The sequence below is a fragment of the Streptomyces sp. NPDC090442 genome, assembly GCF_044769405.1.
Classification (GTDB): domain Bacteria; phylum Actinomycetota; class Actinomycetes; order Streptomycetales; family Streptomycetaceae; genus Streptomyces.
Window position 1 is genome coordinate 57,672 of sequence record NZ_JBIVXW010000017.1, and the last position, 55,834, is coordinate 113,505.

Here is a 55,834-nt window from a genome sequence, read left to right on the forward strand (position 1 = left end):
GGCCGGGCCTCGTACGCGCACTGCGACGTGGCCGTCGAGGACGACTGGCGGCGCGCGGTCGAGGCGGCGCGCACCCGGTACGGGCCGGTGGACGGGCTGGTCTCCAACGCGTATCTGCCGCATGTGGCGCCGGCCGACCGGACCTCGCCGGCGGAGTGGGACCGGCAGTTGGCGGTGAATCTGACCGGGGCGTTCCTGGGCGTGCGGGCCGCGTTGGAGGATCTGCGGGCGCGTGGGGGCGCGGTGGTGCTCACCTCGTCGGTGCACGCGCTGGTGGGGCTGCCGGGCCGGCCGGCCTACGCGGCGTCGAAGGCCGGACTGACCGGACTCGGGCGGCAGTTGGCGGTGGAGTACGGGCCGGCGGTGCGGGTCAACTGCGTGCTGCCGGGGCCGGTGGAGACCGCCGCGTGGGACGGCATCGACGAGGAGCGGCGGCGGGCCAGCGCGGCACAGACGGCGGCCGGGCGGCTGGGGCGGCCCGAGGAGGTCGCGGCGGCCATCGCGTTCCTGCTGTCCGGTGAGGCGTCGTTCGTCACCGGGGCGAGTCTGGTGGTCGACGGCGGGTGGAGCGTGTACAAGGACTCCTCGTGAGGCAGACCTTGGGAGCGGCGCCCGTGGCGGTGCGCGGCGCCGGAATCCCACAGGCGACCAGGGGGTCCGATGGGCATCCGATTCGGCGGCGACTACAACCCCGAGCAGTGGCCCGAGGAGGTGTGGGCCGAGGACCTGGCGCTGATGAAGGCGGCCGGCGTCACCATGGTCACGGTCGGCATCTTCTCCTGGGCCAAGGTCGAACCGCGGCCGGGGGAACGGGACTTCGCGTGGTGCGACCGGGTGCTGGACGGGCTCGCCGGCGCCGGGATCGGGGTGTGCCTGGCGACCATGACCGCGTCGCCGCCGCCGTGGCTGAGCCACGCGCACCCGGAGGTCCTGCCGCAGGACGCGGAGGGGCGGCGGCGCTGGCCGGGCGCGCGGCAGCACTACTGCCCCTCCAGCCTCGTCTACCGGGCGTACGCGGTGCGGCTGGTGGAGGAGTTGGCGGCCCGGTACGCGGGCCATCCGGCGCTGGCGATGTGGCACGTGGGCAACGAGTACGGGTGTCACACCCGGCAGTGCTACTGCGACGTGTCCGCGGAGGACTTCCGGCGGTGGCTGCGGCAGCGCTACGGGAGCGTGGCGGCGCTCAACGACGCCTGGTCGACGGCGTTCTGGTCGCAGGGCTACGGGGACTTCGCGGAGGTGCTGCCGCCGCGGGCCGCGCCGACCTTCCCCAACCCGGCGCAGCAACTGGACTATCTGCGGTTCGGCGACCAGGCGCTGCGGGAGTGCTACCTGGCCGAGCGGGAGGTGCTCACCCGGGTGACGCCGGGGGTGCCGGTGACGACGAACCTGATGCCGCAGCACAAGCCGGTGGACGCGTTCGGCTGGGCGCCGTCGATGGACGTGATGGCGCTGGACTTCTACCAGGACCCGCACGCGGCGGACGACCACGTCCGGGCGGCCTATGTCTTCGACCTGATGCGCTCGGCGCGGGGCGGGCAGCCGTGGCTGCTGTTGGAGCAGGCGCCGGGGGCGGTCAACTGGCGGCCGCGGAACGGGCCGAAGCCGCCCGGGGCGACGCGGCTGTGGAGCTGGCAGGCGGTGGCGCAGGGCGCGGACGCGGTGCTGTTCTTCCAGTGGCGGCAGTCCCGCGGCGGGGCGGAGAAGTTCCACTCGGCGATGGTGCCGCACGGCGGGACGGATACCCGGATCTTCCGGGAAGTGTGCGAGCTGGGGCGGGAGTTGGCGGCGGTGCCGGGGATCGAGGGGACCCGGTCGCGGGCGTCGGTGGCGCTGCTGGCGGACTGGCAGAGCTGGTGGGCGCTGGAGCTGGACTCCCGGCCGTCCACCGCGCTGGACCACTCGCGGATCGCGCTGGACCACTACCGGCCGCTCTTCGAGGCGGGGGTGGCGTGCGACGTGGTGCCGCCGCGGGCGGAGCTCGCCGGCTACCCGATGGTGGTGGTGCCGAACCTCTACCTGCTGACCGCCCCGGACGCGGCGCGGCTGACGGCGTATGTGCGGGACGGCGGGCGGCTGGTGGTGTCGTTCTTCTCGGGCATCGTCGACGCCTGTGACCGGGTGCACCCGGGGGCCTATCCGGCGGTACTGCGCGAGGTGTTGGGGCTGCGGGTGGCGGAGTTCTGGCCACTGGCCGAGGGGCGTTCGGTGGCGGTCGGCGACGGGGCGCTGGCCGGACGGGCGGACCTGTGGTCCGAGGAGATCGTGCTGGAGGGGGCGCAGGCGGTGGCGCGCTTCGTCGACGGCGAGCTGGCCGGCGGGCCGGCGGTGACCCGGCACGCGTACGGCCGGGGCGAGGCGTGGTACGTGGGCACCCGGCTGGAACCGGCGCTGCTGCGGGCCCTGTTGGACGGGGTGCGGGCGGCCGCCGGGGTGGCGCCGGTGCTGCCCGGGCTGCCGGCGGGGGTGCAGGCGGCGGTGCGGGAGGGCGCCGGCGGCCGGTACCTGTTCCTGCTCAACCACGGGAGCCGGGCGGTTCAGGTGGCGCTGCCGGAGCCGATGGTGGATGCGCGGGAGCCCCGGGCGGCGGCGGTGACGCGGGTGGCGCTGGCCGCCCGGGGGGTGGCGGTGCTGACCGGGCCGGGACGGGACGGCGACGGGGACGACGCGGTGGCGTGACCCGCCCGGGGCGGCGCCCTAGGGCATGGTGAGCGGTCCCGCCGTGGCCGGTTCGAGGTCGGCGGGGCCGACGCCGGCGCGGCGGGCCAGGGCGACCGCGGCGAGGGTGGAGTGCACGCCCAGCTTGCCGAGCACGTTCTGCATGTGGGTGCGGACGGTGTGCGGGGAGAGGAAGAGCCGTTCGGCGACGGCCTTGCGGCCCAGGCCCGCGACCATGCAGCGCAGCACCTCGCGCTCGCGCGGGGTCAGCGACTCCACCAACCGCTCGCTCTCGGTGCGGTGTTTGCGGGCCGCGGTCAACTCCCGCAGCACGCCGGTCAGCAGCGCCGGCGGCAGATGCGTCTCGTCGCGCAGCACCCCGCGGATGACGGCGAGCAGCCGGGAGAGCGAGGAGTCCTTGGCGACCCACCCGGAGGCGCCGGCCAGCAGGGCCGCGGCGGCCCGGCGCGGGTCGTCCCGGTCGGCGAGGACCACGGTGCGCAGGTACGGATGGCTGTTGCGCAGGCCGGAGACGAGCGCGATGCCGTCGAGCGGGTGGCCGCGGGGCGGGCCCTCGCGGGGCGTGCCGTCGCGGGCCGGGCCCTGGGGCGGCACCGCCATCAGCGGTGCGGCGAGGTCGGCGTCGGCGAGCAGGACGTCGAAGCGACGGCCGTCGGCGGCGGCCCTTTCGAGTGTGCGGAGCGCCGCCGGGGCACTGCCCGCGGCGGCGACGTCCACATCCACTTCCGCGGCCAGGGCGGCCGCCAGGGATTCGGCGAAGATGCGGTGGTCGTCCACCACCAGGACCCGGATTCGTTGCACGCAAGACCCCCTGTCTCGGTGAACGGACCATAGCGGGCACGGCGCCCGGATTGAAGATCGCCCCCGGCCGTGCGGCGCGTGCCGCGACCCGGGCCGCACGGTCCCGCCCCCCTGATCCGCGCCGACCCCCCGTCGACGCCTAAGCCAGCGTACGGACGGGGTGCGGGAGCGGAAGGCGATTGACGAAAGTGACGGGAGCAACGGGGGCGCACGGCCCGGCCGGTGGGGTCAGGGCGTGAGACGGCGAGCGCCGGCGCCGGGGACGGCCGGGAAGATCCGCGGCGGGGTGTGGCCGGCGGCCGCGAACGCGGTGCGCAGCGCCTCGGTGACCGGCTCCGCGGCGGCCTCCTCGACCAGGACCAGCGCGGAGCCGCCGAAGCCGCCGCCGGTCATCCGGGCGCCCAGCGCGCCGGCCGCGCCGGCGACCTCGACGGCGAGATCGAGTTCGGGGCAGGAGACCTTGAAGTCGTCGCGGAGGGAGGCGTGTCCGGCGGTGAGGACGGGGCCGATGGCGCGGGGGCGGCCGGCGTCGAGGTGGGCGACGGCCCGCTCGACGCGGTCGTTCTCCGTGACGACGTGCCGGACCAGGTCCCGCACGACCGGGTCGTCCGCCAGCTTCGCCAGGGCCTCGGGCAGAAGCGCGACGGGGAGGTCACGCAGGGCGCGCACTCCGAGCGCCCGCGCGCCCCGTTCGCATCCGGCGCGTCGCTCCGCGTATGCGCCGTCGCCGAGTTGGTGCCGGACGCGGGTGTCGACGACCAGGAGGCGCAGCCCCGCGGCCGCCAAATCGAACGGGACGTGGCGGTGGGTGAGGTCGCGGGTGTCGAGGAAGAGGGCGTGGCCGGCGGTGCAGCAGGCCGCGGCGGTCTGGTCCATGATTCCGCAGGGCACGCCGACGAAGGCGTTCTCCGCGCGCTGGGCCAGCCGCGCCAGTTCGGGGCGGGGCAGGCCCAGGCCGTAGAGGTCGTCCAGGGCCAGGGCGGTGGCGACTTCGAGGGCGGCGGAGGAGGAGAGTCCGGCGCCGAGCGGGACGGTGCTGGTGAAGTACAGGTCCGCGCCGCCGATCCGGTGGCCCGCCTCCCGCAACGCCCAGGCGACACCGGCGGGGTAGGCGGCCCAGCCGGCGTCCGGGGTGCGGCGGAGGTCGTCCAGGCGCAGCTCGACGGTGCCGCCGGGGGCGCCGTCGGAGGTCAGCCGGAGCAGCCCGTCGGTGCGGGGTGTGGCGGCGGTGAGGGTGGCGTGCGGGAGGGCCAGGGGCATCACGAAGCCGGCGTTGTAGTCGGTGTGTTCACCGATGAGGTTGACGCGGCCGGGGGCGGCCCAGATCCCCGTGGGCGGTGTGCCGTATTCCTTCCGGAAGGCCGCCGCGGTGTGGGCTGCGCCGTGCGCCGTGTCTGTCACGCGGGGTCCTTCGTGCGGTGGTTGTGGGGCGGGTGCGGGTGCGTTGGGGTGCTGCCGGGCATCGCCCTGGCGGGCTCGTCCTCACACGCCGGACGGGCTGCGGTCACCGGAGTTGCCGGAACCGTCAGACGGGCTGCGGTGGTTCGCGAACTCCCAGGCGTCCGCGATGATTCGGGTCAGGTCCGGGCGGGTGGGGTGCCAACCGAGGTGGGTGGTGGCGGTGCGGGCGGAGGCGACCAGGACGGCGGGGTCGCCGGGGCGGCGGGGGGCGGTGACCTCGGGGATCGGGTGGCCGGTGACCTTGCGGGCGGTCTCGATGACCTCGCGGACGGAGAAGCCGTTGCCGTTGCCGAGGTTGCAGATGAGGTGTTCGCCGGGGCGGGCCGCTCCGAGGGCGAGGAGGTGGGCCTCGGCGAGGTCGGCGACGTGGATGTAGTCGCGGACGCAGGTGCCGTCGGGGGTGGGGTAGTCGTCGCCGTAGACGGAGATCGCCTCGCGGCGGCCCTGGGCGACCTGGAGGACGAGCGGGATGAGGTGCGACTCCGGGTCGTGGCGCTCGCCGCAACTGCCGTACGCGCCGGCGACGTTGAAGTAGCGCAGCGAGACGGCGGCCAGGCCGTGGGCGGCGGCCTCGCCGCTGATCATGTGGTCGACGGCCAGCTTGCTGGCGCCGTAGGGGGAGGTGGGGGCGGTGGGGTCGGTCTCGGTGATCGGGGTGCCGACCGGTTCGCCGTAGGTGGCGGCGGTGGAGGAGAAGACCAGGGTGCGCACGCCGGCGTCGCGCATCGCGGCCAGCAGGGCCATGCTGCCGCCGACGTTGTTCCGCCAGTACTTCTCGGGCTTGGCGACGGACTCGCCGACCTGGGAGAACGCGGCGAAGTGCAGGACGGCGCGGTAGGAGTCGTCCACGTAGCGGGCGGCGTCGTGGAGGTCGCCCTCGACGAACGCGGCGCCGGCGGGGACGGCGGCGCGGAAGCCGGTGGAGAGGTTGTCGAGGACCGTGACCTCGTGGCCGGCCTCCAGCAGGTGCCGGGTCACCACGCTTCCCACATAGCCCGCCCCGCCGGTCACCAGGTACTTGCTCATGGCGTGGTCGCCACCTCTCGCAGTCGGTCGGCCGCGGCTTCCGGCGGCACGTCGTTGATGAACACGTTCATGCCGGACTCGGAACCCGCGAGGAACTTCAGCTTGCCGGAAGTCCTGCGGATGGTGAAAAGCTCAAGGTGGAGGGCGAATTGATCGCGGTCCGCGGCGTGCACGGGCGCCTGGTGCCAGGCGGAGATGTACGGCGTCGGGTCCGCTTGCGGGCCGAAGATCCGGTCGAACCGGCGCAAGACTTCCAGGTAGATCTGTGGGAATTCTGTGCGGGCCGCCTCGTCGAGGGCGAGCAGGTCGGGGACCCGGCGCCTGGGGTAGAGGTGTACCTCGTAGGGCCAGTGGGCGGCGTAGGGGACGAAGGCCACCCAGTGTTCGCCGTCGAGGACGAGGCGGCGGCCGTCGGCGCGTTCGCGGGCGAGGACGTCGTCGAAGAGGTTGCGGCCGGTGGCCGCGCGGTGGGCGGCCAGGGAGTCGAGCATCCGGGCGGTGCGGGGGGTGGTGAAGGGGTAGGCGTAGATCTGGCCGTGCGGGTGGCCGAGGGTGACGCCGATCTCGGCGCCGCGGTTCTCGAAGCAGAAGACCTGGGCCACGCCGGGGAGTTGGGACAGGGCGGCGGTGCGGTCGGTCCAGGCGTCCAGGACCAGGGCGGCCTGCTCCTCGGTGAGGTCGGCGAACGAGGCGTCGTGGTCGGGGGTGAAGCAGACCACCTCGCAGCGGCCGTGGTCGCCGGCCAGGGAGGGGAAGCGGTTCTCGAAGACGACGACGTCGTAGGAGTCGGCGGGGATCTCGGTGTGCCGCCCGGCGCGGGAGGGGCACAGCGGGCAGGCGTCGGCCGGGGGATGGTAGGTGCGGCCCTGGCGGTGCGAGGCGATGGCGACGGCGTCGCCGAGGAGCGGGTCCGCGCGGATCTCGGAGGCGGTGGCGACCGGGTCGAGCGGGCGGGGGTCGACGGCGGAGCGGTCGGTGGCGTCGGAAGCGTCGTAGTAGATCAGCTCCCGGCCGTCCGCGAGCCGGGTCGTCGTCTTCTTCACCGGGAGCTCCTCATCATGGCGACCACGCCGCCCAAACAGAAACAAACACAATGAAGCACAACCCAACAGCACCGTCAACGCGGGACCACGGGCGCCTTCTCGGACAGACAGAACAGCCTTAACCGGCAAATCGCCGCAGAATCAACACGGTTCAGCCATGATCCAACAACTGAATCAAACAAAACTATTCAGTTTTCGGTCGCCTGTGCGTACGTTCTTGTGCGTTCGCTTCGCGCACACCCTCGCGCACAACGCTGCGCTCCCGAAAAGGCTGTACTTCCGAGAAGAGGGCCCATGATCACTCTGGCCGAAGGGCTACGCCTCCCGACCAACGGGCTCGACTACACGATCCTGGCCATCTACTTCGTCGTCGTCCTCGGCATCGGGTTCGCGGCCCGGCGCAGCGTGAAGACGAGCCTGGACTTCTTCCTCTCCGGGCGGTCGCTGCCCGCCTGGGTCACCGGCCTCGCCTTCGTCGCCGCCAACCTCGGCGCCACCGAGATCCTCGGGATGGCGGCGACCGGCGCCCAGTACGGCGTCGCGGTCGTCCACTGGTACTGGATCGGCGCCATCCCGGCCATGGTCTTCCTGGGCCTGGTCATGATGCCCTTCTACTACCGCTCCAAGGTCCGCTCGGTACCGGAGTTCCTGCTCCAGCGCTTCGACAGGTCGGCGCACCTGCTCAGCTCGATCCTCTTCGCCTTCGCCGCCGTGCTGATCGCGGGCGTCAACCTCTACGCGCTGTCGATCGTCGTCGAGGCGCTGCTCGGCTGGCCGCAGTGGGTCGCCATCGTCGTCGCCGGGCTCTTCGTCCTCGCCTACATCACCATCGGCGGGCTCTCCTCGGCGATCTACAACGAGGTCCTCCAGTTCTTCGTGATCCTCGCCGCGCTCATCCCGCTGGCCGTCCTCGGCCTCAAGCGGGTCGGCGGCTGGGGCGGCCTGACCCACTCGCTCACCACCTCGCACGGCCACAACTTCCTTACCGCCTGGGGCGGTACGGGCATCGGCCAGGCCAACCCGCTGGGCGCCAACTGGCTGACCATCGTCCTCGGCCTCGGCTTCGTGCTCTCCTTCGGCTACTGGACCACCAACTTCGCCGAGGTGCAGCGCGCGCTGTCCGCCAAGAACCTCTCCGCGGCCCAACGCACCCCGCTCATCGCCGCGTTCCCGAAGATGTTCATCGTCTTCCTGGTGATGATCCCGGGGCTGGTCGCCGCCGTCCTCGTGCCGAAGATCGGCGCCCCGGGCGGCCTGCAGTACAACGACGCGATCCCCTACCTGATGCAGGAGCTGCTGCCCAACGGCGTGCTGGGCATCGCCGTCACCGGCCTGCTGGCCGCCTTCATGGCCGGCATGGCGGCCAACGTCTCGTCCTTCAACACCGTCTTCACCTACGACATCTGGGCCAAGTACGTGAAGCCGGGCCGGGCCGACGGCTACTACCTGCGCTTCGGCCGGCTGATCACCGCGATCGGCGTGCTGGCCTCGATCGGCACCGCCTTCATCGCCTCCTCGTTCTCCAACATCATGGGGTACCTCCAGACCCTGTTCTCCTTCTTCAACGTGCCGATGTTCGTGGTCTTCATCATCGGGATGTTCTGGAAGCGGGCGTCGATGAAGTCCGGCGTCTGGGGCCTGCTCGCCGGCACCACCGCCGCGATGGTCAACTACTTCTGGATCTACAAGCAGGGCATCATCGCCATCCCCACCGACCAGGGCGCCAACTTCGTCTCCGCGATCGTCGGCTTCGTCGCCGGCGCGGTGGTGATGGTCGCCGTCACGCTCTTCACCGAGCCCAAGCCGGAGGCCGAACTGGCCGGGCTGGTCTGGGGAACGACCGCACCGGGCCTGGAAGAGCCGCCCGCCGAGGGCGACGACGCCTGGTACCGCAAGCCCGCGCTGCTCGGCTGGGGCGCCGTCGCCCTCGCCGCGCTGTGCTACCTGCCCTACTCGCTCTGACCGAAGCCCCGGAGACCCGCCATGTCTGAACTACAGCACGAAGTGAGCGAGTTGGAGCGCAGGTCGGCCACCGCCGCCCGGCTCTTCGACGTCCGGCGCATCATCGGCGGCCTGTTCGTCGTCTACGGCGTGCTGGTCACCGTCGCCGGGCTCACCGCCTCCGACGCGGACCTGAAGAAGGCCCAGGGCATCAACGTCAACCTCTGGACGGGCCTGGGCATGTTCGTGCTCGGGGCGGCCTTCCTGGTGTGGCTGCGGCTGCGGCCCATCGCCCCGCCGGCCGCGGTGGACGACCCGGCCCCGCAGGACGGTCAGGAGGCCGGGCGCGACGCGGCCGGCTGAACCCGCTGGACCCGCTCCAGCAGTCCGGTGCGGGCGGCCAGCGCGGCCGCCTCCAACCGCGAGCCGACCTCCAACTTCATCAGCACCCGCTGCACATGGGTGCGGGCGGTGCTCGGCGCGATGTCCATGCCCGCCGCGATCACCCGGGTGTCCTCGCCCTCGGCGACCCGGATCAGCACCTCCACCTCGCGCGGGGTCAGCAGCGACAGCAGCCGCGCCCCCTCGTCGTCGGGCTGCGCGACGGGGTGCAGCAGCTCCTCGAACGCCTGCTGGAGCAGTTGCGGGGCGACCGCCGCCTCGCCCGCCCGGGCCTTGATCATGGCCCGCTCGACGCCCTCGATGCGTTCGTCGTTGCGGACGTAGCCGGAGGCGCCGGCGGCGAAGGCGGCGGCGATCCCGCGCGGGCTGGGCACCGGGCCGAGCACCACCACCGCGATCTGCGGCCGCTCCTTCTTGATCCGGACGACCGGCTCGAACGCGCCCGGCTCGGCGGGCCCGGCGGTGCCCAGCAGACAGACCTCCGGCGCCCGGCTCACCACCAGCTCCGCGGCCCCGGCGCTGGGCGCGGCGGCCGCCAGGACGCGGTGCCCGCGCAGCTTCAGGGCCGAGGCGAGCGCCTCGGCGAGCAGGCGGTGATCGTCGACCACCATGAGCCGCACGCCCATCGAGCCAGCCCCCTCCGCGTCGCTGCCCGGCTGTGTGTTCCCGGGAAGCTACACGCTCGGCTGCCGATCCGCTCCCCCTAGGCCGCAGAAGACCACCGGAACGCGGGAATCCACGCCATTCGGGGCCGATTGCCGCCCCCCGCGCACGAGCCGCGCGCGGGGCGGCGAGGGCGTACGACGGGGACTACGCGTCCTCCGCCAGCTCCAGCCAGCGCAGCTCCAACTCCTCGCGCTGGCCGCCCAGTTCACGCAACTTGGCGTCGAGCCCGGCGATCTTCTCGAAGTCGGTGGCGTGCTCCGCCATCTGCGCGTGCAGCGCCGCCTCCTTCTCCCCGATCTTGTCCAGTTGTCGCTCGATCCGCTGGAGCTCCTTCTGCGCCGCGCGATTGACCGCGGCCGGCTTCTTCGGCGCCACGGCGGCCGGCTGCGCGGGCGCCGGCGCCGCCGCCTCGATCACCTTCTGCCGGCGCTCCAGGTACTCGTCCAGGCCGCGCGGCAGCATCCGCAGCGCCGCGTCGCCCAGCAGCGCGAACACCCGGTCCGTCGTCCGCTCCACGAAGTACCGGTCGTGGCTGATGACGATCATCGACCCCGGCCACCCGTCGAGCAGGTCCTCCAACTGCGTCAGCGTCTCGATGTCGAGATCGTTCGTCGGCTCGTCCAGGAACAGCACGTTCGGCTCGTCCATCAACAGCCGCAGGATCTGCAACCGCCGCCGCTCACCACCGGAGAGGTCCCCCACCGGCGTCCACTGCTTCTCCTTCGTGAACCCGAACTTCTCGCAGAGCTGACCGGCCGTCATCTCCCGGCCCTTGCCGAGGTCCACCCGGTCCCGGATCTGCTGGACGGCCTCCAGCACCCGCAGCGCCGGGTTGAGCTCCACGACCTCCTGCGAGAGGTAGGCCAGCTTCACGGTCTTGCCGACCACGACCTTGCCGGCCGCCGGCTGCTGCTCGCCGCCGCTACGGGCGGCCGCCTCCAACGTCCGCAGCAGCGAGGTCTTCCCCGCGCCGTTGACGCCCACCAGACCGATCCGGTCCCCCGGCCCCAACTGCCACGTCAGGTGCTTCAGCAGCACCTTCGGCCCGGCCTGGACCGTCACGCCCTCCAACTCGAAGACGGTCCTGCCGAGCCGGGTGGTGGCGAACTTCATCAGCTCGCTGCTGTCCCGCGGCGGCGGCACGTCCGCGATCAGCTCGTTGGCCGCCTCGATCCGGAACCGCGGCTTGCTGGTCCGCGCCGGCGCACCGCGCCGCAGCCACGCCAGCTCCTTGCGCATCAGGTTCTGCCGCTTGGCCTCCTCGGAGGCGGCGATCCGCTCCCGCTCGGCCCGCGCGAAGACGTAGTCGGAGTAGCCGCCCTCGTACTCGTGGACGGCGCCGCGCTGCACGTCCCACATCCGCGTCGCCACCTGGTCCAGGAACCACCGGTCGTGGGTGACGACCACCAGCGCCGACCGCCGGCCGGCCAGGTGCCGCGCGAGCCACGAGATCCCTTCCACGTCCAGGTGGTTGGTCGGCTCGTCGAGCACGATCAGGTCCTGCTCGGCGATCAGCAGCTTGGCCAGCGCGATCCGCCGCCGCTCACCACCGGACAGCGGCCCGATGACGGTGTCCAGCCCCTGCGTGAACCCCGGCAGGTGCAGGTCCCCGAAGAGCCCGGTCAGCACGTCCCGGATCTTGGCGTTGCCGGCCCACTCGTGATCGGCGAGGTCCCCGATCACCTCGTGCCGGATGGTCGCGGCCGGGTCGAGCGAATCGTGCTGGGTCAGCACGCCCAGCCGCAGGTCACCGGCGTGCGTGACGCGGCCGACGTCGGCGGACTCCAGCTTGGCGAGGATCCGGATCAGCGTGGTCTTGCCGTCGCCGTTACGACCCACGACGCCGATCCGGTCGCCCTCGTTGACGCCGAGGGAGACACCGTCGAGCAGCGCACGCGTCCCGTACACCTTGTCGACGGCTTCCAGATTGACGAGGTTGGCGGCCATCTCACTCCTGGTCTGTGCGTCCCCGTAACGGGGCTCGGTCGGCCTCCAAGGGTAGTCGGCGCGGGGCGGGTGCCTCGGGGGAGGCAGGGCGGGCCCCACGGGGGCCGCTGCGGGCCGGTCACCCTTTGTGACGACGCGCGCCAATGCGGCCGCCCTGCTGGTGAACGGCCTGCGCGCGACTCGGCCCGCCGAGGCCAGAGTCATTCGCGACATGACCGTCATCCTCCACAGGCGCAACGGCCCTGAGCCCGATGTGCCCTACGCCATCGACATCGACCTGACCGCCATCGACGAGCTCTAGGCGTCGCCCTTGACGGCCGCGACGAACGACGCCCACCCGGCGGCGGAGAAGACCAGCGCGGGCCCCTGCGGGTCCTTGCTGTCCCGAACGGGGACGATGCCGGGGAGGCCGTCGGCTACCTCGACGCAGTTGCCGCCGGTGCCGTTGCTGTAGCTGCTCTTGCGCCACGTCGCGTTACTCAAGTCGCTTGCCTTGCTTGCCATTTCGGAAGTCCCCTGCCGCTGTCTCGATCACGGAGAGAGACGCCGCGGGCGACATTGCGGCGGCCCTGAGCAGATCGTACGACTCGCGGTACTGCTTCACGAGCGGCGGATAGTCGATGAGTTGGCCGCTGTGCAGGCTCTCGACGTACAGCACCGGTGGCGCATCGGCGAAGGTCATGAACTTGGCCATCCCCATCGCGAAGGGCCCCAGGCCGCCTTCTTCCGGGAGGAGTTGGAGGATCGAGCGCGTGGCCCTGACCACCTTCGCGATGTGCTCCAGCAGTTCCGCCATCGGGCCGTCCGGGAGGGCTGGCCGACGAACCAGTGAGTCGCTGAGGACCACCCAGAGCTTCGGCGGCGCCTTCGCATCGAAGATCGCTGCCCGCGACATCCGAGCCGCCACCTTCTCCTCGACGTCATCGTCCGAGGCGCGGGGCAGGGCCGCCCGCACAACCGCCCGCGTGTAGGCCGGCGTCTGGAGCAGTCCGGGAACAAGCATCGGCGCCCATTCCTCAATCCCCTCCGCCCGCTGCTCCATCTCCAGCGCGTCCGCGAAGTACTCCGCGTGACCCGCTCTGCGGGCCTTCGCCACCGCTTCACAACGGCGCTCGAAAAAGCCGTTCGTCGCCAGCTTCTTGTCGACGTGGAGGGCCAGGTCCAACGGCATGGTGCGTTCACCCCGCTCGATCTGGCTGAGGAGCGAGATGGCACGAAAGCTGCCGTCCGCCAACTGTTCCAACGTGAGTCCGGCCTGCTCCCGGAGGTAGCGCAGCTCGGCGCCGTAGAAGCACGGGACACCGACTGAGGGATCGGCGTCCTTACGAGGGGGCACAACTCACCACCGCTACTTGCTCGTTGCCGGCACAACGCGATTCCTCGGCACGCTACGCGCGTGCGATGCTGCCGCGTGGGCGATTTGTCGCAATGCGCACGGAAGGGGTATGTGGCCGGATCGCAGATCTCCGCGACCCGGTGGACCACGTCGCGGTCCGCCCCGCCGTAAGGCGTAAAGACCCGGGGAAAGGACCTCTCCCAAACCCCTCCAGCCTCCCCGGCAACCCGCCACCCACACGGGTGACATGCGTCAACTGGGCTGGATTTCAGTCGGGTTGGGCGGCATATGCTCACCGCGACAGCTGCGACCCCGCAGACATGCTTCGGCCCCCGGCCGGGACTGCCATCCCGAACGAGGGCCTAACCAACTAAGGAAGAAAACACCTTCCCCGTGGCTCTCCAGAACCCTAGCGTGCCCTCGCACCCCGCGTCCCGTGTTCCCGCGACGACTCCCTCGTCCGGTGTCATTCACGCCAACTCCCGTCACACCAGCCACTTCACGGTGGTCGGGAATCACCTCGCCCAGCACCGTGGACTGTCGCTCGTCGCGATCGGGCTGGCCCTTCACATCCAGTCGCTGCCCGCCGGGTCGCGCATCGGCATCAAGTGTCTGACCGCCCGCTTCCCCGAGAGCGAGGCACGGATCGCCTCCGCGCTGCGGGAGTTGGAGGCAGCCGGATACCTCAAGCGCACGCGGGAGCGGCTGCCGAGCGGGCGGGTGGTGACGCGCACGGTGTCGTACAACAAGCCGGGGGCGGCGCCCCACCCCGGGGCCCGTCCCGTCCGACGGGCCCCGGGGCCGGCACGGGAACACGAGGCGAAGCCGACGCCGCAACCCGAACCGACGCCGAAACCCGAACCGGCACCGCAACCGGCACGTGCACCGCTTCCCGCGCCAAGCCGCCCCAGCCCGGACGGGACCCGCCTGGCCCACCGCATCCTGGTGGAACTGCGGCGCGACGATCCGCAACTGCTGCTCTCCGAACGGGACGTGGCGCGCCTCACCCCGGCCGTGGCCACCTGGCTCGAACGCGAGGCGCCGCCCGACGCCGTACGCCGCACCCTCGCGGCCGATCTGCCGCCCGCCCTCCGCAATCCGGCGGCCTTCCTCGCCCATCGCCTCACGGCGCTGCTGCCCCCGTCCCTCCCGGCCGCCGCCCCGGCACCCCGCCCAGACCCCCTCCAGACCTGCGACGGGTGCGAACGGGCCTTCCGTGCGCCGAGACCGGGGCTGTGCCGCGACTGTCGCCCCCACCTCAAGGAGGCTGCTTAGCATGAACGTGACGACCCTTGCCCCTGGGCACAGACGAGGAGCGCGGGAACGGGCGCGGTCTAAGGACTTCGTCTACGGCGAAGACGTCACCATCGCCGAGTGGACGATCTCTACGGACGGCCTGCCCCGTCACCCGTAACACACCACGGCCTAGGGCCACCGTTGGTGACGACCGTCGCCCCCAGGGCCGGTGCCACCGTCGGGCGGGCCGTGCGGCAGGTGCCCGAGGTGCGTAGGGCGGCGCCGATCCGCTCGGCGTCGGCGGCGTCGGCGGCCAGGAACGCGGTGGTCGGGCCGGAGCCGGAGACCAGGGCCGCGAGGGCGCCGGCGTCGGTGCCGGCGGCGAGGGTGGCGGCCAGCGCCGGCCGCAGCGAGACCGCCGCCGCCTGGAGGTCGTTGCTCAACGCCCCGGCCAGGGCGGTGGCGTCGCCGGTGCGCAGGGCGTCCAGCAGGGCCGGGGCGGGCTCCGGGTCGGGGACGTCGGCGGTGGTCGCGCCGAGGCCCGCGGTGTCCCGCAGCCGGTCGCACTCCTTGTAGACGGCGGGGGTGGACAGGCCGCCGTCGGCGACCGCGAAGACCCAGTGGAAGGTGCCGCCGACGGGGAGGGGCTCCAACAGCTCACCGCGGCCGCGGCCCAGCGCCGCGCCGCCGACCAGGCTGAACGGCACGTCGCTGCCCAACTCCGCGCAGATGGCGAGGAGTTCGTCCCGGGTGGCGCCGGTGCCCCACAGGGCGTCGCAGGCCAGCAGGGCGCCGGCGGCGTCCGCGCTGCCGCCGGCCATGCCGCCGGCGACCGGGATGTCCTTGGCGATGTGGAGGTGGACGTGCGGCTCCAGGCCGTGGCGGGCGGCCAGCGCGCGGGCGGCGCGGGCGGCGAGGTTGGAGTCGTCGAGGGGGACCTGGGCGGCGTCGGGGCCGGTGCAGGTGAGGGTGAGGGCGTCGGCGGGGGTGGCCGTGACCTCGTCGTGGAGGCCGACGGCGAGGAAGACGTTGGCCAGGTCGTGGAAGCCGTCGGGACGGCGGCCGCCGACCGCGAGCTGGACGTTGACCTTGGCGGGGACGCGGACGGTGACGGAGGCGGCGACGCGGGTCATCGGGTGGCCTCCTGGTCCGCGGCCGGGACCTTGTGCTCGGCGATGGCGATGAAGGACTCGATGGTCAGGGACTCGCCGCGGGCCTGCGGGGAGACACCGGCGGCGACCAGCGCGGCCTCGGCCGCCTGCGCCGAGCCCGCCCAGCCGGCGAGGGCGGCCCGCAGCGTCTTGCGGCGCTGGGCGAACGCGGCGTCGACGACGGCGAAGACCTTCTCGCGGGAGACGCGGGAGGGCAGCGGCTCGGCCCGGCGGACGAGCGAGACCAGGCCGGACTCGACGTTGGGGGCGGGCCAGAAGACGTTGCGGCCGATGGCGCCGGCCCGCTTGACCTCGGCGTACCAGTTGGCCTTGACCGAGGGGACGCCGTAGACCTTGTTGCCGGGGCCGGCGGCGAGCCGGTCGGCGACCTCCGCCTGGACCATGACCAGGGTCCGCTCGATGGTCGGGAACCGCTCCAGCATGTGCAGCAGGACGGGGACCGCGACGTTGTAGGGGAGGTTGGCGACCAGCGCGGTGGGCGCCGGGCCGGGCAACTCGGTGACGTGCAGGGCGTCCTGGTGGACCAGCGCGAAGCGGTCGGCGCGCCCGGGCAGCCGGGCCTCGACGGTGGCGGGCAGGGCCGCGGCGAGGACGTCGTCGATCTCGACGGCGGTGACCCGGTCGGCGACCTCCAGCAGGGCCAGGGTCAGCGAGCCGAGGCCCGGGCCGACCTCGACGACCACGTCGTCGGGGCGGACGTCGGCGGTCTTCACGATCCGGCGGACGGTGTTGGCATCGATGACGAAGTTCTGGCCGCGCTGCTTGGTCGGGCGTACGCCCAGCGCTGCGGCCAGTTCCCGGACATCGGCGGGGCCCAGCAGGGGGCCGGATTCGTCGGTGGTCTTGCGCTCGCTCACCCGTGCAGCTTACGGCCGCAGACCGGCCAGGGGCTCGCACCCCTGGTGACGTAGAGCTTCTTGGCCCGGTAGGTCTGCTCCTGGGCGGGGGCGTCCTGGGGGCGTCCCGCGCCGCCGAGCCGGTGCCAGGTGGGGACGTCGAACTGGTAGAGGCCGCCGTAGGTGCCGGTGGCGTCGACGGCGTTTGGCCGGCCGCCGGCCTCGCACCGGGCGAGCTCGCCCCAGGCCAGGCCGTCGGCGCCGCCCACCGAGGTGGGCAGGGCCGCGGTGCCGACGCGGACGATCTGCGGGCGGGGCTCCGTGACGGTCTCGACCGCCACCTTCCGGGGCTTGCGGCGGACCCCGTTGACGGTCTCCAGGCGGTAGGTGACCTGCCGCAGCCCGGGCACGCCGGGGCGGACCACCTCCTCGGTGCCGCGGGTCAGGTGCGGGTCGGGCCGCTTGACGGTGCGGAACGGGACGGGCTCCTCGCGGACCTCGGTGGTGCCGCTGATCCGCAGCACGGAGACGGTCTGGCCCTCGCGCGGGAAGCTGTCCGGCGGCACCGAGGTGGTGTCCTGGTCACGCAGCGCCAGGCCGCTCTGGGCGAGGGCCTCGCGGACGGTGGCGGCGGTGGTGCGGACCCGGTGCTCGCGGCCGTCGGCGTGGAAGACCACGGTGCGTTCGGTGCGGACCGCCAGCTCCAGGCCGTGCCGGCCGATGGGCTGGGAACGGGAGGCGGAGAGGTAGGCGCCCTCGGCGCGGACGCCGAGCTGGTGCAGCGCCCCCTCGACGGTGTCGGCGGTGGTCCACACCCGGTGTTGGTGCCCGTCGAGGGTGAGTTGGACGGGCCGGCCGTGCCGGACCACGACCTCCTCGCCGCTGGCGAGGCCGGCGTCGGCGGTGGGGGCGACGATGTCGTGCGGGCCGACGGCGAGGTCCTGGTCGGCGAGGAGCCCGTCGACGTCGTCGGCGAAGGTGTGCAGGGTGCGGGGGTGACCGTCGACGCTGAGCTTGACGGCCTTGTCGTGGGCGACGAACGCGGTGGTGCCGCCGGCGAGGAAGGCGACGACCAGGGCGCGGGGCACCAGCCGGCGGAGGCGCTCGGGCGCGTCGACGGCGGGGCGTCGGCGGTGGCCGCCGCGTCCGGTGCGGTGTCCGCTCTGCGAAGGACTCAACGCTCCACCTGCCACGGGTGTCGTCCGGTAACCGGTCAAGCGCGGAATGTAGCGGAGCGGGGGCGGCGGGCCCAACTCGCGCGGGGGTGGCGCGAGTCGGGCCGCGGGGGTCAGTAGTCGAACGCGCGGGCGGTGTTCTCGGCGATGGCCGAGGCCAGCGCGTCCTCGGTCATGCCCTTGACCTCGGCCATGGCGCGCAGGGTGTGCGGGATGAGGTAGGGCGCGTTGGCCCGTCCGCGGTACGGCGCGGGGGTGAGGAAGGGCGCGTCGGTCTCGACGAGGACGAGCTCGGGCGGGGCCACGGCGAGGGCGTCGCGCAGCGGTTGGGCGTTCTTGAAGGTGACGTTGCCGGCGAAGGACATGAAGTAGCCGGCCTCGGCGCAGGTCCTGGCCATCGCGGCGTCGCCGGAGTAGCAGTGGAAGACGACCCGGTCGGGCGCGCCCTCCTCGCGCAGGATCCGCAGCACGTCGTCGTGGGCCTCGCGGTCGTGGATGACCAGGGCCTTGCCACGCCGCTTGGCGATCTCGATGTGGGCGCGGAAGGAACGCTGTTGGGCCGCGACGCCCTCGGGGCCGGTGCGGAAGTAGTCCAGGCCGGTCTCGCCGACGCCGCGGACCTCGGGGCGGGCGGCGAGCGCGTCGATCTCGCCCAGCGCGTCGTCGAGGGCGGCGTCGCCCCCGGCGTTCCTGGCCCCCTGCCGCGACCAGCCCGCCCGTCGCCCACCACCACCCTTGCCGGAGTCGCTTCGCGACGCTGCTTCGATGGGGTCGCCGAGCACGATGCGCGGGGCCTCGTTGGGGTGGAGGGCGACGGCGGCGTGCACCCGCTCGTGGGCGGCGGCGGTGTCCGCGGCCCAGCGGGAGCCGTTCACGTCGCAGCCGACCTGGACGAGGGTGGTGACGCCGACGGACGCGGCCCTGGCGAGGGCCTCCTCGACCGTCGTCTCCTGCATGTCCAGGTGGGTATGGGAGTCCGCGACCGGCACCCGGAGCGGTTCCGGCAGCGGCGGCGGGGTGTCTTTGTCCTGCGGAGCCATGGCCGCGATCCTACGAGGACCGCGGCCGGCGCCTCACTTGCGGTGGTGCTGGAAGGGGTGCAGCAGGTCGGCGAGGTGCCAGCGGTGCCGCTCGGGGTCGGCGGTGCTGCCGGTACCGCCGTCGTCCGCGCGGGGACCGGCCTCCTCGTGGTGGGTGGCCTTCCGGTGATGCGGACGCTCGTGCAGGTGCGCGATCGCGTCGGACACCATCGAGACCTGCCCGGAGCGCATGATGCGGACGACGTGGCCGCCGCAGTTGAGGCAGGTGGGATGGGTCAGGGGGGACGGCACCCGCTCGCCGTCCGCGTAGTAGACGGCGTGCGTGACGCCCTTGGGGTCCACCTGGTGCTCGATCTCGTATGCCTGCTCCCAGCCGTGGCCGCAGCTCATGCAGCAGAAGGCGTAGGCCTCGTGGGCGGCCGGCTCGGGCCGTCGGGGCGGGGGCGGGAAGGGAGTTGCGGATGCCGCGCCGGAAGCGCCGCCGGTGGTCTTGGTGATGTCGCTCATGTGCGCTCCTCTTGTCCGCTGGACAAGCTCTCCGGGGACCGAACGTCCCGGTTCCCAGGGAACGCCTTTCGCGGCGGGAGCGCAGCCGACCTGGCACCTATTGGCCCAGATTTGGCAGCTCGTAGGACAAACGCACCAGATCCCGGGTGATCGCTTTACCTTCGATGCCGGCCATTTACCTTCCGTGCGGTCGCATTAGGCCCGTGAGCTGGGCTTTTATGCTCTCCCGAGCGTGCTCACGCTCAGCCGGGCAGGCCGGGCCCGGAATTCTTTGCCCCCTCCTTGGTCGCGGCCTTGGTCGCGTTCTTGGCCGCCACCACGGCGTCGAAGACCTCCCGCTTGGGCAGCCCGGCGTCCGCCGCCACCGCCGCGATCGCCTCCTTGCGACGCTCCCCGGCCTCCTCCCGGATCCGCACCCGGCGCACCAGCTCCTCGGCGTCCAGCTCCCCCGGCCCGCTCTCGGGGGCGCCCTCGACGACGATGGTGATCTCCCCGCGGACGCCCTCGGCGGCCCAGGTCGCCAGCTCGCCCAGCCCGCCGCGCTTGACCTCCTCGTAGGTCTTGGTCAGCTCGCGGCAGACCGCGGCGCGGCGGTCGGCGCCGAAGACCTCGGTCATCGCGGCGAGGGTGTCGTCCAGGCGGTGCGGGGCCTCGAAGTAGACCAGGGTGCGGCGCTCGCCCTCGACCTCGCGGAGCCGGGAGAGCCGCTCCCCCGCCTTGCGCGGCAGGAAGCCCTCGAAGCAGAACCGGTCCACCGGCAGCCCGGACACCGCGAGCGCGGTGAGCACCGCGCTCGGGCCGGGCACCGCGGTGACCTTCACCCCGCGCTCGACGGCGGCGGCGACCAGCCGGTAGCCGGGGTCGGAGACCGACGGCATGCCGGCGTCGGTGACCAGCAGCACCCGCGCCCCGCCGGCCAGCGCCTCCGCCAACTCCGGTGTGCGGGCCGCCTCGTTGCCCTCGAAGTACGACACGACCCGGCCGGCCGGCACCACGTCCAGGGCCTGGGTGAGCCGGCGCAGCCGCCGGGTGTCCTCGGCGGCGATCACGTCGGCGGCGGCCAGTTCGGCGGCGAGCCGCGGCGGGGCGTCCGCCACGTCGCCGATGGGCGTCCCTGCAAGTACCAGCGTTCCAGTCACCTCCCCATCCTCCCAGCCCGCCGCCGGTGCCCTCGCGGGCCCGTGCCGGTGACGCGCGGCACCGGCCCGCGGCGCGGGCCACCCGCCTCCGGAACCGCTTCCCTACGATGGGCCGGGTGACGAGTGACACCACCGCGACGCACGCGGCCGCCCCGCACACCCCGGAGCCGACCGACCGGCCCCCGGTGTGGCAGCGGCGCCTGCGCCGGTTCGGATACGCCGGCCGCCCGTCGGCCGACATCCGGACGCGGCTGGTGGCGCCGTTCCCCGAACCGGACGGGCGGGTGTGGGCGCTGCTCGGCGCCGGCCCGAACCTCACGTCCCGGCTGGCCCGTTGGTCGGGCTGGATCGGGCCGCTGCTGGTGACCGCGTTCGCGGGCGTGCTGACGTTCTGGAACCTCGGCAGCCCGCGGAAGGTGATATTCGACGAGACGTACTACCCCAAGGACGCCTGGTCGCTCCTCCAGTACGGCTACGAGGGCACCTGGGCGAAGAACGCCAACGACGCCCTGCTGGCCCACCCAACGCAGATCCTGCTCTCGCCGGAGCACTCGTACGTCGTCCACCCCCCGATGGGCAAGTGGCTGATCGCGCTGGGCGAGTGGGCGTTCGGGATGAACCCCTTCGGCTGGCGGTTCATGACCGCGCTGCTCGGCACGCTGTCGGTGCTGCTGGTCTGCCGGATCGGGCGGCGGCTGCTGCGCTCGACGGCGCTGGGGTGCCTGGCCGGCGCCCTGCTGGCGGTGGACGGGCTGCACTTCGTGATGAGCCGCACCGCGCTGCTGGACCTGATCGTGATGTTCTGGGTGCTGGCCGGCTTCGGCTGTCTGCTGGTGGACCGGGACCGCACCCGGGCCCGGCTGGCGGCGGCGCTGCCCGACGGCCCCGAAGGTCTGGCCCGGCCGGACGGCGAGATCGGCGGCCGGCTGCGGCTGGGCTGGCGGCCCTGGCGGATCGCGGCCGGGCTGTGCCTGGGGCTGTCCGCGGCGACGAAGTGGAACGGCCTGTACTTCCTGGCCGCGTTCGCCCTGATGTCGGTGCTGTGGGACATGGGGGCGCGGCGCACGGCCGGGGCCCGGCGCCCGTTCCGTGCGGTGCTGCGGTGCGACGCGCTGCCCGCGTTCGTCTCCACCGTCGTCGTGGCCCTCGCCACCTACCTCGCGTCCTGGACCGGCTGGATCGTCACCAAGGGCGGCTACTACCGGGACTGGGCCACCTCCCCCGAGGGCCAGCACGGCTCCTTCACCTGGCTCCCGGACTGGCTGCGCAGCCTGTGGCACTACCAGACCGAGGTCTACGCCTTCCACACCGGACTGACCACGCCGCACACCTACCAGTCCAACCCCTGGAGCTGGCTGGTCCTGGGCCGCCCGGTCTCGTACTTCTACGAGGACCCCAAGGCCGGACAGGACGGCTGCACCGCCGCCGAGGGCTGCGCCCGCGAGGTGCTGGCGCTGGGCACCCCGCTGCTGTGGTGGGCGGCCTGCTTCGCGCTGCTGTACGTGCTGTGGCGGTGGCTGTTCCGGCGGGACTGGCGGGCCGGGGCGATCGCCTGCGGCGTCGCGGCCGGCTACCTGCCGTGGTTCCTCTACCAGGAACGGACCATCTTCCTCTTCTACGCCGTGGTCTTCGTGCCGTTCCTGTGCCTGGCGCTGGCGATGATGATCGGCGCGCTCGTCGGGCCGCCGCGCGCCGACGAGCGGCGCCGCACCCTCGGCGCGGTCGGCGCCGGCGTCCTGGTGCTGCTGATCGTCTGGAACTTCATCTACTTCTATCCGCTCTACACGGGCCTGCCGATCCCGAAGAGCGCCTGGCACGACCGGATGTGGTTCGACAGCTGGGTCTGAGCGGCCGGCCGGGCCCGGCCCCTCGTCGTGACGAAACCGTCACGACGGTTCGACGGTGTGTCACCGGACCGTGCCCTGATCGAGACTCACCGCTTGCCCGTGTCCCTTAGAGTGCGAGGGGCGTTCTTGGGTGCGTACCTAAGGACCTCAAGCTCCTGGGAGGGGATCGTTGGCATGCGCCGCGAGGTGAAGTACGGGCTGATCGGCGGGTCGGTGGCCCTGGTGGTGGGAGTGGTCGGCGGCTTCACGCTGTTCGGCGGCTCGGACGGGGCGTCGCCCCAGGCCGTCCGGTCCGCCGATGCCAAATCGGGCGACGGCGCCTCGGTGCCGACCGGCCCCCTGACCGCCAAGGAAGTCAACACCACGGCCCAGGCGTTCCTGACGGCCTGGCAGTCCGGCGACGCCGCGAAGGCCGCCGCGCTGACCGACGCCCCCGACGCCGCCCGCACCGCGCTCGCCTCCTTCGCCCAGCAGGCGAAGTTCACCAAGGTGACGCTGAAGCCGGGCACCCCGACCGGCGACAAGGTGCCGTACACGGTCGGCGCGCAGATCTCCTTCAAGTCCGTGCAGACCCCCTTCTCGTACGGCAGCGCGGTGACCCTCAAGCGCGACAAGGCCACCGGCAAGCCGCAGGTCACCTGGCAGCCGTCCGCGCTCTACCCGGGCCTGGCCAAGGGTGACGAGCTGCGCACCGGCGAGGCCGAGGCGCCGCCGATCAAGGCGGTGGACCGCAACGGCACCGAGCTGACCGCCAAGGACCACCCGACGCTGTCCGCGGTGCTGGACAGCCTGCGCACCAAGTACGGCACGAAGACCGACGGCAAGCCCGGCGTGGAGCTCTACATCCACCGCGCCAAGGCCGCCAACAGCAACCAGCAGCAGCCCGACAAGACCCTCAAGGTGCTCTCCCAGGGCACCCCGGGCACCCTGAAGACCACGCTGGACGCCACGTTGCAGGCCGCCGCCGAGAACGCCGTCAAGGGCAAGAAGTCGGCGTCCGTCGCGGCGGTGAAGCCCAGCACCGGCGAGATCCTGGCGTTCGCCAACTCCCCCGCGAACGGCTTCAACGTCGCCACCCAGGGATCGATGGCGCCCGGCTCGACGATGAAGATCGTCACCGCGGCGATGCTGATGGACAAGGGCCTGACGGCGCCGGACAAGAAGGACCCCTGCCCGCAGTTCGTCACCGTCGGCGGCTGGAAGTTCCAGAACCTCAACAAGTCCGAGATCCCGGACGGCACCTTCGCGCAGAGCTTCGCCGCGTCCTGCAACAACGCCTTCATCGGCCACGCCAAGGACCTCGGCGACGACGACCTGACCAAGGAGGCCCGGGACGTCTTCGGCCTCGGGCTGAACTGGGCCACCGGCATCCCGACCTTCGACGGCACCGTCCCGGTGCAGCACGACGCGCAGATGGCGGCCTCCCTGATCGGCCAGGGCGGCGTCCGGATGAACCCGCTGAACATGGCCTCGGTCGCCGCCACCGCCCAGTCCGGCACCTTCCGCCAGCCGTTCATCGTCGCCCAGTCGCTGGACAACCGGGCGTTCGCCAAGGCGGCGCGCACCATGAAGCCGGACACCGCCTCCAACCTCAAGTCGCTGATGAAGCTGACCGCGACGTCCGGGACGGGCGCCGAGGCGATGCAGGGCCTCAGCGGCGACGTCGGCGCCAAGACCGGTTCCGCCGAGGTCGACAACCAGGACAAGCCCAACGCCTGGTTCGCCGCCTACCGCAACGACCTGGCGGCCGCCGCGGTCGTCCCGGCCAGCGGCCACGGCGGCACCAACGCGGGCCCGCTGGTCCGCGCCCTGCTCGCCGCCAACTGACGCCCTTGGACACCCCGTTGCCCGGGGTGTCCACCGGCCGGAACCCGTTCGCATGGCCCGTACAGCCTTCGTTAGCGTGCGGGCCATGAGTGATTTCGCAACCGGTACCGAGACCGCACCGCCCGCCGCCGTCGGCGACGCCCACCCGCGCTTGGCGGGAGCACTCGCCCACGTCCGCGAGCAGACCGCGTGACCCCGCTGGTCGTCGCGGCCGTCCTGCTGGCCGCCGTGACCCACGCCAGTTGGAACGCCCTGGCCCACGGCATACGCGACCAACTCCTGGCCTTCACCCTCGTCGGCGGCGGGGGCACGCTCTGCGGCGCGCTCCTGGCCTGCTTCACCCCGCTGCCGGCGGCCGCCGCCTGGCCCTACCTGCTCGCCTCCTCCGTGCTGCACGTCGTCTACCAGGCGCTGCTGATGCAGTCCTTCCGGATGGGCGACTTCGGCCAGATGTATCCGATCGCCCGGGGCACCGCGCCCCTCGTCGTCACCGTCCTCGCCGCGGTCTTCGTCCACGAGATACCCGGCGGCTGGGCCCTGGCCGGCGTCGCACTGGCCTCGACGGGGCTGGTGGGGCTGGCCCTCTGGGGCATCCGCGGCGCCGGCTCCCGCCCCCACTGGCCGGCGATCATCGCCGCTCTGGCCACCGGCCTGTCCATCGCCTCCTACACCACCGTCGACGGCCTGGGCGTCCGCGCCTCCGGCAGCGCGCTCGGCTACATCGCCTGGCTGATGATCCTCGAAGGAGTGGCCATCCCCGCCTACGCACTGGCCACCCGGCGCGGCCGACTCGCCGCCGAACTACGGCCGTTCGCCCTGCGCGGCCTGCTCGGCGGCCTGCTGTCGGTCTTCGCCTACGGACTCGTGCTGTGGGCCCAGACCCGCGCACCGCTGGCCCCCATCGCGGCGTTGCGCGAGTCGTCGATCATCGTCGGCGCCGTGATCGGGACGCTCTTCTTCAAGGAGCGGTTCGGTCTGCCGAGGATTGCGGCGGCGGGGGTGATGGTGGTGGGGATCGGCCTGATGCTCGCCGGCTGACCCCGGGGGTTTTCCCACGTTGTCGGCGCCCCCCGCCGCGGGGGTTTCTGCTTCCGCCTTCGGCGGAGGGGGTGTTGGGGCGGGGCCCTGGGTTCGTCGTGGTGGCGGGGTTCAACTGCCCTTGAGGGCCTGGCGCAGTTCGGGGTTGGCGGGGAGGATGCCGCCGTCTACGGGGAGGGTGATGCCGGTGACCCAGGAGGCGTCGGGGGAGGCGAGGTAGGCGACGGCGGCGGCGATGTCGTCGGGACGGCCGACCCGGCCCAGGGGGTAGACGGCGGCGGCGCGGGTCAACTTCTCCTCGCGGCCCGCCCAGTTGGGGGTGTCGACGGTGCCCGGGGCGATGAGGTTGACGCGGACGCCGCGGGGAGCCGCGTGGCCGGAGAGGGTGCGGGTCAGGCTGGCCAGGCCGGCCTTGGCGGCGCTGTAGGCGTGGTTGCCGAAGTCCTGGACGCCGTTCACCGAACCGATGTTGACGATCGAGCCGCGGCCCTCGGCGGCCACCAGGTGCGGCAGCGCGGCCCGGGAGCAGCGCATCGCGCCGGTCAGGGTGAGGTCGAGGTCGGCGGCCCACTCGTCGTCCGGGGTGTCCTCGAAGAGCGGGGCGTCGGGATGGCAGCCGAAGGCGTTGTTGACCAGGGTGTCCAGGCCCCCGAACCGCTCCACGACGTACTCGACGGCCGCCTCCACGGCCCTCCGGTCCCCGACGTCGCAGGCCCGCCCCTCGGCCACACCGCCGTCCGCCCGGATGCCCCGCGCGACCCGTTCCGCCCGCTCCCCGTCGATGTCGGTCACCACCACCCGCGCCCCCTCGCGCGCCACCCGCCGGGCCGCGGCCTCCCCGATCCCCCGCCCGGCCCCCGTAACCAGCACCCGGTATCCCTCAAGTCGCCTCATGGGCTGGTACTTACCCGGACGGGAGCCCGCTTCCCCTTCACCCCCACGGGGGCGGGGACCCGCAACGCGCGGAAAGAGAATCCCCGACGGCGGGTCAGCCGAAGACGGCCGCCAGCGCGCGCACCAGCGCCTGCGCCCGCGGGTCGGCGGTCACGTTCCGCTGCATCCCGTTCGTCACGTAGCCGAAGGCGACCCCGCTCTCCGGGTCGGCGAAGGCGAGCGCGCCGCCGCGGCCGGGGTGGCCGAACGAGCCGGGGCCGAGCAGCGGGGACGCCGGGCCGTGCAGCATGAAGCCCAGGCCGAAGCGGGTGTTGACCAGGAGCGTGCGGTCCGGGCCGGCGGACTCCTCGGTGCGGGCGAGGGTCAGCGTCGCCGGCGCGAAGAGCCGCGGGTGGCCGTCGACCGGCCCGATCAGCGCGGCGTACGCGCGGGCCAGGGCGGGCGCCGTGGCGATGCCGGCCGAGGCGGGCAGCTCCGCCGCCCGGTACGCGTCGGAGTTCTCGTCGGGCGCCGGGGATATCGCGCGAAAGGCGCGGTTGGTGAGGGAGTCGGGGTCGGCGTACGCGTCGGAGACCGCCTTCTTGGGGCGGACCCGCAGGCCGGCGGCGGCCGGGCGGGGCGGGGCCTCCACGGGGGCGAGGCGACCGACGCGGGGGCGGGCCGCCTCGGGGAGGCCGATCCACAGGTCGAGGCCGAGCGGCCCGGCTATCTCGTCGGCGACCCAGGCGCCGAGGGTGCGGCCGGTGACCCGCAGCACCAGTTCGCCCAGCAGCCAGCTGTAGGTCTGGGCGTGGTAGCCGTGGTCGGTGCCGGGCGTCCAGGCGGGGGCCTGCGCGGCGAGGGCGGCCGGGCCGCTGGTGCCGTCGACGGCCTGGGCGGGGGTGAGCGGGGTGTCCAGGACGGGCAGGCCCGCGCGGTGCGCGAGGAGGTGGCGGACCAGGACGCGGTCCTTGCCGGCGGCCTTGAACTCGGGCCAGTACGTGCCGACCGGGGCGTCCAGGTCGAGTTGGCCGCGCTGGTGCAGCAGCAGCGGGACGGTGGCGGCGATGCCCTTGGTGGCGGAGCGGACGATCTGGGCGGTGCCGGGCGCCCAGGGGGCGGCCTGGGAGGCGTCGGGATCGGCGTCGCCGTCCTTGGTGCCGGCCCAGAGGTCGACGACCCTGCGGCCGTCCCGGTAAACGGTGACGGCCGCCCCGCGCTCGCCGCGCTCGGCGAAGTTCGCTGCGAAGGCGTCCCGGACCGGCTCGAAGCCGTCCGCGACCGTGCCCTGGACGTCCACCACTGTTCCCGTTTCCCGTTCTTCCGCCGCGTGAGGTGACCCATCAATGGTGCAACGCCGGGATCCATGCTCATGACCAGGGGCACCACCAGGGCCACGGGCCGTGGCGTTCCTCACACTTGGGCGCGGGCGGGCCCCAAGCGCCGTCGGATCCGGTCCGGCAACGCCCTTGACTGTTGTGCCCCGCTCCCCCACCCTCCGGCCATGGCAGCCCAGGAAGCACCCCAGGCTCCGCGCGCGAGGTTCGTGCCGTGCGGGGGCGAGAGCTGGCGCGCCCCGTGGGAGGGGTACGCGGCGCTGCGGGACACCGAGCCCGCGCACCATGTCGCGGACGGCGACTACTGGGTGCTCTCCCGGTACGCGGACGTGCTCGCCGCCGCCCGGGACACCGCGCGGTTCTCCTCCGCCGCCGGCCTGACCTTCACCTACGGCGAGCGGGAGCGGCTCGGCATCACCGACGCGGCGCCGCTGGTGATGCTGGACCCGCCGGAGCACACCGACTTCCGGCGGCTGCTGACCCGCGGCTACACCCCGCGGCGGGTGGCCGCCATCGAGCCGGACGTGCGGGCCTTCGTCCGGGAGCGGCTGGACCGCATCGCCGACCGGCCCGGCGGCTGCGACATCGTCGCGGAGCTCTTCAAGCCGCTGCCCAGCTTCGTCGTCGGCCGCTATCTGGGCGTGCCACAGGCGGACCGGGCCCGCTTCGACGCCTGGACGCACGCCATCGTGGAGGCCACCGCGCTCGGCTCGCCGCTGGCCGCGGCCGCGGCGGTGGGCGAACTGCTGGGCTACTTCGCGGAGTTGGTGGAGCGGCGGCGCGCCGAGCCGGCCGACGACACCGTCTCCGACCTGGTGCGACTACTGCCGCCGGGCGACGACGCGGCGCTGCTGCGCATCCTCGGCTTCGCCTTCACCATGGTCGCCGGCGGCAACGACACCACCACCGGCCTGCTGGGCGGCGCCGCCGAGCTGCTGACCGCCCACCCGGACCAGCGCCGCGCCCTGCTCGACGCCCCGGCCCGGCTGCCGGCGGCCGTCGAGGAGCTGCTGCGGCTGACGTCCCCGGTCCAGTGCCTGGCACGGACGGTCACCGCCGACACGGTGCTGCACGGCCGCACCGTCCCGGCCGGCCGTAAGGTGCTGCTGCTGTACGGGGCCGCCAACCGCGACCCGCGGGCGTTCGGCCCGGACGCGGACCGGCTGGACCTCACCCGGGACGGCCCCCAGCACCTGGCCTTCGCGCACGGCCCGCACCACTGCCTGGGCGCGGCCGCGGCCCGCCTGGTGGCCCGGGTGGCGCTGGCCGAACTGCTGGGCCGTTTCCCGGACTTCGCGGTGGACGCGGCCGCCGGCACCTTCGCGCAGGGCCACTATGTGCGGCGGTACGCCTCGCTGCCGTTCGTCCCGGGCCGGAGGTGACCGGTTTCGGTCACGGGTGACGCGGGGTGAGCGCGGCGGGGTGGCCGAACGGGCCGAGTTGCCGCCCGCTCCCGGCGCCGAAACCATGGGGGACGTGAGCGATGCACCCGAGGCCGGCGTCCCGCGTGGCCGGCTGCGCCGCGTTCCGACCGGGCCGGGCCGCCCGCCCGGTTCGTACCTGCGCTTCCCGCACCTCCACGGCGACCTGCTGTGTTTCGCCGCCGAGGACGACCTGTGGCTGGCGCCGATCACGCCGGAGGGCGAGGAGCCGGGCCGGGCCTGGCGACTGACCGTGGACCGGACCCGGGTCGGCCACCCGCGGTTCTCCCCCGACGGCGCGCAGATCGCCTTCACCAGCTGGCGCAGCCTGGACCCGGAGGTCCATCTGGTGCCGGTGGCCGGCGGGCCGGCGCGGCGGCTGACGTACTGGGGCAGCACCGACGCCCGGGTCTGCGGCTGGACGCCGCCGGACGGCGAGGGCCAGGCGCAGATCCTCGCGGTCTCCTCGCACGGCCAGCCGTTCTCGTACTACTCGTGGGCGTACTGCCTGCCGACCGAGGGCGGCCCCGGTGGGCAACTCCCCTGGGGGCCGGTCGCCGATATCGCGCTGGCCGATCTCGACGGGGAGCGCCGCACCCTGCTGCTGACCGGCAAGCCGCCGCACGAGCCGGCGTCCTGGAAGCGCTACCGCGGCGGGGCGACGGGCCGGATGTGGCTGCACGGCACCCGGCTGCTGCCGGACCTGCACGGGCATCTGGACTCGGTGATGTTCACCGGCGGCCGGATCGCCTTCCTCTCCGACCACGAGGGCGTCGGCAACGTCTACTCCTGCCTCCCGGACGGCACCGACCTGCGCCGGCACAGCGACCACCCGGACTTCTACGCCCGGCACGCCTCGACGGACGGGGCGCGGATCGTCTACCAGTGCGCCGGCGACCTGTGGCTGATCGACGACCTGTCCCCGGGCGCGGCGCCGCGGAAGCTGGCGGTGCGGCTGGGCGGGCCGCGGGCCGGCCGCCGCACGTACCAGGTGCCGACCGCCTCGCACGTCACCGGCCTGGCGGTGGACGCCACCGGGCGGGCCAGCGCGGTCGGGGTGCGCGGCAGCCTGTACTGGCTCACCCACCGCGACGGGCCGGCCCGGACCATCCACGACACCCCGGGCGTGCGGGTGCGGCTGCCGGTGATGCTGGGCGCGACCGGCCGGATCGCGTATGTGACGGACGCCGAGGGCGACGACGCCGTCGAGGTCGCCGACCTGCCGCGGGCCAGCGGTCCGGGCACCCCGCGCCGGCTGGCGGCCGGGGCGCTGGGCCGGGTCCACGAGCTGGTCTCCGCGCCGGACGGGGCGCGGCTGGCGGTGGCCACGCACGACGGGCGGCTGCTGCTGGTGGACGCCGGGGAGCCGGCGGATGAGGCCGACGGCGGGGCGGTGGGCGGGCCGCCCGCGGTGGTCACCGAGCTGACCCGCTCCGGCAACGGCCCGGTCCGCGACCTGGCGTTCTCCCCCGATTCCCGCTGGCTGACCTGGTCGCACCCGGGCATCGGCCGGACGCTGCGGCGGATCAGCATGGCCCGACTGTCCGACGGGCACGTCGTGGACGTCACCAACGGCCGCTTCGAGGACGAGCAGCCGGTGTTCACCCGGGACGGCCGCTATCTCGCCTTCCTGTCCTGGCGGGGCTTCGACCCGGTCTACGACGTGCACACCGGCGACCTGTCGTTCCCGTTGGGCTGCCGCCCCTACCTCGTCCCGCTGTCGTCGGCGACGCCGTCCCCGTTCGCGCTGTCCCCGGAGGGGCGGCCGGCGGCCGGCGGGCTGGACCCGGACGAGAACCCGGTGCCGAGCGGCGAGGGCCCGGTGCTGGTGGAGGTGGAGGGGCTGGCCAACCGGGTCACGCCGTTCCCGGTCGCGGCGTCCAAGTACTCCTCGCTGCGGCCGGTCAGCGGCGGCGGGCTGGTGTGGCTGCGCTGGCCGATCTCCGGCGCGCTGGGCGAGACCTTCGCCAACCCGGCCGACACCTCCGGCCGTCCCACCCTGGAGCACTTCGACCTGACGAAGGCGCGGCGCACCGAACTCACCAGCTCCCTGGACGGGTTCGCGCTCAGCGGCGACGGCACCCGGCTGGTCGTCAATGACGAGGGCGAGCTGCGCGCGGTGCCGGCGAACGAGCTGGCGGACGGCGACACCACGGTCCATCTGGACCTGCGGCGGATCCTGCACGACGTGGATCCGGGGGCGGAGTGGCGGCAGGCGTTCGACGAGGCGGGCCGGATCGTCCGGGCGTACTTCTGGGACCCGAAGCTGTGCGGGATCGACTGGGAGGACGTGCTGGCGCAGTACCGGCCGCTGCTCGAACGGGTCGCCAGCCCCGACGAGTTCGCCGATCTGCTGCGCGAGGTGCTGGGCGAGCTGGGCACCTCGCACGCCTATGTCGCCGGGTCCCGGCGCAACGAGGGGCCGCCGCACTACCAGCGCCCGATCGGCCTGCTGGGCGCCAACTTCACCTACCGGGACGGGCGTTGGGTGGTCAAGCGGATCCTGCCCGGCGAGTCCTCGGACTCCAAGGCCCGCTCGCCGCTGGCCGGCACCGGCATCCGGGAGGGCAGCGCGCTCACCCATGTCGACGGGCGGCCGGTGGACCCGGTGGCCGGCCCGTTCCCGCTGCTGGGCGCGGCCGGCGGCACCACCGTCGAGCTGACCTTCGCGCCGCCGGAGACGGACGGGAACGGCAACGGGCACGCCCGCCGGGTCGCGGTGGTCCCGCTGATCGACGAGCGCCCGCTGCGCTACCAGGACTGGGTGGCCAAACGGCGGGCGGTGGTGCGGGAGTTGAGCGACGGCCGGTGCGGCTACCTCCACATCCCGGACATGGGCGGCTCGGGCTGGGCGCAGTTCAACCGCGACCTGCGGCGGGAGATGGCGATGCCGGCGCTGATCGTGGACGTCCGCGGCAACGCCGGCGGCAACATCTCCGAGCTGGTCATCGAGAAGCTGACCCGGGCGATCATGGGCTGGGACCTGACCCGGGACGCCGAGCCGGTGTCGTACACCAGCAACGCGCCGCGCGGCCCGGTGGTCGCGGTGGCCGACGAGATGACCTCCTCCGACGGCGACATGATCACCGCGGCGTTCAAGCTGCAGGGCATCGGCCCGGTGGTCGGCACCCGGACCTGGGGCGGGGTGGTCGGCATGACCGGCCGGCACCGGCTCGCGGACGGCACCACGATCACCGTCCCGATGAACGCCGCGTGGTTCCGCCTCTACGGCTGGGGCGTGGAGAACCACGGCGTGGAGGTCGACATCGAGGCGCTGCGCTCCCCGCTGCACTGGGCGGAGGGCCGGCACCCCACGCTGGGCGTCGCGGTGCGCACCGCGCTGGAGTTGCTGGACCGCCATCCCGCGGCGAACCCGCCGGACCTGTCGGACGTCCCGGACCGCCGCCGCCCCCCGCTCCCGCCGCGCGCCGACGGCTGAGACCCCAAGGCGCCCCAAGGGTGCCCCAACGAGATCGCCCCGCCGGCCAGTTGGCGGCAGTTGGTATACCGAAAATCACGTCGACAACGTCGAAGGGGCGCACCCGGTGCTCCGGATGCGCCCCTTCTTGACGACGAACGACCCCCGTTGAAGGACGTCGAACGCCCGTCAGTGCGGCGGGCGTTGGCGCGTCAGCTCTCGAAGCGGTCCTCGACGTCGTCCAGGCTCCGCTGGCCGCGCTCGCGGGACTGCTGGCCGCGCTCCTGTGCCTGCCGGCCACGCTCCTGACCCTGCTGCCGGCCGCGCTCCTGGCCCTGCTGGGCACGTCGCTTGGCCTCGTCCTTGAGCTGCTGCGCCTTGTCCTTGAACTGGTCTTCGATGCCCATGCTGTTCACTCCTGTGGGGGTGTGGGGAATCGGGCTCGACCAGCGTGACACGAACCGACATTGGTCGCATTTCGATCACAATCGGACACTTTCCGTGTGCGGCCCGGGCCCGCACGGGGCGACCACCGGGCCCGCACCCGCGGCGCGTTACCCGCTCAGCCGGGCCTTCTCGTCCGCCTCGCCGCCCGCGCCGACCAGTCCGGGCCGGAACCCGTCGAGCCGGTCCCCGAACCGCCGCATCTCGCGCTGCCCCACCGTCCCGATGAGCGAGGGGAGATGGCCGCGCACCGCCTGCATCCCGCGCAGCCACCACTGCCCGTAGACGTGCGCGGAGCGGCGCTCGACGCCGTCGGCGATCCGGTCCACGGCCGGGCCCAGCGGATAGGTCTTGTTGGACGGCCAGGGAAGTCGGGCGCGCAACTCCCGCATGATGTCCTCCCGGTCGGCGCCGCGCACCATGTCGGTGTCGGTCCAGCTCAGATAGCCGACCCCGACCCGGACCCCTTGGTGGCCGACCTCGGCGCGCAGGCTGTGCGCAAACGCCTCCACGCCCGACTTGGAGGCGCAGTACGCGCTCATCATCGGCGCCGGCGTGAGCGCGGCGAGCGAGGCGATCTGGAGGAAGTAGCCACGGGACTCGATCAGTACCGGCAGGAACGCCCGCGCGGTGACCGCGCTGCCGATCAGGTTGACCTCGATGACCCGCCGCCAGGCCACCGGGTCGGAGTCCACGAACGGTCCGCCGGTCGCCACCCCGGCGTTGGCGACCACCGCGTCGACCTTCCCGAAGCGGAGCTTGACCTCCTTGGCGATCCGGGACAGCGCCTCGTGGTCGGTGACGTCGGCGTACCAGTGGTGCGCCGGGCCGTGCAACGAGGCGGCGACCTCGCGCAGTTCGTCGGGCTCCAGGCCGACCAGCGCCAGGGTCGCCCCGCGCGCCGACAGCTTCCGCGCCAGCAGCGCCCCGACACCGCGCGCCGCGCCGGTGACGACCACGACCTGCCCGTCCAGCTTGCTCCCGTTCACGCCGCCTCCTCCTTCTTCTCGTTCTTCTCGTTCTTCTCGTTCTTCTGCCGCTGCGGGGTGGGTCGTTGGCCCTCGGGGGCGGGGGCCGCGGCCAGATGGTCGCGGGCCAGCTCCCGCAGCCGGCCGGCGACCGCGTCCGGGTCCTCGACGGGGGTCATGTGGCCGAGCCCGGGCAGCGCGGTCAGCCCCGCGCACTGCGGGAGGACCGAGGCCAGCCGCCGGGCGTGCACGAACGGGGTGAGCCGGTCCGCGGTGCCCGCCAGGACCGCGGTCGGCAGCTCCAACCGGGAGACATCGCGGGTGAGTTGGAGCCCGTAGAGCACGTGCCCCCAACGGGCACGGACCCGCGGCGGGCAGGCGTGCACCATCCGGGCGCACGCCTCGATCTGCTCGGCGCTCGCCCCGGGGCCCAACGTGACGTATCGCAGGGCCGCCTTGGCGACCGGGGTGATCGGGCCGAGCGGGGCGCGGGAGCCCAGCAGCAGCCGGTGCGCCAGGCGCCGGCCGCCGGGGGTGGGCAGCGGGAACACCCGGCACTCGGCGGGCAGATCGGCGCAGCCGGTGCTGCACAGCAGGGCGGCCGCGGCCCGTGCGCGCAGCTCCGGCCGCTCGGCGGCGGCCATGATCGTCATCCCGCCCATGGAGTGCCCGCCGACGACGGCCCGTTCGCCGGGCTCCAGGGCCTGTTCCAGGACGGCGACCAGGTCGTCGGCGAGCTGGCGGGTGCCGTAGCCGGCGGGCGGGACGGCCGGGCTGCGGCCGTGGCCCCGCTGGTCGTAGAGCACCACCTTGTGGGTGTCGGACAGCTCCCGGACGACCGGGGCCCAGAAGGCGGTTGAGCAGGTCCAGCCGTGCGCCAGGACCACCGCCGGGGCCCCTTCCGGGCCGTGCACCTCGGCGTGGAGCCGGGAGCCGTCGGCGGAGGTGACCTCCAGGGCCCGGCGGGGGGCGGGCGGGGCGTAGCGCCCGCGGGTGGCGTGTGCCGGACGGGTCATGCCGCCACCTCCTCGGTCGGCGCGGTGGTGCGGGCGGCGGCCGGGGTCGGTGCGCCGTCCGGCGCGCCGCGCGGGGGCCGGATCACCTCGTACTCGGCGAGGTCCACCTGCCGGGTCTCCCGCCGGAACTCGGCGGTGGTGCCCGGCCAGGCGGTGGTGTTCCGCCCGTTGGCGTCCAGGTACCAGCTGTCGCAGCCGCCGGTGTTCCACACCGTGCGCGCCATCCGCCGCTGGACGGTGCGGGTCCACTCGTCCACGGCGGACCGCCGGGCGTCCAGGGCGATCCGGTCGCCGAGCACGTCGAGTTGGCGCAGGTAGTCGACGAGGTAGGTCAACTGCGACTCGATCATCAGGATCATCGAGCTGTTCCCGAGGCCGGTGTTGGGCCCGATGATGGTGAGGAAGTTGGGGAAGCCGGCCGCGCTGCTGCCGCGCAGCGCCTCCATGCCGTCCTTCCACTCCTCGGCGAGGGTGGTGCCGCGGGCCCCGACGACCCGCTGGGCGATCGGCATGTCGGTGACGTGGAAGCCGGTCCCGAAGACGATCGCGTCCGCCTCGACCTCGCTGCCGTCCGACGCGACCAGGACGTTGCCGCGGATCTCGCGCAGCCCGGAGGTGACCACGTCGACGTTGGGCTTGACCAGCGCCGGGTACCAGGTGTTGGACAGCAGGATCCGCTTGCAGCCGATGCGGTAGTCGGGCGTCAGCCGGGCCCGCAGCGCCGGGTCCTTGATCGCCTTGTGCATGTGGGACTTCGCCAGCCGCTCGACCAGCCCCAGCTCGCCGGGCCGCTTGGTGAACGCGCTGACCTGCAACTCCCGGATGCTCCAGAGCAGTTGGCGGCGGAGCTGACGGGTGGCGGGAACCCTGGTGTGCAGCCACCGCTCCACCCCGCTGATCGGCCGGTCGGCGCGCGGCATCACCCACGGCGGGGTGCGCTGGAACACCGTCAGCCGCCCGACCCGCGGCTGGATCGCCGGCACGATCTGGATGGCGGAGGCACCGGTGCCGACCATCGCGACCCGCTTGCCCCGCAGGTCGTAGTCGTGGTCCCAGCGCGCGGAGTGGAAGACCTTGCCGGGGAAGTCCGCCAGCCCCGGGATGTCGGGGATCTGCGGGTCGGAGAGCGGCCCGGTGGCCGACACCACCACATCGGCGGTGTACGCCCCCTGGACGGTGTCGATCTCCCACCACAACTCCGCGCCGTTCCACCGCAGTTGGCGCACCTCGGCGTCGAAGCGGAGGTGTGGCCGCAGCCCGAAGATGTCCGCCACCCGCTCCAAGTAGGCGCGGATGTGCGGCTGTCCGCTGAAGTTGCGCGGCCACTGCGGATTGGGCGCGAACGAGAACGAGTACAGGTGCGAGGGCACGTCGCAGGCGCACCCCGGATAGCTGTTGTCGCGCCAGGTACCGCCCACCGAGTCCGCCCGCTCCAGGACCACGAAGTCGGTGATCCCCGCGCGCCGCAGCCGCACCGCGGCCCCCAGGCCGCCGAATCCCGATCCGATCACCGCCACCCGCACATGCCGCCGCCCGTCGTCGGCCATGCCGCCACCTCCCGTGTCGACGCTCCACCGTCCCCCAACCGCGCCAGCAATCACTGGCGCGATTGGCACGGTTGGAGCGTAAGGCAGTCCCGTACTGAGCGGTAGGGGTCGGGCGGCAGGAAGTTACCTCCGGTCACCCCCGGCCCTCGGGGGCGCCGCCCCGCTTAGGCTGGGCCCGTGGCAGACCAGGCGGCAGCACCTCCCCCCGAGCATGCGCACCCCCATGCCCGCAAGGACGACATACCTCCTGAGGAGCCCCAAAAGGCCCCGAAGGTGCGCGAGTTCCGCATGGCCGACCTGGCCAGGGAGGCCGGCATCACCGTCCGCACGCTGCGCTTCTACCGCGAGCGCAAGCTGCTGCCGCCGCCCCGCCGGGAGGGCCGGATCGCCTGGTACAGCGAGCACCACCTGGCCCGACTGCGCACCATCACCGCCCTGTTGGAGCGCGGCCACACCCTGGGCGGGATCGCCGAGCTGTTCACCGCCTTCGAGACCGGCCGCGACGTCGGCGAACTCCTCGGCCTGCCCAGCCCGTTGCTGACCCCCTGGTCCGAGGAGACCCCGGTCCGCCTCGCGCCGGAGGAGCTGGCCGACCACTTCAGCGGCGAGGTCACCGCGGAGAACCTCACCGCCTCACTGGCGATCGGCTATCTGGCCGTGGACGGCGACGAGTTCGTGCACATCAGCCGCCGCCTGCTGGACGCCTCCACCAGCCTGGTCGCCCAGGGCATCCCGCTCGGCGCCGTCCTGGAGGCCGGCCGCAAGGTCCGCGCGCACGCCGACGCGCTCGCCGACGTCTTCACCACCCTCATCCGCGCCCACGTCGTCACCACCCTGCAGGACCTCCCACGGGCCACCGAGACCGTGGAGAACCTCCGCCCGCTCGCCAAGGGCGTCGTCGAGGCCGAGGTCTCCATGGCCATGGACCGCCGCATCCGCGCGGAACTGGAGAGCCTCCTGGGCGGCGCGAAGGCGGACGCCGGGGGGGACGCGGCCCGGGAGGACGCACCCCAACGGGACGCGCCCCACAACGGGCAACCGCCCGGGCGGGATTGACCCCGCCCGGGCGGCACCCGGAAGACCGGCGCGCTACGCCCCGTAGACCACCGTCACCGGCGCATGGTCGCTCCACCGCCGGTCATAGCTCTCCGCCCGCTCCACGTACGCCTTGACGGCACGAGCGGCCAGCCCCGGCGTGCACATGTGGTAGTCGATGCGCCACCCCGCGTCGTTGTCGAACGCCCGCCCGCGGTAGGACCACCACGAGTACGGCCCCTCGACGCCCCGGTGCAGCGCCCGGACGGCGTCCACATAGCCGCCCTCGGCCGCGTCCAGCACGGTGGACAGCCAGGTCCGCTCCTCCGGCAGGAAGCCGGACTTCTTCTGGTTGGCCTTCCAGTTCTTCAGGTCGGCCTCCTGGTGCGCGATGTTCCAGTCGCCGCAGACGACCACCTCGCGGCCGTCCGCCGCGGCCCGCTCGCGCAGCCCGACGAGGTAGGGCAGGAACTCCGCCATGAAGCGTTCCTTCTCGTCCTGCCGCTCGGTGCCGACCTCGCCGGAGGGCAGGTAGAGGCTGGCCACCGTCACCCCGGGCAGATCGACCTCGACGTACCGCCCGCTGTCGTCGAACTCCGCCGACCCGAAGCCGATCCGCACCCGCTCCGGCTCCCGCCGGGTGTAGAGCGAGACCCCGGCCCGGCCCTTGGCGGCCGCCGGGGCGTGCACCACGTGCCAGCCCTCCGGCTCCCGCACCTCGGCCGGCAACTGGGCGGTCTCGGCCCGCACCTCCTGGAGGCACAGCACATCGGCGTCGGTCCCGGCCAGCCACGGCAGGAAGCCCTTCTTGGCCGCGGCCCGCAGCCCATTCACGTTCACACTGGTCACGGTCAGCATCCCGGCACCCTAACCCGCCGGCCCGCCGGCCCCGCCCCGGCCGCCTTCCGGTCCGCCCGCGCGCTTCCGTACGCTTCGGGGAATGGAGATACGCGCCGTCCGCTACGACCACCCCGACGCGGCCCGCCTCGACGAAGAGGTCCAGCAGGAGTACGCCCGGCGCTACGGGGACGGCGACCTGACGCCGCTGGCCCCGGAGATGTTCCTGCCGCCGCTCGGCCTGTACCTGATCGCCTACGAGGACGGCCGGCCGCTGGCCACCGGCGGCTGGCGGGTCCAGGAGGACACCGCGGAGGGGTACGCCCCCGGCGACGCCGAGATCAAGCGGATGTTCGTGGTGCCCGGGGCCCGCGGCCGCGGACTGGCCCGGCGCATCCTGGCCGCCCTCGAAGACGACGCCCGGACCGCCGGCCGCCTCCGGATGGTGCTGGAGACCGGCAGCGAACAGCCCGAGGCGCTCGCCCTCTACGCCTCCAGCGGCTACGCCCTGGTCGAGAAGTTCGGCTACTACCGGACCTACGAGTCCAGCCGCTGCATGGCAAAACCGCTGGTCACGGCCGAGTAGCGGCCCGGCCGCCACCCCTTTCCCGACCCGGCGGGACACCCGCGCTTTGACAGGCCCCTGACCGCTCTCCATACTCATTCCACTAATGAACTAGTTAAAGGGGGGATCTCGCATGCACGACCCGAGCCCGGGCCCCTGGGCGATCGAGGCCGACAACGTGGGCAAGCAGTACCGCCGTCGCTGGGCACTGCAGGAGTGCTCCTTCCGGCTCCCGACCGGGCGGGTGGCCGCCATGGTCGGCCCCAACGGCGCCGGCAAGAGCACCTTCCTCGGCCTCGCCGCCCGCCTGCTCCAGCCGACCACCGGCACCCTGCGGCTCGGCGGCGTCCCAGTCACCGACCCGACCGTGCTGACCCGCGTCGCCTTCCTCGCCCAGGACAAGCCGCTCTACCCGCGCTTCACGGTCGCCGACACGCTCCGCCTCGGCCGCGAGCTCAACCCGACCTGGGACCAGGCGCTCGCCGAGCGCATCGTCCGCTCCGGCGACATCCCGCTGACCGCCAAGGTCGGCGCGCTCTCCGGCGGCCAGCGCACCCGCGTCGCCTTCGCGCTCGCCTTCGGCAAGCGCCCCGCGCTGCTGCTGCTCGACGAGCCGATGTCCGACCTGGACCCGCTGGCCCGCGACGAGCTGTCCGGCCTGCTGATGGCCGAGGCCGCCGAGCACGGCACCACCGTCCTGATGTCCTCCCACCTGCTGTCCGAGGTGGAGGAGATGTGCGACTACCTCCTCGTCCTGGCCGGCGGCCGACTGCGGATGGCCGGCCCGACCGACGAACTGGTGCCCGCGCACGCCCTGGTGACCGGTCTGGCCGCCGACGGCCGGGTGCCCAAGGAGCTGACCGACCGGCACACCCTCGTCGACGCCCGCGTCAACGGGCGGCAGTTCAGCGCGCTGCTCCGCCCGACCGGCCCGCTCGCCACCACGCCCGCGTCCGACGGGGGCGCCGGCTGGGACGTCGTGACGCCGAGCCTGGAGGAGATCCTGCTGGCCTGCATGCGCGCCCCGGACGCCCCCACCCTGATCGTGGACGACGCCGAGAAGGAGACCGCGGCATGACCACCGCCACCACGCACCTCAAGACCGCCGCGTCGCCGAGCACCGGCACCGGCCCGCTGCGCGGCGTCCTGTGGCTGGTCTGGCGCCGGCACCGCGCCGCGCTGCTCGCCGGCATCCTGGTCACCCTCGCCGCCTGCGCGCTCTTCTCGTACCAGCGGATCGGGCTGGTGGAGTTCCTCGGCGGCCAGAACGTCACCCGGGAAGCCTTCCACGAGGACTTCCAGCGCGGCTACGCCTCGATGTTCAACGGCGACCTCCAGTTCCTCCAGCTCATTCCGGTGGCCGTCGCCGTCTTCCTGGGCGCCCCGCTGATCTCCTCCGAACTGGAGCGCGGCACCCTCCAGTTGGTGACCACCCAGTCCGTCAGCCGCGGCCGCTGGCTCGCCGCCACCCTGGCGCTGCCGTTGACCGTCGTGACCGTGTGCACCGCCCTGTTGGCGACGGTCTTCCAGTGGCTCTGGTCGCCCGCCCACACCCTGGTCGTCGGCGGCGACTGGCTGCACAGCGGCCCGTTCGACGTCACCGGCCCGATGCTGGCCGCCGAGACCCTCTTCCTCACCGCCTGCGGCATCGCCCTGGGCAAGCTGATCAAGCGGACGGTGCCGGCGATGCTGACGACCGCGGTCACCGCCATGGTGCTGAGCGTCGTCTGGAGCGAGAAGCTGATGCCGAAGCTGGGCACGCTCCGCAGCATCACCCACCCCGTCAACGGCGACGCCCCCGCCCTGCCGAACGGCTCGGTCCAGATGGACGACTGGGTCGCCACCGCCGACGGCCGCCTCTTCGGCTTCAGCACCTGCGTCCACGACGCCCACCCCGACGCCTGCCGGGCCGACAAGGGCATCGTCAACCACGTCACCCAGTACCTGTCCTTCGACCAGATGCCCGGCATGCAATGGCTCGGCGCGGGAATCCTGCTGGCGCTGACCGCGGCGGTGCTGGCGTTCGTGGTGTGGCGGGCCCGCCGGCGGCCGCTCTGAACGGGCGAGCGGGCCACCGCGGCGGGCGCTTTGACAGCCGCCGCGGACGGCCCGATCATCAAGCGGTCGACGGGCGCGGCGCCGGCAAACGAGCCGACCGCACCGCGCCGAGCACGGAGGAAGGAAGGGGGTGAGCGCCGTCGAGTTCCGGATCGACCGCCGCAGCGGCGTCGCCACCTACCTCCAGATCGTCCAGCAGGTCCAACAGGCGCTGCGGCTGGGCATCCTGGTGGAGGGCGACCGGCTGCCCACGGCCGCGCAGGTCGCCGCGACGACCAAGGTCAACCCCAACACCACGCTCAAGGCGTACCGCGAGCTGGAGCGCGAGGGCCTGGTCGAGCCGCGGCCCGGCCTGGGCACCTTCGTCAGCCGCACCCTGGCCCGCCCGGACTCGGCCGCGGACGCCGTGCTGCGCGAGGAGTTGCGCGCCTGGATGGACCGCGCCCGCGCCGAGGGCCTGGACCGCGAGGACGCCCGGGCGCTGCTGAACTCCGTCCTGGAGGACCGCTTCCCGGAGACGTGAGCGCCGACCGTCCTCCTACGGGAAGGACCAGCCATCCTGTAGGAGGACGGCCCCGGCATCACACCCCGTCGCCGCTCTCCCCGCTCCCGCTCCCGTCCCCGTCGGGGCACCGCGCCCCCCGCAGATCAACGGTGGCCTGCGCCCCGCCCCCGGGCGGATTGGCGAAGCCCAGCCCGGCGCCGAGCACCCGGGCCTGGCCGACCGCGATGGTCAGCCCGAGCCCCAGCCCCGTCCCACCCCGGCCGCCGCCGGTGCGGAACCGCTGCGGGCCGTGCGTCAGCAGCGACTCCGGGAAGCCCGGCCCGGTGTCCCGGACCCGTATCACCCCGTCGTCGACCTCGACGGTCACCGGCGCCGCCCCGTGCCGCCGGGCATTGCTGATCAGGTTGACCAGGATCCGCTCGACCCGCCGCGGATCGGTCTCCACCAGCCCGTCGGCCAGCACCCGCACCCGTATCCCGCCGTTCGCCCCCGCCCGGGCCGCGCCGGAGCCCGCGCCCCCGGACCCGCCGCCCCGGCCGGCCGCCGCCGCGACCGCCCGGTACGCCAGCTCCCCCAGCGGCCGCACCTCCCGGTCCGCCTCCTCGGTGCGGGCGTCCAGCCGCGCCACCTCCAGCACGTCCTCCATCAGCCCGCGCACCCGCTCGGCCCGGTCCCGGACCAGCTCGGCGGGCCGGGACGGCGGCAGCAGCCCGGCCGCGGTGACCAGCCCGGCGACCGGCGTGCGCAGCTCGTGGGCGATGTTCGCGGTGACGTCGCGCTCGGCCCGCAGCCGCCCGGAGAGCGCCTCGGCCATGGTGTTCACCGCCGCGGTGAGCTGCGCGATCTCGTCGTTCCCGGTGCGCGGCAGGCGCGCGCCCAGGTCGCCCTCGGCGATCCGCTGGGCGGTCGCCGCGGAGGCGGTCAGCCGCCGCCCAAGCCGGTGCGCGACCAGCAGCCCGACCACGCAGCCCAGCGCGGTCCCGGCCGCCCCGGCCCCCCACAGCATCCGGTCCAGCGCCTCGACGGTCTGCTGCTCCCGGTCGTAGGGGCGCTTGAGCGCGACGATGTCCGGCCCCAGCCTGGTGGCCGCCCACAGGTACGGCGTCCGGCCGCTGAGGTCCAGGTAGACGCCCCGCCGGCCGCCCTCGGCCAGCGCCTTCAGCGGGCGCGGCAGGTCAGGGGGGTTGATCAGCCCCCGCCCGGTGTCGATCCCGGCGGCCCGGTCCTGGGCGGTGGTCTGCAGCCGGCTGTCCAGGGTGTGCCCGGACAGGTCGAGCTGCGCGTTGACGGTGTGGTGGTGGACGAGCACGCCGACGAGGACCGCGACCACCGCCGCAGTGGCGGAGATCGCGATGCCGATCTTGGCGCGCAGGCCCATCCGTTCCCTTCTTCCGTTCCTCTCGGCCCCCGGCGCGTCCCCGCGCCCGCGGCCTCCCGGACGCCGCGCTACTCGACGTCGGGCAGGTGCAGGCTCACCCGTCCCAGCTCGGCGGCCTTCTCGCCGTGGAGCTCGGGCGCGACCACCCCGGCGCTGGAGTAGTACGCGAACCCCGGCAGCCGCTGGAGGCCGCTCAGCGTCACCTTGACCCGGTACGGCTCACGGGTGCACTGCGGGGCGCACCAGTTCCCGCTCAGCCCGCCGGAGGCGACCGCGGTCGGGCCGCCCCAGGACTCCCAGTGCAGCCCGGTCAGGCGCGCGGAGTCCCCCAACGGGAGCGCGTCCGGGCGCTGCAACGGGCGCCCCAGCGTGTCCGCCGCGTAGACCGGTCCGATCCGCGCGGACGGGGCGACCGCCGGCCCCTCGTCCCGCAGCAGCGGCCGGGGCCCGCCGCATCCCGCGAGCGCGGCGGCGAGCAGCCCGGTGAGCAGCACGGCGCCCGCGGCCTTGGCGGTGACGGTCGCTGGTCTCACGGATTCCTCGGGCGGACGGACGGGCTGGGGCTGTGCACCAGGTTCACCCTGTGTGCACAGGGACGTACCGCCGTGCGCACACAAGAGCGAATACCTGTTTCCCGACAAATGTAACGGCGCTCCCCTCGAACCGACGCCCCGATCGTCTCGTCCGCCCCAACCCTCCCCCTACCCCTCCCTTGACCCTCACGCAACGTCAGGCCGCACCCTTGATCGACACCGCACCGCGACCGGCCGCTGACGGCCGCACGGCGCCACCACCCGCACGAAAGGCGCCCCATGCGATACCCGGTGGGCCAGGTCTCCGCCGTCGCCGGGGTCACCGTCCGCACCCTGCACCACTACGACCGCACCGGCCTGCTCCGCCCCAGCGACCGCAGCCCCGCCGGCTACCTCCTCTACAGCAACGCCGACCTCGCCCGGCTCCGACAGATCCTCTTCAACCGAGAGCTCGGCTTCCCGCTCGACGAGATCGCCACGATCCTCCAGGCCCCCCAGGCCAACGCCCTCGACCAGCTCCGCGCCCGGCACCGCCGACTCACCGAGGAGATCGCCCGGCTCCGGCGCCCGCCTGCGCACCGCCGGCCACGACGTCACCGTCGCCACCCACGACACCTACGCCCCACTCGTCCGCGCCGCCGGCCTCACCTTCCGCCCCCTCCCCACCGACCCGCGCGCCACCGCCGGCCCCCCCCCACCGCCCGCCGCGCCCTGCTGCGCCGGGCCGCCGCCTTCATCGAGCAGCTCGGCAACGGCATGGCCGACGCCGCCACCCCCGACACCGAACTGCTCCTGCTGTCCACCACCGCCCCGCTCGGCTGGCACCTCGCCGAGGCCCTGGGCATCCCCTCCGTCGGCGCCTACCTCCAACCCACCGCGCCCACCCGCGCGTTCGCCCCCGTTGTCGGCGGCGGCCGCTCGCTCGGCTGCTGGGGCAACCCTGCCGCCGGCCGCCTCTCCCTCCGCGTCCTCGACCGCCGCCACGCCGACGCAGTCCGCACCCTCCGCACCCTCCGCACCCTCCGCACCCGCCTGGACCTGCCCCCGGCCACCCCGCGCGCAACCCGCCGCCGCGCTGAGGCCGCCAACTGGCCGGTCCTGCACGGCTTCAGCGAACTCCTCGTCCCCCGCCCCGCCGACCGGCGCCCCGGTCTGACCTCACCGGCCACTGGTGGCCCCACCTCGCCCCCGACACCCAACTAGGACTTCCCCACCTCCGGCCCACCCCCGATCGCCGTCGGCTTCGACTCCATGCCCACCACCGACGCCGAACGCCTCAGCACCCTCGCCGTCCGCGCCCTCCACCGCGCCGGCACCCGCGGCATCCTCCCCGCCAGCAACGCCAACCTCACCACCCCCTCCCCCACCAACAACATCCTCACCGTCACCCCCCGTCCCCCACGCCCTCCTCTTCCCCCGCCTCGCCGCCACCGTCCACCACTGCGGCGCCGGCACCACCACCCCGACCCTCCGCGCCGGCACCCCTCCGTCCCCGTCCCCGTTCACCGGCGACCAGCCCTTCTGGGCCGCCCGCCTCGCCTCCCTGGGCGCCGCCACCCCCGCGCTCCCCTTCGCACCCTCACCGAGAAACTCCCCCTCGACGACGCCGCCACCCGCCTCGCCACCACCTTCACCGAGGCCACCACCCCGGTTGCTCCACACCCTCACCCACCACCTAGCCCCCTGACCTCACACCCCCTCAACACCCCACCAACGCAAAAGCCCCCACCGGTTTCCCGGTGGGGGCTTTCCTGTTGCAGTGGACCTGAGGGGACTCGAACCCCTGACCCCCTCGTTGCGAACTACGTGCAGTGAGGTCGCTGGGGCCATCCCGCCTGATCAGTCGGCTCGTGAGAGGCAACGACAGTCGCCGGAAGTCGTCACGGTTGCTGTACTTCGCTGCTGTACAGCGCAGCCGGGCTGCCCCGGGCGTTACGAAGCGGGCCCCTTTACCTCCTCGGGTAGGAAGGTCTCGTCATCCCCGAAGTCCGGGGCCTGGAAGGGGTTTGTCGTCGGAGCCGGCGATGCCGCAGTGGAACAGCGGGATTGCCCTTCCGGGGCGGAGAACAGCGACGTCACATCGATGAGAGAGCTCCCTTTCGTTACAGGTCCCTGAAGGGGCCTGGCGTGCCGTGACCGGGCACAGCGGTCCTACAGCTTGGTCATCTTGGCGTACGGGCTCAAGATCCGCATTTGCGCCGAGCCGAAGTCCACGAGCGCCGCGACTCCATCCTCGATGTCGACTACCCGACCAAGGCCGTAGATGTCGTGTGTGACCTGGTCGCCCTTGGCGAAGTGCTTGGGCGCCAGCGTGACCGGGGCCTTGAAGGGGCTGGTGGGCAAATGACGCTTCGGTGCATCGGGCTTTGTCATTGCCCCCAGTATGGGCCTACCTGCATCCCGCTGACTGCGGCCGTGCGTGGCCGATGCTCGGCGCCGACCCGGACGTCAACACCCCGCTGTTCCCCCTGGGATCTGGCACGGATGTGGCACGCGTTTCAAGGCGTCCAGCCGTCGCCTCACCACCATCTTTTACCCACCACCCACCCCCGCTTCCATCCCGTACGCCACGACGGACCCGCAGCAGGGAGCGGCGCCCCCTGCCCCCGGTGCCGGCCGGTCCCCCGCCGGAGGCACTGTTCTGACCGGGGCCGTGTGTACGGTGATCGACTCATAGCCGCTGACCTATCCGCGTGTGGGCGCGCGTCGGCGCAGCGCGGGCGGAGCGGGCCGGAGGCAGGAGCGGCGCCCGCAGCGGAGCCGGAAGCGCGCCCGGCGGAGCGGAGCGCAGCCGGGGCTTGATGAGGTAGAGAAACCTGTAACAGACCTCCCGGCGCTCGGGACGGCTAATTGGGCCTCTTGCGCGGTTCTACGTTCCGTGGTGACCTCACTACGGATGATCGGCTTCGGGGGGAGCGCCGTGGACGAACTGGTGGTCAAGCGTTGGCAGAAGAACGGCAAGGACCGGCTCTACGTGAATCGCGCCGGGGCGCGGGGGCAGGCTGTCGCCTGGTACGACCGCATCACGGACGAGATGCATGTCGTGGTCGAAGAGCTACGGGACGCGGCCACGGCGAAGATCGCAGAGTGGCGCCGCATCAACGACTCCCCAGCACCGAGCAAGAGCGAGCGGCCTACCACTCCAACAAGCCTTCAGACGAAGGCTGTGCCGCCGCTTCCCACCTTGACTCCAGACGATGACCTCGCTTCTAACCGCCCCGGCGCAGCGCTTCAGGAGATGGCACGCGCTAAGGAGTTGGAGCACAGTCGACTCGTCCGTCTGGCTTCCCGTCTGACACGGGGGACGCTTGTGCCCGAAAGCATCCGGAGCGGCCTAGCAGGTGAGTTAGCAGTCGGATCTGCACTTGAGCGGTTGGTTCCCGCCGGCTGGCACGTCCTTCACGGGATCCAGTGGCCGAGCGGTAGCGACATCGACCACCTGGTGATCGGTCCACCCGGAGTGTTCACCGTCAACGCCAAGCACCATGCAGGCGCAAGCGTGTGGGTTGGTGACGTGATGCTGCGCGTTAATGGCGGTAGTACCGATTACCTGCGGAACAGCCAGTTTGAAGCTGCGAGAACCGCGAAACTGCTTCGCCACTGGTGCGGTCGGGACATCCCCGTCCAACCAGTGATCGGGGTCGTAGGCGCGCAGTCGATCAAAATCGAGGGGCGTGACCCGACGGTGCTGGTACTCAACGCTGACAGCATTGACCAGGCCCTGGCTGCTCGGCCTCACGCGTTGTCCGCCAGCCAAGTGGCTTCGATCTATGCGGTTGCACGGCACAAGCAGGTGTGGCTGACGAAGCGCTCGAAGAAACGAACGCGGTGATCTCCCCCGTGCTACTGCCCCAGGGTTTACCCAAGAGCGTCGGCCCGCTCGGCAAGGGCACGTAGCTCGTCGGACGCTGCGCGGCCGGCCACGAGGATCAATTCTCTGATGACCTCCCGCGCAGCGATGTGCGTACCAATCATCTCGGGGGCCAGCTCTTCGGCCTTGAGCAGGCAATCCAGGGCATCACCGAAATGCCTCCTCTGGGCGTGGGCGCGCCCGAGGTCCATCAACAGCCTCGCTTGACGCTCGACGGACAGTTCACTGGCGTCGAGGTCTTCGGCAATGTCCAGGGCTTCACCAGCGTCGCCTAGATCTACGGCCGTTGATACGGCTTGGATCTCTACGTTGGTCGGGCCGAACTCCAGGTTGAAGTCATTGCGATCTTCGCCTAGTTGGCGCGCTACGACCCGGGCCTTCTCGATCTGGGTCCGAGCGGCCCCGCGTTCGCCGGCTCGTGCATGAACGAGGGCGAGCATTAGGTGCAGTGAGCCTAAGACCGACAGATGAGCGGGCGTCGGGTCGTGATCTTCTACGTAGCGCTGCAACGCATTCACGGCCACGGTGGTGGCGTGCCCGGCCTGGTCGAGGTGCTTCAGCCGCACGAAGGCGTGAGCGAGTCGAAAGATCCCGGCGAAGACTCCCAACGGATCGCCCGACAGTTCCGCTTCCCGGATGGCGCGGTCTGCGGATACCCACGCTGCATCTGGTTCGTTCTGCCGGACAAAGGCAGCTGCGAGCGCTTGGTAGGTGCGCGCGGTCAGCCCATGTAGCTCTGCCCGGTACTCCTCGGGTGCTGTCCGAGTCGCTCGTTCAAGCCTGGGCACCAACGGTCCGAGTGCAGCGCTGAGTTCGGCGAACCGGACTGTGTGAGTCAGGTCCCAGATCTTGTCGGCGGCTTCGCGCAGATCCTGCATGGTGCTCGGCCTGAAGTCCCCCGCGCGGCGTGAGGAGAACATCGACCGCGGGATGTCCGGAGAGAACAAGGCGCGCTTGATCGAGGTCGTTCGTCGCAGCTTCCGCGGCCGGCTCCGGCCCGGCGGCCGGCGGGGCGTCTGGCTGAAGAACTTGGAGCGGTACGCCCAATCCGTCAGCGAGCAGGCGCAGCACGTCCAGACGGTTGACCGGCTGAATCTCTCGCTCCACCTGGGAGAGCCAGCTCGCGGTCCGTCCAATCGCCGCTGCCAGCTCACTCTGGGTCAAGCCGCGCTGCTCGCGCAGGTCAGCCACTCGCGCGCCAAAGACGCGCTGCTCCTCGGAACTCACTGCCGGTCTGCCACCTTCCCCGCGTTCACGTCGAGGAAAGACACCTCGACACCGGAAAGGTACTGGTCACGCTCGGCCAGGAAGTTCTTCATGTGGGGCTGGGCCTCGTGCGCGTCGAACGCTGCGCGGTCGGCGTACAGCTCGTAGAACACCCGCACCGTGGTCTGTGGAAGAAGCGCGTACCTTCCTCGAAGCTGCACGCTCGGCCGCTGGTCCGCTCTACCCGGCCTACGTGCTCGTCCTGGTGATGGGCTTCCGCAGGGGCGAGGTGCTGGGCCTCACCTGGAACAGCGTGAACCTGGACGCCGGGGAGGTCACTGTGGAGCAGCAGTTGCAGCGCATCGCCCGCCGCCTCGTGCACGACGAGACCAAGACCGAAGCATCGACGGCCGTCCTGCCGCTCCCCGAGATCTGCGCGACGGCGCTCCAACTCCGGCGCAGGGCTCAGGAGTCGGCCGGCGAACTGTGGACGGACTCCGGCTTCGTGTTCACCACGCGCTACGGCACGCCGATCGAACCGCGGAACTTCAACCGGGAGTTCGTCGCCCGGGCGGACAAGGCCGGCGTCCGGCGAATCCGGCTGCACGACACCCGCCACACCTGCAGTTCGCTCCTCGCAGCCCTCGACGTGCACCCCCGGATCGCGAGGCAGATCCTCCGGCACAGCAAGATCGCGGTGACGATGGAGATCTACACGCACGTCCCGTCAGAATCGACGCGGAAGGCGCTGCGGAAGCTGGGCAAGCACCTGAGTAATCAGGGCGAGCCAACGTAGTTGCTGTACTTCGCTGCTGTACGACGAGAAAGAACCCCTGCCGGATCTCTCCGGCAGGGGCTCTGACGTCGGTGGACCTGAGGGGACTCGAACCCCTGACCCCCTCGTTGCGAACGAGGTGCGCTACCAGCTGCGCCACAGGCCCTTGCGACGAGTGAAACTCTAGCATCCTCCTCGCCGTGCTCGGAAATCGCTTCCGCCGCTGGTCAGTGCGAGGGCCTCACTCGTTTGCCGCGCGCGGGCGGTCCTCGTCCTCGTACTGGTCGAAGAGCGGGGTGCGGCCGCGGGCGCGGCGGCCCGGGTGGGTGGGGCGGTCCTGCGAACCGTTGGGGCGCGGGCGCTCGGTGACGGAGCTGGAGCGGGCGGAGCTCCAGGCGTCGTCGGCGTCCAGGTCGACGTGGCTGGTGGCGCGCGGGGCGACCGGGGCGGTGACGTAGGTGGGGAGCGGGACCGGGACGGGCTCCCAGCTACCGGCGGCCGGGCGCGGGCGCTCGCGCTGCTGGTCGACCCACTCGGCGTGGTCGGTCTGCTCGACGAGGGCGCGGGCGCCGGAGGCGTGCGGGGGCACCGCCGGGCGGGACGACTCCGGGGCGGGCTCGACGTCAGCGTGGGCGTCGGGCTGGTGGTCGGCGGCGGGCGGCTGGTCGGCCGCCTGGTGAGGGCGGGGCCGGCCCTCCCGCAGCCGCTGCGCTGCCGCCTCCGCCTTGCGCTGGTCCATGGTGAAGGTGAAGCGACGACGCTCCTGGGCGCGCAGATGAACGATGTACGCGGTCAGGAGCACGGCCGGCAGAGCGGGGGCCCAGAGGAAGGCCAGACCGCCGACGGCCGCGGCGATCGCGCCGCCGGTGAAGGCGAAGAACAGCACGGTGATGGTGCGTCGGCGACGGGCCAGGACCTTGGCGCGCTTGGTGCGGTCGGCGAGCGAGGGGCGCTGCGGGGCGGCCTGCGCGCGGGCGGGGGCGTCGCCGGGGAGGGCCGGGGCCGGTTCGGGGTCGCCGAAGGACCGGGCGCCGGCCGGTTCGTCCGTGGCGTCCGGGTCCCGCTCGTCGCCGGCATCGTCGGCGGGGCACGCCCCGTGCTCCTTGTCGTAGCGGCGCTGCATGGCCGCGCGCCCGGACAGGAGCCGGATGGCCGTGCTGAAGCGCTCGGTGGGACGGGCCTCGTTGAGCTCGTCCTGTCTACGGAGCCACATCGGCACCAAATAGGCGGCCCAGGCCCCGACGATGACTGCGTAGATGAGGCCGCTGCTTCTCACAACTCACACGGTAGAGGGGTTTGCACGGGGCCATCCGCCAATTGAGCCGGTGTGTCGCACGATCTGGCTGATATCTCGAACTTTTTTTGTGATTGTTGCGATGGAGTTGTGGTGAATGCGGTGAGCCCGACGACGCAATTCGAACAGGCTTTTCATTTGTGGGATGTGTCGGAGCGGTCGGGCGCGCCGGGTTTCCGACTGTGCCAGCGGTTGAGGAGCCCTTCGGGCGCTTCGTCGGCGGTGAGCGCGAAAACCGCGTGGTCGCGCCAGGCGCCGTCGATGTGGAGGTAGCGCGGGCGGATGCCTTCGGCGCGGAAGCCGAGTTTCTCCACGACGCGAAGGCTGGGGGCGTTTTCCGGCCGAATGCAGACCTCGATGCGGTGCAGTCCGACGGTGCCGAAACAGTGGTCGACGGCGAGCGCCACGGCGGTCGGCATCACGCCACGGCCGGCGACTTCCCGGTCGACCCAGTAACCGATATGGCCCGAGCACATCGAGCCCCACGTGATGCCGGCGACGGTGAGCTGACCGACGAGTCGGCCGCGGTATTCGATGACGAACGGCAGCATCCGGCCGGCGTGCGCCTCGGCCCGCAGATGACGGACCATCTGCCGGAAGGTGGGGCGGTGCGGCACGGGGATGCCGGGCGGGGCGGGCGGGACCGTCGCCTCCCAGGGGCGCAGCCAGTCGCGGTTGCGGCGGTTGACCTCGCGCCAGGGGCGTTGGTCGCGCAGCTTTATCGGGCGGAGGGAGACCTCTCCGTCCGTCAGGACCACCGGCCAGGGCGTGTTCAGCTCGGGCTCCCGGAAGGTCTGGGGTGGTCGCCGCCGCGGATCTGGTCGACCGCGTGCGGCAGCAGGTCGGCGAGGACGGCCAGGCCGTCGCGGACCCCGCCGGTCGAGCCGGGGAGGTTGACGATCAGGGTGCGGCCGGCGACGCCGGCCAGGCCGCGGGAGAGCGCGGCGGTGGGCACCTTGGCCCGGCCAGCGGCGCGGATCGCCTCGGGGATGCCGGGGACCTCGTGGTCCAGGACGCGGCGGGTGGCCTCGGGGGTGCGGTCGGTGGGCGAGATGCCGGTGCCGCCGGTGGTCAGGACGACGTCGTAGCCGGCGGCGACGGCGTCGCGCAGGGCGGCCTCGACGGGGTCGCCGTCGGGGACGACCCGGGGGCCGTCAACCGCGAAGCCCAGCGCGGCCAGCCCCTCGACGAGCAGCGGGCCGCCCTTGTCCTCGTAGACGCCGGCGGCGGCGCGGTTGGAGGCGGTGACGACCAGGGCGCGGGCGGAGGTCACGACCGGCTCCAGTCACCGGACTTGCCGCCGGTCTTCTCCTCGACGCGGATGTCGGAGATCACCGCGGCCTTGTCGACCGCCTTGACCATGTCGACGACGGTGAGCGCGGCGACCGAGACCGCGGTCAGGGCCTCCATCTCCACACCGGTGCGGTCGGTGGTCTTGACGGTGGCGGTGATCTCGACGGCCTCGTCGGTCACCGAGAGGTCCACCGTCACCCCGGAGACGGCCAGCGGGTGGCACAGCGGGATGAGGTCGGGGGTGCGCTTGGCGCCCAGGATGCCGGCGATGCGGGCGGTGGCCAGCGCGTCGCCCTTGGGGACGCCCTCGCCACGCAGCAGCTCAACGACGCTCGGCGCCACCAGGACGCGGCCGCGAGCGCGGGCGGTCCGGGCGGTGACGTCCTTGTCGGAGACGTCGACCATGCGGGCCGCACCGGCCGCGTCGAGGTGGGTGAGGTGTTGCTGACCGCTGCTCATCGTTCTCCCGGTCCATACTGCCGCCTTGTGGGACGACACCGTACCCCCGGGCCTGGTACGGGAAGCGCCACGGGCTGCCCGGAACGCGTGCTTCCGGGCGGGCGTCAGCAGGGGGCGAGCGGGATGACGTCGACGGTGGCGTCGGCGGGGACCTCGGTGACGTCCTCGGGGACGACGATCAGGGCGTCGGCTTGGGCCATGGCCCGGATGAGGTGGGAGCCGCTGCCACCGACGGGGGCGACCGTGCCGGCCACCGGGTCGTAGGAGCCGCGGAGGAACTGCCGCTTGCCGGCCGGCGAGGAGCCCAGCGGCGCGGTGACGCGGGCCCGGACGGTGCGGCGGTGCACCTCGGGGTGGCCCATCAGCGTCCGGATCACGGGGCGGACGAACAGTTCGAAGGAGACGTAGGAGCTGACGGGGTTGCCGGGGAGGGCGAGCAGCGGGATGCGGTCGGGGCCGATCAGGCCGAAGCCCTGGGGCTTGCCGGGCTGCATGGCCAGCCTGCGGAACTCCACCCGGCCGTGCTCCGCGGCGAGGTCGGTCAGGGTCTCCTTGACGACGTCGTAGGCGCCGACGCTGACGCCGCCGCTGGTGACCAGGACGTCGGCGCGGTCGTACTGGTCCTCCAGGGCGGCGCGCAGGGCCTCGGCGTCGTCCGCGACGGCACCGACGCGGTAGGTGAGCGCGCCGGCGGCGCGGGCGGCGGCGGTGAGCTGGAAGCTGTTGGAGTCGTGGATCTGACCGGGGCCCAACGGCTCGCCGGGCGGGACCAGTTCGCTGCCGGTGGAGAGCACCACGACCCGGGGGCGGCGGTGGACGGTGACGGTGTCCAGGCCGAGGGCGGCGAGCAGGCCGAGCTGGGTAGGGCCGAGGACGGTGCCGGCGGGCAGGGCCGGTTCGCCGGCGCGGGCGTCGCTGCCGGCCCGGCGGATGTGGGCGCCGGCGGTGGCCGGGCGGTGTACCCGCACCTCGCCGGCGGCGTCCTGCGGGGCGGCGCTGTGGGCGCGCATGGTGGCGGCCGGTCCACGGCCGCTGCCGCCGTCGGTCCACTCGACGGGGACCACCGCGTCGGCGCCGGGCGGCACCGGGGCGCCGGTCATGATGCGGGCGGCCTGTCCGGGGCCGACGGTGGGGAGCGCGTCGCTGCCGGCGGCGACGTCGCCGAGGACGGTGAGGGCGGTCGGGGCCCCCTCGGTGGCGGCCGCGACGTCGGCGGCGCGGACCGCGTAGCCGTCCATGGAGCTGTTGTCGAACGGCGGCAGCGGCAGCGGGACGGTGAGGTCCTCGGCGAGCACGCAGCCCTGGGCGTCGAGGAGTTGCCGCCTGACCGGGGCCGGCGGCTGGATCCGCGCGAGGATGTCGTCGAGGTGGGCGGCCACCGACCAGACGCGGTCCGGTTGGTGGGTCTGGTCGGTGGTGCCGTTCAACGTCCTACATCTCCTCGGTGACGTAACTGCGCAGCCAGGCCCGGAAGTCGGGGCCCAGGTCCTCACGTTCGCATGCCAGTCTGACAATGGCACGCAGATAGTCACCGCGGTCACCGGTGTCATAGCGGCGGCCCTTGAAGACCACGCCGTGCACGGGGCCGCCGAGTTCGGGGTGGGCGGCCAACTCCTGGAGGGCGTCGGTGAGCTGGATCTCGCCGCCGCGGCCGGGGGTGGTCTTGCGCAGCACCTCGAAGACGGCCGGGTCGAGGAGGTAGCGGCCGATGATGGCGAGGTTGCTGGGCGCCTCGGCCGGCTCGGGCTTCTCGACGAGGTCGGAGACGGCGACCACGTCGTCGTCGGCGGTGGGGGTCGCGGCCGCGCAGCCGTAGAGGTGGATGCTGCCCGGGTCGACCTCCATGAGGCCGATGACCGAACCGCCGTGCTCCTCGCGGACCTCTATCATCCGGCGCAGCAGGGGGTCGCGGGGGTCGATGAGGTCGTCGCCCAGGAGGACGGCGAAGGGCTCGTCGCCCACGTGGGGCGCGGCGCACAGCACGGCGTGCCCCAGGCCCTTGGGGTCGCCCTGGCGGACGTAGTGGATGGTCGCGAGGTCGCTGGATTCCTGGACCTTGGCGAGCCGGGAGCCGTCGCCCTTGCGACGCAGGGCCTCTTCGAGTTCGTAATTGCGGTCGAAGTGGTCTTCCAGGGGACGCTTGTTGCGACCGGTGACCATCAGGACGTCGGTCAGTCCGGCCGCGGACGCCTCCTCCACCACGTACTGGATGGCCGGCTTGTCGACGACCGGCAGCATCTCCTTGGGGGTGGCCTTGGTCGCCGGCAGGAACCGGGTGCCGAGCCCTGCTGCGGGGATGACAGCCTTGCTGATCCGTGCATGCGATGGGGTCATGCGCGACACCCTAACCGCCATGGCCGGCCCCATGATGAGGGACCGGTTAAGAGATCATGAGAGCCCAAGCGAGGCCCACGATGAGCGTTGAGCACGAGGAAAAGCGCAGGTTGCGGCGGGATCTCCTGGAGGTGAGGAGGGCGTTGCCGGCCGATGTCGTGGCGGCCCGGGGAGTTGCGTTGGCGACGCGGGTGCGGGAGTTGGACGAGCTGCGGGCGGCCCCCGCCGACGCCCCGCCGACCGTCGCGGCGTATGTGTCGATCGGTGGCGAACCGGACACCCTGGCCCTGTTGGACGCGCTGCGGGCGGCGGGGGTGCGGGTACTGCTGCCGGTGCTGCTGCCCGACAACGATCTGGACTGGGCCGTATACGAGGGCGCCGAGCATCTGGTGCCGGCGGGCTGGGGGTTGCGGGAGCCGGCCGGACCGCGGTTGACCCCGCAGGCCGTCACGGAGGCGGACGTGGTGCTGCTGCCGGGGCTGGCGGTGGACCGGACCGGGCTGCGGCTGGGCCGCGGCGGCGGCTCCTACGACCGGGTGCTGGCCCGCCTGGAACGGTCGGGCAGGCGGGCGTCGCTGGTGGTGCTGCTCTACGACGACGAGGTGGTGGAGCACGTCCCGGCCGAGCGCCACGACCGGCGGGTGCACGCCGCGGTGACGCCGTCGGGGGTGCACCGCTTCCGCCACTGACCGGCGGCACGGCGCGGCGGCCGCGGCGCCGGCGCCTTCAGTGGTTTCACGTGAAACGCCGTCGGGCGGACCGGAGTTGCTCCGGTCCGCCCGACGGCGTTGGCGCTTCTGGCGTTTTCGCCGCCCCTACGGCGACAGGGTCAGGGTGTCCTTGCCGGCCTTCTTCACGGCGTCCTCGCTGAACGCCCAGGGCAGCAGTTCGCCCTTGGCCCACTTGTCGGTCTGGTCGTAGTAATGGGCGTGGTAGGCGTGCCCGGAGGCGCCGGTGAGGTTTATCCAGCGGGACTTGTCGAGGTCGGCGAGGTTGACCACCATCCGCATGGACGGGACCCAGGTGACCTTGTAGCCGCCGGAGGCGTTCCAGCCGGTGGCGTCGACCGCGGCCTCACCGCCGCCGAGGTTCCAGGGCCCGCGGTTGAGCAGGTCCTTGAGGAAGCCCGGCCCGTCCTTGCCGAGGGTCTGGTTGGTGAGGTCCATCTGGTGCAGGCGGCCCCAGGTCCAGTGGTCGATGTTCTTGCCCAGCTTGGAGGTCAGCTCGTAGCGGGCGTCCTTCATGGCCTGGGCCAGGAGCTGGTCGCGGTTCTTCAGGCCGGGGTGGCCGGGCCGGTCCTCGGTCTTCCACCAGGCGTTGTTGGGGTCGTCGAGGATCTTCCGGACGACCTCGTACCAGCGGTCGCCGCCGTCGGGCTGGGCGGTGTCGCCGGCCCGCTCGCCGCACTCGCGGACCAGCTTGTTCTGGTCGTCGGCCGGGCCGGTGTCGCTGGCCGGGCGGACGTAGAGGCACTGGCCCTGGACGCGCAGTTCCTTGGGCATCTTGTTGCCGAAGGCCAGCTTGAGGGTGTTGCGCCAGACGGCGTTG

General features: G+C 73.0%; 54 protein-coding genes, 1 tRNA gene and 1 pseudogene (2 of these 56 only partly in view). 21 read left to right on the top strand and 35 right to left on the bottom strand.

What is annotated here, in order from left to right; genetic code table 11:
* Both ACIQU6_RS14645 and ACIQU6_RS14650 read left to right on the top strand, forming a co-directional pair.
* A protein-coding gene (locus tag ACIQU6_RS14645; RefSeq protein WP_274915305.1) for an SDR family NAD(P)-dependent oxidoreductase crosses the window boundary here: on the top strand, positions 1-591 show its 3' portion. The gene continues 183 nt to the left of window position 1, outside the view; only the last 591 of its 774 coding nucleotides appear in the window; its start codon lies beyond the left edge, outside the window; it ends in the stop codon at positions 589-591.
* Between the two features lie 69 nt (positions 592-660).
* On the top strand, positions 661-2,679 hold the full coding sequence (locus ACIQU6_RS14650; protein WP_403481968.1) for a beta-galactosidase: 2,019 nt from the start codon (positions 661-663) through the stop codon (positions 2,677-2,679).
* An 18-nt stretch (positions 2,680-2,697) separates the two neighbouring features.
* On the opposite strand, the gene ACIQU6_RS14655 is transcribed toward ACIQU6_RS14650, so the two are convergent.
* The 4 genes from ACIQU6_RS14655 to galT all read right to left on the bottom strand — a co-directional run bounded on the left by ACIQU6_RS14655 (position 2,698) and on the right by galT (position 7,010).
* Positions 2,698-3,480: a LuxR C-terminal-related transcriptional regulator gene (locus ACIQU6_RS14655; RefSeq protein ID WP_403481969.1), complete on the bottom strand. Its 783-nt coding sequence runs from the start codon at positions 3,478-3,480 to the stop codon at positions 2,698-2,700.
* A gap of 228 nt (positions 3,481-3,708) precedes the next feature.
* Entirely contained in the window at positions 3,709-4,881 is a 1,173-nt protein-coding gene (gene galK, locus ACIQU6_RS14660) for a galactokinase (protein WP_403481970.1), read from the bottom strand.
* A gap of 81 nt (positions 4,882-4,962) precedes the next feature.
* Positions 4,963-5,967, bottom strand: a complete 1,005-nt coding sequence (gene galE / locus ACIQU6_RS14665) for a UDP-glucose 4-epimerase GalE (RefSeq protein WP_403481971.1) — start codon at positions 5,965-5,967, stop codon at positions 4,963-4,965.
* Complete coding sequence (gene galT, locus ACIQU6_RS14670; RefSeq protein ID WP_403481972.1) at positions 5,964-7,010, bottom strand: galactose-1-phosphate uridylyltransferase; 1,047 nt, start codon at positions 7,008-7,010, stop codon at positions 5,964-5,966. Before galT ends, galE begins: the two co-directional genes overlap by 4 nt.
* Before the next feature lie 294 nt (positions 7,011-7,304).
* Here galT and ACIQU6_RS14675 point away from each other — a divergent pair, with 294 nt between their 5' ends.
* Positions 7,305-8,972: a sodium:solute symporter family protein gene (locus ACIQU6_RS14675; RefSeq protein ID WP_403481973.1), complete on the top strand. Its 1,668-nt coding sequence runs from the start codon at positions 7,305-7,307 to the stop codon at positions 8,970-8,972.
* Between the two features lie 21 nt (positions 8,973-8,993).
* Positions 8,994-9,314, top strand: coding sequence for a hypothetical protein (locus ACIQU6_RS14680; RefSeq protein WP_403481974.1), 321 nt, complete (start codon positions 8,994-8,996; stop codon positions 9,312-9,314).
* Here the strand turns inward: ACIQU6_RS14680 and ACIQU6_RS14685 are convergent.
* Complete coding sequence (locus ACIQU6_RS14685; protein WP_403481975.1) at positions 9,284-9,979, bottom strand: response regulator transcription factor; 696 nt, start codon at positions 9,977-9,979, stop codon at positions 9,284-9,286. The genes ACIQU6_RS14680 and ACIQU6_RS14685 overlap by 31 nt on opposite strands.
* A 184-nt stretch (positions 9,980-10,163) precedes the next feature.
* A complete protein-coding gene (locus ACIQU6_RS14690) occupies positions 10,164-11,966 on the bottom strand; it encodes an ABC-F family ATP-binding cassette domain-containing protein (protein WP_403481976.1) in 1,803 nt (600 codons plus the stop codon).
* 127 nt (positions 11,967-12,093) lie between these two features.
* Here ACIQU6_RS14690 and ACIQU6_RS14695 point away from each other — a divergent pair, with 127 nt between their 5' ends.
* Entirely contained in the window at positions 12,094-12,267 is a 174-nt protein-coding gene (locus ACIQU6_RS14695; protein ID WP_403481977.1) for a hypothetical protein, read from the top strand.
* Here the strand turns inward: ACIQU6_RS14695 and ACIQU6_RS14700 are convergent.
* Positions 12,264-12,470, bottom strand: coding sequence for a DUF397 domain-containing protein (locus tag ACIQU6_RS14700; protein WP_403481978.1), 207 nt, complete (start codon positions 12,468-12,470; stop codon positions 12,264-12,266). The two genes, ACIQU6_RS14695 and ACIQU6_RS14700, sit on opposite strands and share 4 nt — an antisense overlap.
* A complete protein-coding gene (locus ACIQU6_RS14705) occupies positions 12,442-13,302 on the bottom strand; it encodes a helix-turn-helix domain-containing protein (RefSeq protein ID WP_403481979.1) in 861 nt (286 codons plus the stop codon). The genes ACIQU6_RS14700 and ACIQU6_RS14705 overlap by 29 nt, the downstream gene beginning before the upstream one ends.
* Before the next feature lie 414 nt (positions 13,303-13,716).
* On the opposite strand from ACIQU6_RS14705, the gene ACIQU6_RS14710 reads away from it, so the two are divergent.
* Together ACIQU6_RS14710 and ACIQU6_RS14715 are read left to right on the top strand one after the other, a co-directional pair.
* Positions 13,717-14,577: a helix-turn-helix domain-containing protein gene (locus ACIQU6_RS14710; RefSeq protein ID WP_403481980.1), complete on the top strand. Its 861-nt coding sequence runs from the start codon at positions 13,717-13,719 to the stop codon at positions 14,575-14,577.
* Positions 14,578-14,629: 52 nt separating this feature from the next.
* Positions 14,630-14,716 (top strand): annotated as a pseudogene (locus ACIQU6_RS14715) (Uma2 family endonuclease); the annotation flags it as partial.
* Here ACIQU6_RS14715 and ACIQU6_RS14720 read toward each other — a convergent pair.
* From ACIQU6_RS14720 to rsmI, 6 genes are all read right to left on the bottom strand, one after another.
* The gene (locus tag ACIQU6_RS14720) at positions 14,688-15,671 is read right to left on the bottom strand and encodes a 4-(cytidine 5'-diphospho)-2-C-methyl-D-erythritol kinase (protein WP_403481981.1); all 984 of its coding nucleotides are present in this window, start codon (positions 15,669-15,671) and stop codon (positions 14,688-14,690) included. The pseudogene ACIQU6_RS14715 and the gene ACIQU6_RS14720 sit on opposite strands and share 29 nt — an antisense overlap.
* Complete coding sequence (gene rsmA, locus ACIQU6_RS14725) at positions 15,668-16,567, bottom strand: 16S rRNA (adenine(1518)-N(6)/adenine(1519)-N(6))-dimethyltransferase RsmA (RefSeq protein WP_403481982.1); 900 nt, start codon at positions 16,565-16,567, stop codon at positions 15,668-15,670. The genes ACIQU6_RS14720 and rsmA overlap by 4 nt, the downstream gene beginning before the upstream one ends.
* The gene (locus tag ACIQU6_RS14730) at positions 16,564-17,799 is read right to left on the bottom strand and encodes a ubiquitin-like domain-containing protein (RefSeq protein ID WP_403481983.1); all 1,236 of its coding nucleotides are present in this window, start codon (positions 17,797-17,799) and stop codon (positions 16,564-16,566) included. The genes rsmA and ACIQU6_RS14730 overlap by 4 nt, the downstream gene beginning before the upstream one ends.
* Positions 17,800-17,834: 35 nt before the next feature.
* A complete protein-coding gene (locus ACIQU6_RS14735; protein WP_403481984.1) occupies positions 17,835-18,761 on the bottom strand; it encodes a TatD family hydrolase in 927 nt (308 codons plus the stop codon).
* Positions 18,762-18,794: 33 nt separating this feature from the next.
* On the bottom strand, positions 18,795-19,268 hold the full coding sequence (locus tag ACIQU6_RS14740; RefSeq protein ID WP_403481985.1) for a hypothetical protein: 474 nt from the start codon (positions 19,266-19,268) through the stop codon (positions 18,795-18,797).
* Between the two features lie 242 nt (positions 19,269-19,510).
* On the bottom strand, positions 19,511-20,407 hold the full coding sequence (gene rsmI, locus ACIQU6_RS14745) for a 16S rRNA (cytidine(1402)-2'-O)-methyltransferase (protein ID WP_403481986.1): 897 nt from the start codon (positions 20,405-20,407) through the stop codon (positions 19,511-19,513).
* A gap of 107 nt (positions 20,408-20,514) precedes the next feature.
* Here rsmI and ACIQU6_RS14750 point away from each other — a divergent pair, with 107 nt between their 5' ends.
* The 3 genes from ACIQU6_RS14750 to ACIQU6_RS14760 all read left to right on the top strand — a co-directional run bounded on the left by ACIQU6_RS14750 (position 20,515) and on the right by ACIQU6_RS14760 (position 25,119).
* On the top strand, positions 20,515-22,254 hold the full coding sequence (locus ACIQU6_RS14750) for a dolichyl-phosphate-mannose--protein mannosyltransferase (protein ID WP_403481987.1): 1,740 nt from the start codon (positions 20,515-20,517) through the stop codon (positions 22,252-22,254).
* Between the two features lie 174 nt (positions 22,255-22,428).
* Positions 22,429-24,081 carry a penicillin-binding transpeptidase domain-containing protein gene (locus ACIQU6_RS14755; RefSeq protein WP_403481988.1) on the top strand — a complete coding sequence of 551 codons (1,653 nt, stop codon included), beginning with the start codon at positions 22,429-22,431 and terminating at the stop codon, positions 24,079-24,081.
* A gap of 189 nt (positions 24,082-24,270) precedes the next feature.
* A complete protein-coding gene (locus ACIQU6_RS14760) occupies positions 24,271-25,119 on the top strand; it encodes an EamA family transporter (RefSeq protein WP_403481989.1) in 849 nt (282 codons plus the stop codon).
* 111 nt (positions 25,120-25,230) lie between these two features.
* Here the strand turns inward: ACIQU6_RS14760 and ACIQU6_RS14765 are convergent, their stop codons facing one another.
* Positions 25,231-26,013, bottom strand: a complete 783-nt coding sequence (locus tag ACIQU6_RS14765; protein ID WP_403481990.1) for an SDR family NAD(P)-dependent oxidoreductase — start codon at positions 26,011-26,013, stop codon at positions 25,231-25,233.
* A 94-nt stretch (positions 26,014-26,107) separates the two neighbouring features.
* On the bottom strand, positions 26,108-27,295 hold the full coding sequence (locus ACIQU6_RS14770) for a serine hydrolase domain-containing protein (protein WP_403481991.1): 1,188 nt from the start codon (positions 27,293-27,295) through the stop codon (positions 26,108-26,110).
* A gap of 201 nt (positions 27,296-27,496) precedes the next feature.
* Between ACIQU6_RS14770 and ACIQU6_RS14775 the strand changes: the two genes are divergently transcribed.
* Complete coding sequence (locus tag ACIQU6_RS14775) at positions 27,497-28,711, top strand: cytochrome P450 (protein WP_403481992.1); 1,215 nt, start codon at positions 27,497-27,499, stop codon at positions 28,709-28,711.
* A 133-nt stretch (positions 28,712-28,844) separates the two neighbouring features.
* Positions 28,845-32,189, top strand: coding sequence for a S41 family peptidase (locus ACIQU6_RS14780; RefSeq protein ID WP_403482044.1), 3,345 nt, complete (start codon positions 28,845-28,847; stop codon positions 32,187-32,189).
* Positions 32,190-32,380: 191 nt separating this feature from the next.
* Here ACIQU6_RS14780 and ACIQU6_RS14785 read toward each other — a convergent pair whose 3' ends face one another.
* From ACIQU6_RS14785 to ACIQU6_RS14800, 4 genes are all read right to left on the bottom strand, one after another.
* Complete coding sequence (locus tag ACIQU6_RS14785; RefSeq protein ID WP_403481993.1) at positions 32,381-32,575, bottom strand: hypothetical protein; 195 nt, start codon at positions 32,573-32,575, stop codon at positions 32,381-32,383.
* Between the two features lie 147 nt (positions 32,576-32,722).
* Positions 32,723-33,601 (bottom strand): SDR family oxidoreductase, encoded by an 879-nt coding sequence (locus ACIQU6_RS14790; RefSeq protein ID WP_403481994.1) that lies wholly within the window; start codon positions 33,599-33,601, stop codon positions 32,723-32,725.
* A complete protein-coding gene (locus tag ACIQU6_RS14795) occupies positions 33,598-34,596 on the bottom strand; it encodes an alpha/beta fold hydrolase (protein ID WP_403481995.1) in 999 nt (332 codons plus the stop codon). Before ACIQU6_RS14795 ends, ACIQU6_RS14790 begins: the two co-directional genes overlap by 4 nt.
* Positions 34,593-36,143, bottom strand: a complete 1,551-nt coding sequence (locus ACIQU6_RS14800; RefSeq protein ID WP_403481996.1) for a flavin-containing monooxygenase — start codon at positions 36,141-36,143, stop codon at positions 34,593-34,595. The genes ACIQU6_RS14795 and ACIQU6_RS14800 overlap by 4 nt, the downstream gene beginning before the upstream one ends.
* Before the next feature lie 288 nt (positions 36,144-36,431).
* On the opposite strand from ACIQU6_RS14800, the gene ACIQU6_RS14805 reads away from it, so the two are divergent.
* Entirely contained in the window at positions 36,432-37,199 is a 768-nt protein-coding gene (locus ACIQU6_RS14805; protein ID WP_403482045.1) for a MerR family transcriptional regulator, read from the top strand.
* 33 nt (positions 37,200-37,232) lie between these two features.
* On the opposite strand, the gene ACIQU6_RS14810 is transcribed toward ACIQU6_RS14805, so the two are convergent.
* A complete protein-coding gene (locus ACIQU6_RS14810) occupies positions 37,233-38,036 on the bottom strand; it encodes an exodeoxyribonuclease III (protein ID WP_403481997.1) in 804 nt (267 codons plus the stop codon).
* Between the two features lie 82 nt (positions 38,037-38,118).
* Between ACIQU6_RS14810 and ACIQU6_RS14815 the strand changes: the two genes are divergently transcribed.
* From ACIQU6_RS14815 to ACIQU6_RS14830, 4 genes are all read left to right on the top strand, one after another.
* Positions 38,119-38,601 (top strand): GNAT family N-acetyltransferase, encoded by a 483-nt coding sequence (locus tag ACIQU6_RS14815; protein ID WP_403481998.1) that lies wholly within the window; start codon positions 38,119-38,121, stop codon positions 38,599-38,601.
* Between the two features lie 112 nt (positions 38,602-38,713).
* Complete coding sequence (locus tag ACIQU6_RS14820; protein WP_403481999.1) at positions 38,714-39,658, top strand: ABC transporter ATP-binding protein; 945 nt, start codon at positions 38,714-38,716, stop codon at positions 39,656-39,658.
* The gene (locus ACIQU6_RS14825; RefSeq protein WP_403482000.1) at positions 39,655-40,638 is read left to right on the top strand and encodes an ABC transporter permease subunit; all 984 of its coding nucleotides are present in this window, start codon (positions 39,655-39,657) and stop codon (positions 40,636-40,638) included. Before ACIQU6_RS14820 ends, ACIQU6_RS14825 begins: the two co-directional genes overlap by 4 nt.
* A gap of 130 nt (positions 40,639-40,768) precedes the next feature.
* Complete coding sequence (locus ACIQU6_RS14830; protein ID WP_403482001.1) at positions 40,769-41,161, top strand: GntR family transcriptional regulator; 393 nt, start codon at positions 40,769-40,771, stop codon at positions 41,159-41,161.
* A gap of 58 nt (positions 41,162-41,219) precedes the next feature.
* Here the strand turns inward: ACIQU6_RS14830 and ACIQU6_RS14835 are convergent, their stop codons facing one another.
* Both ACIQU6_RS14835 and ACIQU6_RS14840 read right to left on the bottom strand, forming a co-directional pair.
* Positions 41,220-42,521 (bottom strand): ATP-binding protein, encoded by a 1,302-nt coding sequence (locus ACIQU6_RS14835; RefSeq protein WP_403482002.1) that lies wholly within the window; start codon positions 42,519-42,521, stop codon positions 41,220-41,222.
* A gap of 68 nt (positions 42,522-42,589) precedes the next feature.
* The gene (locus ACIQU6_RS14840; protein WP_403482003.1) at positions 42,590-43,054 is read right to left on the bottom strand and encodes a hypothetical protein; all 465 of its coding nucleotides are present in this window, start codon (positions 43,052-43,054) and stop codon (positions 42,590-42,592) included.
* 279 nt (positions 43,055-43,333) lie between these two features.
* On the opposite strand from ACIQU6_RS14840, the gene ACIQU6_RS14845 reads away from it, so the two are divergent.
* Positions 43,334-44,257, top strand: a complete 924-nt coding sequence (locus ACIQU6_RS14845) for a MerR family transcriptional regulator (protein WP_403482004.1) — start codon at positions 43,334-43,336, stop codon at positions 44,255-44,257.
* Between the two features lie 948 nt (positions 44,258-45,205).
* Here the strand turns inward: ACIQU6_RS14845 and ACIQU6_RS14850 are convergent.
* On the bottom strand, positions 45,206-45,427 hold the full coding sequence (locus tag ACIQU6_RS14850; RefSeq protein ID WP_403482005.1) for a hypothetical protein: 222 nt from the start codon (positions 45,425-45,427) through the stop codon (positions 45,206-45,208).
* Between the two features lie 547 nt (positions 45,428-45,974).
* Between ACIQU6_RS14850 and ACIQU6_RS14855 the strand changes: the two genes are divergently transcribed.
* A complete protein-coding gene (locus ACIQU6_RS14855; RefSeq protein ID WP_403482006.1) occupies positions 45,975-46,886 on the top strand; it encodes a nuclease-related domain-containing protein in 912 nt (303 codons plus the stop codon).
* A gap of 26 nt (positions 46,887-46,912) precedes the next feature.
* On the opposite strand, the gene ACIQU6_RS14860 is transcribed toward ACIQU6_RS14855, so the two are convergent.
* Genes ACIQU6_RS14860 through ACIQU6_RS14870 form a run of 3 tightly spaced genes read right to left on the bottom strand, consistent with a single transcriptional unit; the run spans position 46,913 to position 48,304 of the window.
* Entirely contained in the window at positions 46,913-47,803 is an 891-nt protein-coding gene (locus ACIQU6_RS14860; protein ID WP_403482007.1) for a transcriptional regulator, read from the bottom strand.
* Positions 47,700-48,152: a helix-turn-helix domain-containing protein gene (locus ACIQU6_RS14865; protein ID WP_403482008.1), complete on the bottom strand. Its 453-nt coding sequence runs from the start codon at positions 48,150-48,152 to the stop codon at positions 47,700-47,702. The genes ACIQU6_RS14860 and ACIQU6_RS14865 overlap by 104 nt, the downstream gene beginning before the upstream one ends.
* Entirely contained in the window at positions 48,149-48,304 is a 156-nt protein-coding gene (locus ACIQU6_RS14870) for a putative quinol monooxygenase (RefSeq protein ID WP_403482009.1), read from the bottom strand. The genes ACIQU6_RS14865 and ACIQU6_RS14870 overlap by 4 nt, the downstream gene beginning before the upstream one ends.
* 14 nt (positions 48,305-48,318) lie before the next feature.
* Here ACIQU6_RS14870 and ACIQU6_RS14875 point away from each other — a divergent pair, with 14 nt between their 5' ends.
* A complete protein-coding gene (locus ACIQU6_RS14875; protein WP_403482010.1) occupies positions 48,319-48,927 on the top strand; it encodes a site-specific integrase in 609 nt (202 codons plus the stop codon).
* Between the two features lie 72 nt (positions 48,928-48,999).
* On the opposite strand, the gene ACIQU6_RS14880 is transcribed toward ACIQU6_RS14875, so the two are convergent.
* The 7 genes from ACIQU6_RS14880 to galU all read right to left on the bottom strand — a co-directional run bounded on the left by ACIQU6_RS14880 (position 49,000) and on the right by galU (position 54,286).
* Positions 49,000-49,072, bottom strand: a tRNA-Ala gene (locus tag ACIQU6_RS14880).
* Positions 49,073-49,147: 75 nt separating this feature from the next.
* Entirely contained in the window at positions 49,148-50,182 is a 1,035-nt protein-coding gene (locus ACIQU6_RS14885) for a hypothetical protein (RefSeq protein WP_403482011.1), read from the bottom strand.
* Between the two features lie 152 nt (positions 50,183-50,334).
* On the bottom strand, positions 50,335-50,958 hold the full coding sequence (locus ACIQU6_RS14890) for a GNAT family N-acetyltransferase (RefSeq protein WP_403482012.1): 624 nt from the start codon (positions 50,956-50,958) through the stop codon (positions 50,335-50,337).
* 14 nt (positions 50,959-50,972) lie between these two features.
* On the bottom strand, positions 50,973-51,473 hold the full coding sequence (locus tag ACIQU6_RS14895) for a molybdenum cofactor biosynthesis protein B (RefSeq protein ID WP_403482013.1): 501 nt from the start codon (positions 51,471-51,473) through the stop codon (positions 50,973-50,975).
* Positions 51,470-51,952: a cyclic pyranopterin monophosphate synthase MoaC gene (gene moaC, locus ACIQU6_RS14900; RefSeq protein ID WP_403482014.1), complete on the bottom strand. Its 483-nt coding sequence runs from the start codon at positions 51,950-51,952 to the stop codon at positions 51,470-51,472. Before moaC ends, ACIQU6_RS14895 begins: the two co-directional genes overlap by 4 nt.
* 104 nt (positions 51,953-52,056) lie before the next feature.
* Positions 52,057-53,379 carry a gephyrin-like molybdotransferase Glp gene (gene glp, locus ACIQU6_RS14905; RefSeq protein WP_403482015.1) on the bottom strand — a complete coding sequence of 441 codons (1,323 nt, stop codon included), beginning with the start codon at positions 53,377-53,379 and terminating at the stop codon, positions 52,057-52,059.
* A 4-nt stretch (positions 53,380-53,383) separates the two neighbouring features.
* The gene (gene galU, locus ACIQU6_RS14910) at positions 53,384-54,286 is read right to left on the bottom strand and encodes a UTP--glucose-1-phosphate uridylyltransferase GalU (protein WP_403482016.1); all 903 of its coding nucleotides are present in this window, start codon (positions 54,284-54,286) and stop codon (positions 53,384-53,386) included.
* A gap of 80 nt (positions 54,287-54,366) precedes the next feature.
* On the opposite strand from galU, the gene ACIQU6_RS14915 reads away from it, so the two are divergent.
* Positions 54,367-54,975 (top strand): 5-formyltetrahydrofolate cyclo-ligase, encoded by a 609-nt coding sequence (locus tag ACIQU6_RS14915; RefSeq protein WP_403482017.1) that lies wholly within the window; start codon positions 54,367-54,369, stop codon positions 54,973-54,975.
* Between the two features lie 126 nt (positions 54,976-55,101).
* Here ACIQU6_RS14915 and ACIQU6_RS14920 read toward each other — a convergent pair whose 3' ends face one another.
* On the bottom strand, positions 55,102-55,834 hold the end of the coding sequence (locus ACIQU6_RS14920) for a penicillin acylase family protein (protein ID WP_403482018.1). It continues 2,099 nt past the right edge of the window; 733 of the gene's 2,832 nt are visible here — the last part of the coding sequence; its start codon lies off the right edge, out of view; the stop codon is at positions 55,102-55,104.

Coding starts and splice junctions, on each gene's coding strand:
- ACIQU6_RS14650 (WP_403481968.1), top strand. CDS start 661: ATGGGCATCCGATTCGGCGGCGACTACAACCCCGAGCAGTGGCCCGAG.
- galE (WP_403481971.1), bottom strand. CDS start 5,967: ATGAGCAAGTACCTGGTGACCGGCGGGGCGGGCTATGTGGGAAGCGTG.
- ACIQU6_RS14675 (WP_403481973.1), top strand. CDS start 7,305: ATGATCACTCTGGCCGAAGGGCTACGCCTCCCGACCAACGGGCTCGAC.
- ACIQU6_RS14680 (WP_403481974.1), top strand. CDS start 8,994: ATGTCTGAACTACAGCACGAAGTGAGCGAGTTGGAGCGCAGGTCGGCC.
- ACIQU6_RS14685 (WP_403481975.1), bottom strand. CDS start 9,979: ATGGGCGTGCGGCTCATGGTGGTCGACGATCACCGCCTGCTCGCCGAG.
- ACIQU6_RS14690 (WP_403481976.1), bottom strand. CDS start 11,966: ATGGCCGCCAACCTCGTCAATCTGGAAGCCGTCGACAAGGTGTACGGG.
- ACIQU6_RS14700 (WP_403481978.1), bottom strand. CDS start 12,470: ATGGCAAGCAAGGCAAGCGACTTGAGTAACGCGACGTGGCGCAAGAGC.
- ACIQU6_RS14720 (WP_403481981.1), bottom strand. CDS start 15,671: ATGACCCGCGTCGCCGCCTCCGTCACCGTCCGCGTCCCCGCCAAGGTC.
- ACIQU6_RS14735 (WP_403481984.1), bottom strand. CDS start 18,761: ATGGCTCCGCAGGACAAAGACACCCCGCCGCCGCTGCCGGAACCGCTC.
- ACIQU6_RS14740 (WP_403481985.1), bottom strand. CDS start 19,268: ATGAGCGACATCACCAAGACCACCGGCGGCGCTTCCGGCGCGGCATCC.
- ACIQU6_RS14750 (WP_403481987.1), top strand. CDS start 20,515: ATGGGCCGGGTGACGAGTGACACCACCGCGACGCACGCGGCCGCCCCG.
- ACIQU6_RS14755 (WP_403481988.1), top strand. CDS start 22,429: ATGCGCCGCGAGGTGAAGTACGGGCTGATCGGCGGGTCGGTGGCCCTG.
- ACIQU6_RS14765 (WP_403481990.1), bottom strand. CDS start 26,013: ATGAGGCGACTTGAGGGATACCGGGTGCTGGTTACGGGGGCCGGGCGG.
- ACIQU6_RS14775 (WP_403481992.1), top strand. CDS start 27,497: ATGGCAGCCCAGGAAGCACCCCAGGCTCCGCGCGCGAGGTTCGTGCCG.
- ACIQU6_RS14785 (WP_403481993.1), bottom strand. CDS start 32,575: ATGGGCATCGAAGACCAGTTCAAGGACAAGGCGCAGCAGCTCAAGGAC.
- ACIQU6_RS14795 (WP_403481995.1), bottom strand. CDS start 34,596: ATGACCCGTCCGGCACACGCCACCCGCGGGCGCTACGCCCCGCCCGCC.
- ACIQU6_RS14800 (WP_403481996.1), bottom strand. CDS start 36,143: ATGGCCGACGACGGGCGGCGGCATGTGCGGGTGGCGGTGATCGGATCG.
- ACIQU6_RS14805 (WP_403482045.1), top strand. CDS start 36,432: ATGGCCGACCTGGCCAGGGAGGCCGGCATCACCGTCCGCACGCTGCGC.
- ACIQU6_RS14810 (WP_403481997.1), bottom strand. CDS start 38,036: ATGCTGACCGTGACCAGTGTGAACGTGAATGGGCTGCGGGCCGCGGCC.
- ACIQU6_RS14815 (WP_403481998.1), top strand. CDS start 38,119: ATGGAGATACGCGCCGTCCGCTACGACCACCCCGACGCGGCCCGCCTC.
- ACIQU6_RS14820 (WP_403481999.1), top strand. CDS start 38,714: ATGCACGACCCGAGCCCGGGCCCCTGGGCGATCGAGGCCGACAACGTG.
- ACIQU6_RS14825 (WP_403482000.1), top strand. CDS start 39,655: ATGACCACCGCCACCACGCACCTCAAGACCGCCGCGTCGCCGAGCACC.
- ACIQU6_RS14835 (WP_403482002.1), bottom strand. CDS start 42,521: ATGGGCCTGCGCGCCAAGATCGGCATCGCGATCTCCGCCACTGCGGCG.
- ACIQU6_RS14845 (WP_403482004.1), top strand. CDS start 43,334: ATGCGATACCCGGTGGGCCAGGTCTCCGCCGTCGCCGGGGTCACCGTC.
- ACIQU6_RS14850 (WP_403482005.1), bottom strand. CDS start 45,427: ATGACAAAGCCCGATGCACCGAAGCGTCATTTGCCCACCAGCCCCTTC.
- ACIQU6_RS14860 (WP_403482007.1), bottom strand. CDS start 47,803: ATGCAGGATCTGCGCGAAGCCGCCGACAAGATCTGGGACCTGACTCAC.
- moaC (WP_403482014.1), bottom strand. CDS start 51,952: ATGAGCAGCGGTCAGCAACACCTCACCCACCTCGACGCGGCCGGTGCG.
- galU (WP_403482016.1), bottom strand. CDS start 54,286: ATGACCCCATCGCATGCACGGATCAGCAAGGCTGTCATCCCCGCAGCA.
- ACIQU6_RS14915 (WP_403482017.1), top strand. CDS start 54,367: ATGAGCGTTGAGCACGAGGAAAAGCGCAGGTTGCGGCGGGATCTCCTG.